Annotated in this window: 37 protein-coding genes and 1 pseudogene (1 of these 38 running past the window's edge); 35 read left to right on the top strand and 3 right to left on the bottom strand. The window is 56.4% G+C overall.

What is annotated here, in order from left to right:
- The 6 genes from QZ460_RS02405 to QZ460_RS02380 form a co-directional block, all read left to right on the top strand.
- Window positions 1–761 carry the 3' end of a SusC/RagA family TonB-linked outer membrane protein gene (locus QZ460_RS02405; RefSeq protein ID WP_290539995.1) on the top strand. It extends 2,365 nt beyond the left edge of the window, so 761 of the gene's 3,126 nt are visible here — the last part of the coding sequence; its start codon lies off the left edge, out of view; the stop codon is at window positions 759–761.
- A gap of 8 nt (window positions 762–769) precedes the next feature.
- Entirely contained in the window at window positions 770–2,329 is a 1,560-nt protein-coding gene (locus QZ460_RS02400) for a RagB/SusD family nutrient uptake outer membrane protein (RefSeq protein WP_290539994.1), read from the top strand.
- A gap of 34 nt (window positions 2,330–2,363) precedes the next feature.
- A complete protein-coding gene (locus QZ460_RS02395) occupies window positions 2,364–3,083 on the top strand; it encodes a DUF4843 domain-containing protein (RefSeq protein WP_290539993.1) in 720 nt (239 codons plus the stop codon).
- On the top strand, window positions 3,083–4,738 hold the full coding sequence (locus QZ460_RS02390) for a PKD-like family lipoprotein (protein ID WP_290539992.1): 1,656 nt from the start codon (window positions 3,083–3,085) through the stop codon (window positions 4,736–4,738). The genes QZ460_RS02395 and QZ460_RS02390 overlap by 1 nt, the downstream gene beginning before the upstream one ends.
- Before the next feature lie 40 nt (window positions 4,739–4,778).
- Entirely contained in the window at window positions 4,779–5,717 is a 939-nt protein-coding gene (locus QZ460_RS02385; RefSeq protein WP_290539991.1) for a fimbrillin family protein, read from the top strand.
- 202 nt (window positions 5,718–5,919) lie between these two features.
- Complete coding sequence (locus QZ460_RS02380; RefSeq protein ID WP_290539990.1) at window positions 5,920–8,487, top strand: zinc-dependent metalloprotease; 2,568 nt, start codon at window positions 5,920–5,922, stop codon at window positions 8,485–8,487.
- Between the two features lie 122 nt (window positions 8,488–8,609).
- Here QZ460_RS02380 and QZ460_RS02375 read toward each other — a convergent pair whose 3' ends face one another.
- Window positions 8,610–10,127, bottom strand: a complete 1,518-nt coding sequence (locus QZ460_RS02375) for a serine hydrolase (RefSeq protein ID WP_290539989.1) — start codon at window positions 10,125–10,127, stop codon at window positions 8,610–8,612.
- 80 nt (window positions 10,128–10,207) lie between these two features.
- Between QZ460_RS02375 and QZ460_RS02370 the strand changes: the two genes are divergently transcribed.
- The 19 genes from QZ460_RS02370 (at window position 10,208) to QZ460_RS02280 (ending at window position 40,413) form a co-directional block, all read left to right on the top strand.
- Window positions 10,208–13,093, top strand: coding sequence for a triple tyrosine motif-containing protein (locus tag QZ460_RS02370; protein ID WP_290539988.1), 2,886 nt, complete (start codon window positions 10,208–10,210; stop codon window positions 13,091–13,093).
- Window positions 13,094–13,315: 222 nt separating this feature from the next.
- Complete coding sequence (locus QZ460_RS02365; RefSeq protein WP_290539987.1) at window positions 13,316–16,348, top strand: TonB-dependent receptor; 3,033 nt, start codon at window positions 13,316–13,318, stop codon at window positions 16,346–16,348.
- A gap of 14 nt (window positions 16,349–16,362) precedes the next feature.
- Window positions 16,363–17,919, top strand: coding sequence for a RagB/SusD family nutrient uptake outer membrane protein (locus QZ460_RS02360; RefSeq protein WP_290539986.1), 1,557 nt, complete (start codon window positions 16,363–16,365; stop codon window positions 17,917–17,919).
- 18 nt (window positions 17,920–17,937) lie between these two features.
- Window positions 17,938–18,804 (top strand): LamG-like jellyroll fold domain-containing protein, encoded by an 867-nt coding sequence (locus QZ460_RS02355; RefSeq protein WP_290539985.1) that lies wholly within the window; start codon window positions 17,938–17,940, stop codon window positions 18,802–18,804.
- A gap of 65 nt (window positions 18,805–18,869) precedes the next feature.
- Window positions 18,870–20,558 (top strand): glucoamylase family protein, encoded by a 1,689-nt coding sequence (locus tag QZ460_RS02350; RefSeq protein ID WP_290539984.1) that lies wholly within the window; start codon window positions 18,870–18,872, stop codon window positions 20,556–20,558.
- Window positions 20,559–20,595: 37 nt separating this feature from the next.
- Window positions 20,596–22,863, top strand: coding sequence for a beta-glucosidase BglX (bglX, locus tag QZ460_RS02345; protein WP_290540125.1), 2,268 nt, complete (start codon window positions 20,596–20,598; stop codon window positions 22,861–22,863).
- A 10-nt stretch (window positions 22,864–22,873) separates the two neighbouring features.
- Complete coding sequence (locus QZ460_RS02340; RefSeq protein WP_290539983.1) at window positions 22,874–23,884, top strand: metallophosphoesterase family protein; 1,011 nt, start codon at window positions 22,874–22,876, stop codon at window positions 23,882–23,884.
- 452 nt (window positions 23,885–24,336) lie between these two features.
- Complete coding sequence (locus QZ460_RS02335; RefSeq protein ID WP_290539982.1) at window positions 24,337–24,936, top strand: RNA polymerase sigma-70 factor; 600 nt, start codon at window positions 24,337–24,339, stop codon at window positions 24,934–24,936.
- Window positions 24,937–25,028: 92 nt separating this feature from the next.
- Window positions 25,029–25,964: a FecR family protein gene (locus tag QZ460_RS02330; RefSeq protein WP_290539981.1), complete on the top strand. Its 936-nt coding sequence runs from the start codon at window positions 25,029–25,031 to the stop codon at window positions 25,962–25,964.
- 239 nt (window positions 25,965–26,203) lie between these two features.
- On the top strand, window positions 26,204–29,524 hold the full coding sequence (locus QZ460_RS02325) for a SusC/RagA family TonB-linked outer membrane protein (protein ID WP_290539980.1): 3,321 nt from the start codon (window positions 26,204–26,206) through the stop codon (window positions 29,522–29,524).
- A 14-nt stretch (window positions 29,525–29,538) separates the two neighbouring features.
- Entirely contained in the window at window positions 29,539–31,095 is a 1,557-nt protein-coding gene (locus QZ460_RS02320; RefSeq protein ID WP_290539979.1) for a SusD/RagB family nutrient-binding outer membrane lipoprotein, read from the top strand.
- A gap of 24 nt (window positions 31,096–31,119) precedes the next feature.
- A complete protein-coding gene (locus tag QZ460_RS02315) occupies window positions 31,120–33,036 on the top strand; it encodes a glycoside hydrolase family 18 (RefSeq protein WP_290539978.1) in 1,917 nt (638 codons plus the stop codon).
- 18 nt (window positions 33,037–33,054) lie between these two features.
- A complete protein-coding gene (locus tag QZ460_RS02310) occupies window positions 33,055–34,206 on the top strand; it encodes a DUF1735 and LamG domain-containing protein (RefSeq protein WP_290539977.1) in 1,152 nt (383 codons plus the stop codon).
- A gap of 223 nt (window positions 34,207–34,429) precedes the next feature.
- Window positions 34,430–35,329 (top strand): cation diffusion facilitator family transporter, encoded by a 900-nt coding sequence (locus QZ460_RS02305; protein ID WP_290539976.1) that lies wholly within the window; start codon window positions 34,430–34,432, stop codon window positions 35,327–35,329.
- A 327-nt stretch (window positions 35,330–35,656) separates the two neighbouring features.
- Window positions 35,657–36,241: a sigma-70 family RNA polymerase sigma factor gene (locus QZ460_RS02300; protein WP_290539975.1), complete on the top strand. Its 585-nt coding sequence runs from the start codon at window positions 35,657–35,659 to the stop codon at window positions 36,239–36,241.
- A 61-nt stretch (window positions 36,242–36,302) separates the two neighbouring features.
- Window positions 36,303–36,452 carry a hypothetical protein gene (locus QZ460_RS02295; protein WP_290539974.1) on the top strand — a complete coding sequence of 50 codons (150 nt, stop codon included), beginning with the start codon at window positions 36,303–36,305 and terminating at the stop codon, window positions 36,450–36,452.
- Between the two features lie 348 nt (window positions 36,453–36,800).
- On the top strand, window positions 36,801–37,394 hold the full coding sequence (locus QZ460_RS02290; RefSeq protein WP_290539973.1) for a DUF3575 domain-containing protein: 594 nt from the start codon (window positions 36,801–36,803) through the stop codon (window positions 37,392–37,394).
- A gap of 13 nt (window positions 37,395–37,407) precedes the next feature.
- A complete protein-coding gene (locus QZ460_RS02285) occupies window positions 37,408–37,905 on the top strand; it encodes a DUF3868 domain-containing protein (protein ID WP_290539972.1) in 498 nt (165 codons plus the stop codon).
- Between the two features lie 12 nt (window positions 37,906–37,917).
- Complete coding sequence (locus tag QZ460_RS02280) at window positions 37,918–40,413, top strand: hypothetical protein (RefSeq protein ID WP_290539971.1); 2,496 nt, start codon at window positions 37,918–37,920, stop codon at window positions 40,411–40,413.
- Window positions 40,414–40,485: 72 nt separating this feature from the next.
- Here QZ460_RS02280 and QZ460_RS02275 read toward each other — a convergent pair whose 3' ends face one another.
- Window positions 40,486–41,073 carry an HdeD family acid-resistance protein gene (locus QZ460_RS02275; protein ID WP_290539970.1) on the bottom strand — a complete coding sequence of 196 codons (588 nt, stop codon included), beginning with the start codon at window positions 41,071–41,073 and terminating at the stop codon, window positions 40,486–40,488.
- A gap of 572 nt (window positions 41,074–41,645) precedes the next feature.
- Here QZ460_RS02275 and QZ460_RS02270 point away from each other — a divergent pair.
- From QZ460_RS02270 to QZ460_RS02225, 10 genes are all read left to right on the top strand, one after another.
- Window positions 41,646–42,218, top strand: a complete 573-nt coding sequence (locus tag QZ460_RS02270; RefSeq protein WP_366934985.1) for a DUF3575 domain-containing protein — start codon at window positions 41,646–41,648, stop codon at window positions 42,216–42,218.
- Between the two features lie 32 nt (window positions 42,219–42,250).
- Window positions 42,251–43,708, top strand: coding sequence for a DUF3868 domain-containing protein (locus QZ460_RS02265; protein WP_290539969.1), 1,458 nt, complete (start codon window positions 42,251–42,253; stop codon window positions 43,706–43,708).
- A gap of 44 nt (window positions 43,709–43,752) precedes the next feature.
- Window positions 43,753–45,258, top strand: coding sequence for an Mfa1 family fimbria major subunit (locus tag QZ460_RS02260; RefSeq protein WP_290539968.1), 1,506 nt, complete (start codon window positions 43,753–43,755; stop codon window positions 45,256–45,258).
- Between the two features lie 17 nt (window positions 45,259–45,275).
- Window positions 45,276–46,883, top strand: coding sequence for an Mfa1 family fimbria major subunit (locus tag QZ460_RS02255; protein ID WP_366934984.1), 1,608 nt, complete (start codon window positions 45,276–45,278; stop codon window positions 46,881–46,883).
- Between the two features lie 10 nt (window positions 46,884–46,893).
- Window positions 46,894–47,859 (top strand): FimB/Mfa2 family fimbrial subunit, encoded by a 966-nt coding sequence (locus tag QZ460_RS02250; protein WP_290539966.1) that lies wholly within the window; start codon window positions 46,894–46,896, stop codon window positions 47,857–47,859.
- An 8-nt stretch (window positions 47,860–47,867) separates the two neighbouring features.
- Entirely contained in the window at window positions 47,868–49,052 is a 1,185-nt protein-coding gene (locus tag QZ460_RS02245; RefSeq protein WP_290539964.1) for a hypothetical protein, read from the top strand.
- A gap of 3 nt (window positions 49,053–49,055) precedes the next feature.
- Window positions 49,056–50,288, top strand: a complete 1,233-nt coding sequence (locus QZ460_RS02240) for a hypothetical protein (RefSeq protein WP_290539963.1) — start codon at window positions 49,056–49,058, stop codon at window positions 50,286–50,288.
- Window positions 50,289–50,321: 33 nt separating this feature from the next.
- Window positions 50,322–54,197, top strand: a complete 3,876-nt coding sequence (locus QZ460_RS02235) for a hypothetical protein (RefSeq protein WP_290539962.1) — start codon at window positions 50,322–50,324, stop codon at window positions 54,195–54,197.
- A 648-nt stretch (window positions 54,198–54,845) separates the two neighbouring features.
- Window positions 54,846–55,742, top strand: a complete 897-nt coding sequence (locus QZ460_RS02230; protein WP_290539961.1) for a DUF4377 domain-containing protein — start codon at window positions 54,846–54,848, stop codon at window positions 55,740–55,742.
- A gap of 32 nt (window positions 55,743–55,774) precedes the next feature.
- Window positions 55,775–57,319 carry a hypothetical protein gene (locus QZ460_RS02225; protein ID WP_290539960.1) on the top strand — a complete coding sequence of 515 codons (1,545 nt, stop codon included), beginning with the start codon at window positions 55,775–55,777 and terminating at the stop codon, window positions 57,317–57,319.
- Window positions 57,320–57,495: 176 nt separating this feature from the next.
- Here QZ460_RS02225 and QZ460_RS02220 read toward each other — a convergent pair.
- Window positions 57,496–57,671: pseudogene (locus tag QZ460_RS02220) on the bottom strand (nucleotidyl transferase AbiEii/AbiGii toxin family protein); the annotation flags it as partial.

The raw sequence follows: 57,671 nt of genomic DNA, 5'->3' as shown, positions 1-57,671 counted from the left end.
TGGTCCAGGTCTACGGCAACTTCTCGCGCAACAGAAACCGAATTGTCGAGATCTCGCAGAGCATGAGGGACTACAACAAGCGGGTCGAGGAGCTGTTCAACGGCTACAACCCCGAAAGCAGCAACAACGAAAAATATTCCCGGACCTATCTGAAATATTACGAAGGGGCGTCGCTGACATCCATCTACGGCATGAAGTCGCTGGGCATCAGCCCCTCCAACGGCAAGGAGATCTTTTTGCGCAGAAACGGCGACGTCACCGACAGGTGGTCGGCCGACGAATGGTCCGTCATCGGCGACACGGCGCCCAAGGGACAGGGCTCCTTCGGGTGCACCGTCTCCTACAAGCGCTTCTCCCTGTTCACCTCCTTCCTCTACACCTTTGGAGGCGACGCCTACAACCAGACGCTGGTCTCCTATGTCGAAAATGCGGATATCAAAAACAGCAATGCCGACCGGAGGGTGCTCTACGACCGTTGGACCAAACCCGGCGACGTGACGACCATGAAAGACATCAGGGACCGGAACATCACGACCGGGGCATCATCCCGCTTCGTGCAGAAGAACAACACGTTGCAATGGGGGTCGCTGACCATGAGCTATCACCTCAAAGCCCGGTTCCTGGAGCGGCTGAAGATCTCGGCACTCCATGTTTCCTGCACGATGAACAACCTCTGCTACTGGTCCTCCATCCGGCAGGAGCGAGGGCTGGACTATCCCTTCGCGCGTTCGTTTAATCTCAATATCAACATTAAATTCTGAGCCTGTCGATGAGTAAGTTATCCAGAGGATTCATGGCGGTGGCGGCGGTGGTTCTCCTCGCTTCCTGCAACGGCTGGCTGAATGTCACGCCCGAGAATGCGATCTCCGATAAGGACCTGTTTTCCACGGGGTTCGGATGCCGAAACGCCCTCAACGGCATCTATGCCAATCTGGCCGGAGACGAACTCTACGGCCGGGAATTGACCTGGGGCTTCCTGAGTGCCGTTTCCCAGCAGTACAACCAGAAAACCCGGACCGAGAGCCCGCTCTATGCCGATGCCGCAGCGTTGGTTTACAATTCGGTCGAGACCGAACCGGTGGTGACCGCCATCTGGGAAAAGGGTTACAGGGTCATAGCCAATCTGAACAAACTCATAGAGCATGTCGTCAAGGCCGACAGCCGTCTGTTCGAATATGGGGAGGAGGAGAAGAACCTCATCTACGCCGAAGCGCTTGCCCTCAGGGGCATGATGCATTTCGACCTGCTCCGGCTCTTCGCCCCGGCGCCCGTTACGAATCCGTCGGGGGGCTATCTGCCTTACCGTGACTCCTATCAGGACAACATCGCCGGCAAAATCGGCGTGGAGGAGTTCATCGAAAAGGTGCTGAAAGACCTGATCGCGGCGGAGGAGATCCTGCGCCGGTTCGACACCGAGATACACCCCAAGGCCATGTATGCGTCGAACATGTATCAACCGACGGCCGAATGGAACGCCCGTTACCGCTTCTACTCCTCCATGTATGTCGACGAAATGGGGATCTTTTTCTGGTCGCGGGGCCTGCGCCTGAATTATATGGCCCTGCTAGGACTTCAGGCCCGCGTATGTCTTTATGCCGGACCGAGGTTCTACCAGAATGCGAAGATGGCCGCAACCGAACTTTACGACCGGTTTTACAAGGAAAAAGGCTGGGTCGGATTTACGTCGGAGGGCAACATCACCTGCAACCTGGATTCCCGCTACACCAAAGTTTCGCATGACGTGCTGTTCGGACTCTACAAGAAGCAGCTGGCCGCCGACTACGAGTCGTCCGTATGGCGCACGTCGGGAGCCTCCGGCACCACCCGTCTGCCTTTGGCCAATGTCCGGACTCTCTTTGCCTCGGACAAGACGGGCGTATATACCGACTACCGGCTGGATTTCCTGCTCGGCACCACCAATGAGACCCGTTCCAAATACTACTCCCTCAAATACAACCCCTCCATCGAGGCGACGGTGAGCGGAATGGAGAATCCGATGATCCCTGTTATCCGGTTCGGCGAGGTTTGTCACATTCTGGCCGAAATCTGTTGTCACGAGGGGAAGATAAACGAGGGAATCGCCTATCTGGAGATCGTGAGGAGGGCCCGCGGTGCCGCACGATCGCTTTCGCTCACGGTCAAAACCCGGGAGGAGCTGATGGAAGAGATTCTGCTGGACATCCGCAAGGAGATGCTGGCCGAAGGCGGGACGTTCTACGCCTACAAGCGGCTGAACCTCCCGCATGTCCCCGGTTCCGACGAAGAGGGCGAGGTGAGGATGTCGGGGGCCTACGTCCTGCCGATACCGTCGAGTGAAACGCTGAATTGAAATGCCGAATGAATCCGGCGAAGATCCTAACGACATGAAACAACTGCTTCAATATCTGATTGCCCTGCTGCTGCTCCCGATCTCCTGTTCCGAGGAGAAGCTCGGCGTCTACCATGGGGACACCTACCTCCATTTCACCGGCATGGACGACCGGAGCCCGCAAACCGTCAATTTCAATTTTGCTACGGATGCCCCGCTTGCGTTTGAAGGGACGGCGAAGGCCCGGATGACGCTGCTGGGATACCTGCCCGAGACGGATATCCGGTATGTCGTGTCGGTCGTGCCGGAGAAAACCACCGCGAAGGCCGGATCCGACTATCTGCCGCTGCCGGAGGGTGTCTTCCACCGGGGGCGGCCCGACGACATCTACGAGGTGAGGGTGCTCCGCAACAAGGAGCTGCTCAAGACCCGATACACGCTGACCCTCTGTCTGGACAAGGCGGAAGGATGCCGCATCGGTCCGTCCGAATTCCGGTATGTGACGATCAACGTAAGGGACCAGGTCTCCCGGCCCCGGTGGTGGGAGCAGAGTGCGGCCGTCAATCTGGGCGAATATTCGGACCTGAAATATCGGGTATTCATCATCTTCATGGACGGGAAGATCCTCGACTCGCTCGACGGATACACCGGCATCGAATTTACCCGTCTGATCGCCGACTTCAAGGCCTGGTGGAAGCAGGAGTGGGCCAGGGGCAATTATCAATATTACGATGCGGACGGCACGACGCCGCTGTATGACACGATTCTGGACTGATGAGGCGATTTCTGAACCATAAGATTCTGCTGGCGGGGCTCTGCATCCCGCTCCTGGCGGGCGGCTGTTACCGGGACGAGGGGAATTACGACTACCGGGATTCCGCCAAGGTGACCTTTACCAACGGCATCGCCTCCGATTATACGTTCACGGTGGATACGCCCTTTGAGCTGGAGGCTCCCGTGAAGTTCTCCAAGGAGGTGGAGAACATCGACGAGAGCTTCGCCATCGAATGGTACATGAACCGGGAGATGGTCTACACCGGCCGTGTCCTGAAGTACTCGTTCTCCCGGGGCGGAGCCTACGAGCTGGTCATCAAGGTCATCAACAGGGAGACGGGCGAGACCTATATCAGCGACAAAATCTCCATCAACGCCAAGAACAACTTCGATTGGGGGTGGATGGTCCTGTCGGACATGGGCGACGGGAAATCGACTCTTTCGTTCATTACGCCCGATCTGAAAGTCTCGCACCACATCGACCGGGATCTGGTGGAGGGAGGTTTGGGCGAGGATCCCCGGAGCATTCATTATTACTATGTCCTGGGCTCGATTCCGGGAGTATATGTCGCCGGACTGCCCAAAATCATCATCAATCAGGGGAGCGGCAGCGTGACGCTCGACGGCAACTCGCTGCAGAAAGACATGTGGCTGGCCGACGAATTCGAGGGCGGGAAGGAGCCCGACGACCTCCATCTGACGGACTTCGCATTCAAGGTGAAATACTATGCCCTCTGTTCGCGGGAGGGCGATGTGTATATCCGCGGTGTGGGCTACGACAACCATGAGATCCCCTATTACGGCAAGTATCCGGCCATGCCCTGTCATTTCGAAGGCGGCAGCCGCATCACGCATTTTGCACCGTTTCACAATGTCACCTACTGGTGTGCCGACGAGGAGAACTGCATCCTCTACGACGAGCAGCACGGGCGCTTCATCGCCATTGTGGATGCCTATGGATGGGACGCCGTCTACCGTCCCGACATCGTATATCTGAAGACCTACGATCGGGAGCTGGAGATCCCCTCCGGCGTCCTCCGCGTGGACAATATGGGGGCGGGCACGCGCTGTCTGGCTTTCGGGGCCTATGAGAAAAAGGATGTCGATCCGCTTACCGGAGGGCTCTCCTTTTGGTCCGATTACCTGTCCATAATCGACGTGAACGGGACCGGTAACTACCAGATCCATGAGTTCGCGGTCCGGGAGCTCACCTCCAGGTCGCACCTGATTTCGGCAACCGACCAGTATCCGTTCAGCGGCGCGGGTGTCCTGAATGCGAGGAGCATTATCCGGATGTCCTCCAACTTCGAAAAGAATCCCTACCTCTATTTCACGGACGGCGGCCGGAATCTGTATGTCTACAGCACGCAGCTGAAAACCCATCTCCTGGCTTACAGCGCCGAAAGCCGGATAACGGGCATTTACCCGAGTCCGATCGTTTGCGAGTTCTACGGTTACGGGGGGAATAGCCCGGAGCCCAATTTCCGTCTGGCCGTTGCCCAGGAGCTGGGAGACATCGCCATCGTGGATGTGTCGAAGGCGAATATGGTCCGGCTCTTCGAGGGATTTCATCCCGAACTGGAGCTGAAGACATGCAGCGGCTTCGGCGATGTAAAGGGGGTGGTCTGGTGTACGAACTGGAAAGGCGAATACTGACACAATCAAATATCTGATCAATCATTTAAATTCAAACCGCATGAGAAACAAATTTTTCTACATGGCTACTTGTGTAGCATTGGCCCTGACGGCTGCCGGATGCAGCGACGACGAAGAGAAGGATATTCCGGTTATCGGAGATATCTCCGTCTCCGGGATCTACAACGTCTACTCACACGGCAACCAGGGGTGGATTCAGGAAGACAAGGTGGGGCTGTATGTGCTCTCCGACGGCAAAGCCCAGGATAACCTGCCTTACGTCTCCACGAAAGTCGCCGGATACAAGGAGGTCGAAATGGGCGGCAAGACCTACATCCTCTACAACGAAAAGATCGTCGAGGATACTCCCCTCAAGCCGGCATCGGACATCAAGGCCGGATTCAAGGCCGGAGAGCACTGGATCTATGCGTATGTTCCGTTCAGCGAGGCCTCGAAGGATCATACGGCCGTGGCCTTGCCCGATGTTTCCGTCCAGCAGTACTATGCGGCTGAGTTTATGCCCCACCGCAAATACGGATTCGATGTGGCTGCCGCCAAGGTCTCGGCCTATTCCGCGGCCGTCGTGTCGTTGGGCGAGTTCAAGCCGCTGTTTTCGCAGATCACCCTCCCGTCGGTGGCGTGCCCCGAGACGCTTGTCGGCAAGAAACTGACCAAGGTGGTCGTTACCTGCGATCGGCCCCTCTCGTATGAACCCGGTGCTACGATCAATCTGGCCACCATGGAGATCGCCGGCAAGGGGTTGAACACGGTGACCTATGAGATCCCCGACGGCCTCGAGGTCAAGGCGAACAAACGGGGCGGCGCTTCGCTGGAGACCTGCTACGTGATGATCGCCGTGCCTTTTGAAACGGCCCTGAACTGCACCTTCAAGTTCGATCTGACGATTGACGGCCGGGTGTACACCATCAACGGACAGCCGGACGCCAGAAAGTCGAGCCGGAACAACCTGAACATGCACGGCATCGAAGGGATCAAATAGAGTGTTTGCCGATCCGATTCCGGAGGCCGCATGTCTCCGATGACAGGGCGAGAGGACCCCGGCCGGTTTTTGGGCCGGAGTCGATTCGCCCGGGCACATGGGGCTGCAGATCCGGAAGATCCTCTTTCCGCTTTGGCAGCTCCATTTCCGGCGCTATGAAGTCGGCACGGAACGGGTCGCTCCTGAAAATTTTGCATACGATATGAAAAAAACAGTTTCAGCCTTCATCCTGCTGGCCCTGCTGCTCCCCTCGTTCGGGGCTCAGGCCGATGATCTGTTCGGAGGAAAGGCTAAGAAGAGAAAGCCGAAGGTGGAGTCGGCCGAAAAGGACAAAAAGGACTCGCTCTCGAAAAAGAAGGGGGTCATCAAACCCTACGACGAGGTGATCACCCGTCAGGCGCGTTCCATGGACGGCTTCTTCCGGGTGCATTACGTGGAAGGCAAGTATTTCTTCGAGATCGCCGACTCGCTGCTGGGTCGCGACATTCTGGTGGTCAATCGGATCGTCAAGGCTCCGGTCGATCTGCAGAAACGCAAGGTGGGCTATCCCGGCGACCACATCGGCGAGCGGGTGATCCGTTTCGAGGAGGGCAACGATAAGAACCTGTTCGTGAGAGAGGTCTCCTATCTGGAACACGCCCGGGATACGGCGGGGCTGTATCAGGCCGTCCGCAACTCGAATATCCAGCCCATCGTGGTCACGTTCCCGCTTCAGGCGGTGCGTCAGGAGGGGGCGGTCAAGCATTTTGTCATCGACATGACCGACTATATCCGCAAGGATCATGAAATGTTCTCGTTCGATGACAACCGCAAGGACGAGATCGGCGCCGGAAGCATGATCGGCGATGCCAGTTATATCGATACGCTGAAGGCCTTTCCCCGGAATATCGAGGTGCGCACGGTCCGGACCTTCAAGAGGTCGAAGTCGATGGATTCGGAGTTGAGCCGCTTCCTGGCGCAGTTCTTCGCCTCGTCCAACACGCCGCTGACCTACGAGCTCAACAGCTCGATGCTCCTGCTGCCCAAGGAACCGATGAAGTCCAGAATACACGACGAACGGGTCGGTTATTTTGCGGTGGGCTACAAGGATTTCGACCGGAATCCCCAGGAGGTCGAATACAGCTCCCGGATCACCCGCTGGCGCTTGGAGCCGAAGGAGGAGGATGTGGAGCGCTATCTGAAAGGCGAGCTGGTCGAGCCCCGGAAGCCGATCGTGATCTACATCGACCCGGCGACCCCCAAGAAATGGGTCCCCTATCTCATCCAGGGGGTGAACGACTGGCAGGTGGCCTTCGAACAGGCCGGTTTCAAAAACGCGATTATGGCCCGGGAAGCCCCTGTCGACGATCCGACGTGGAGCTTGGAAGACGCCCGCCACTCCGCCATCGTCTACAAGCCCTCCGACATCCCCAACGCCAGTGGACCCCATGTGCACGACCCGCGTAGCGGAGAGATTCTCGAGACGCACATCAATTGGTACCACAACGTGATGCGTCTGCTCCACGACTGGTATGTCATTCAGGCCGGGGCCGTCGATCCGGCAGCGCGCAAGCCCCGGTTCGACGACGAACTGATGGGGCAGCTCATCCGTTTCGTCTCGTCCCATGAGGTGGGCCATACGTTGGGCCTGCGCCATAATTTCGGATCGTCGCATACGGTGCCCGTAGAGAAGCTCAGGGACAAGGAGTGGGTCGAGGCCAACGGACATACGCCTTCCATCATGGACTACGCCCGCTTCAATTACGTGGCCCAGCCCGAAGACAGCATCTCGCGCAAGGGGATCTTCCCCCGTGTGGGCATGTACGACAAATGGGCGATCGAGTGGGGCTACCGGTGGTTCCCCCAATACAAGACCGCCGAGGAGGAGCAGCCGCATCTGAACCAGTGGATCATCGAAAAACTCAGAGCCGACAAGCGCTACTCCTTCGGGACGGAACTGGACCGGAACGATCCCCGCAATCAGAGCGAGGACCTGGGCGACGACGCCATGCTGGCCGGTACCTACGGCATTAAAAACCTGAAGAGGATCATGCCCAACATTCTGGACTGGACCTACGAACCGAACGAGGGATACACGAAGGCCGTTTATCTGTACCAGAGTCTGTTGGGGCAGTTTACCCTGTATATGGGGCATGTGGCGGCCAATGTGGCCGGCATTTACAGCAATCCGATTTCGGTGGAACAGACCGAGGTGAAGGCCATGGAATATGTTCCGAAGGAGATCCAGCAGCGAGCCGTTGCCTTCCTGAACAGGGAGCTCTTCGACATGCCTGCGTGGCTTCGGGACACCGGACTGGAGGAACGCACGGGAATCAACACCTATTCTGCCGTTACGCGCATCCAGACGAAGGTGTTGAAGAGGTTGCTTAGCAGCCGAACCTTCGATAAAATGACCAACAATGAGCGGGTGAATGGCGCCAGGGCATATACGGTTCAAGACCTGTTCGGCGATCTGCACAAAACGATCTGGTCGGACATTACCTCGGGGCAGCGGCCGACGGATTCCCGGCGCAACCTGCAGAAAACATACGTCAATGCCTTGATCTCCATGCTTGATACCCCGCACGATTCGTCCGATTCGGCGGGCGGTCCGGGGGGCTATGGCCTGCTCCCGTTCTCCACATCGTCCGAAGCGCCGGTCATTGCCCGCGGGCAGCTGACCGAACTGAGACGAGCCCTGCCCCGGATGTCCGCCTCTTCGACCGGCATCGTGAAGAGCCATTATCAGAATCTGCTGTATCTGATCGATTCCGCGTTCTCCACGCATTGAGCAATTGGGCGGTTCGCACCGATCCGCAAACAAACAACGGGGTTGCACCAGAAGCGGTGCAACCCCGTTGCCGTGAGGGGCCGTGTGTTGCCGTGTGTTGCCGGCATGGGCGGTTCGGGCGGTTATTTGTCTTGGGGTGTGTCGCTACGGAGGCCTTCTATGATGAGGGACGGTTGGGAGGAGCAGTTTTCGGCTACCTCCAGGCGAATCGTGTCCCCGGCGGTGCGGATGAGGATGTCTAACGACGAGATCCAGTTGATCCAGTGGGCTTTGAGGCGTAGTGTGCTGCCGGTGGGGCAGGCGTATGATCCGCCGACGATGGATTTCTTTTCGATTCCGGCGAAGCGGTTTCTGGCCGATATCGAATAGGGTGGGTAGGCCTTGTGGGTGGTTTCGACCCACTGTTTGTAGCCGAATTCGATGGTGAAGGCCTCCCCGGACTGGGGCGTGATGTGCATTTGCAGGACCGGATTTCGGGTCGCGAAGGAGATTTCCTTCCATCCGAACTTGTTGTCCTGCAGTTTGAAACTGTGATTCAGGAGGCTGCGGACCAATTTCCCGCTCCGCTTGCCCGGGACGCAGGGCAGGGCATATTCCCGGTGGGTGGGGCGGCCGGGATCCCCGATGGAGCGTCGTTCCGGAGAGATGGAGCCCAGAAGCTCGAAGACGAGATCCCGCTGGGTGTTGCCGTCGAGGAGCGTGGCCTCGGTGAGCACGACGACCATGTCGTGGGACGGGATGACCAGGATGTACTGGCCGAAGGCCCCGTCGGCCCGGACGGCCCCCGGATGCTGGCGGCACATCCACATCTGGTAGCCGTATCCCTCGCCCCCGGTGTCGGCCTGGGGTGTCATCATCTGTTCGACCCATTCTTGAGGCAGAAGGCGTTTCCCCTGCCACATGCCTTTGTTGAGCAGGAGAAGCCCGAATTTCACCATGCTCTCGCTCTGGATATGAAGCCCCCAGCCTCCCGTGGAGAAGCCCTCGGGGCTTTTCTCCCAGGCGACATCCGTGATATGCATGTGGCGGAAGAGCCTGTCGTTGAGGTATTCGAGCGTTGTCAGGCCCGTTACCCGCTGGAGGATGGCCGAGAGGACATAGCTGCACATCGAGTCGTATTGGAATTTCGATCCGGGAGCGGTGACCGGTTTGGCGAAGTAGCTCTCCAGCCAGTTGTCGCAGTTGTTTCTCATCTCCCAATCGGGGGTGATGCCTGCCTGCATGGTCAACAGGTCGCGGATGGTGATCCGGGCCAGATCGTCGGAGATCTGGCCGGGGAGCATCTCGGGAAAGAAGCAGGCGGCGCGGTCCTCCAGCCGGAGCCGGTTCTCCTCGATGGCCTTGCCGACGGCTGCCGCCATGAAGGTCTTCGAGCAGGAGTAGAGCGTGTGCCCGTACTCGGGCCTGAAGGGGGCGGGAAAGACCTCGGTGATGATTTTTCCGTGGCGTGCGATCATGACGCTGTGGATTTCGGTCTTCTCCAGGCTCATCAGGGCGCGGATCATGTTGTCGATCCTTTCGGAGGCGATTCCCTCCTTTTCGGGGGTCGAGCGGGGAAGGTCGCCGATCTGGGCCGACGTGGCGAGGGGGTGTGCCAGCAGAACAAGGCCGACGACGAAGGTTGCGATTCGTTGGATCATGATTTCGGGTTTTAGCAAGAGTCTTCGGACAAAGGTAATAAGGGCGGATGATTTTTATCCGATTTTTTAAATGAAAAAAGATGTATTATTTTTACGGTTTCGAAAAATCGGACATCATGAAAAATCGCTTCTGCCTGTGGTTCTGTCTGTCGCTTCTGCCCGTACATATATATGCGTGGAACCCGCGTGTCATCAATGTCGTCCCCAAGGATTACCAGGGGGCCAACAAGAACTGGTGTATCGACGAGGATGATCTGGGAACCTATTATGTGGGCAACGATCAGGGACTGCTGGAGTTCGACGGGCTGGCCTGGAAACTGCATCCCACCGCGACGCGTTCTTATGTCCGATCGGTCGAGGCCTATTCCCACGATGTGATCTTTACCGGCGGATTCGAGGATTTCGGCCGCTGGGATCGGGATGTTTCGGGCGAGTTGGTCTACACGTCGTTGATCCGGGCCGAGGACCGCGACAAACTCTCGGACAACGATTTCTGGCGCATCTATCAGGTCCCCGGAGGGGTTTTGTTCCAGTCTTTTTCCTCGTTGTATCTTTACGACTTCCACCGGACGTGCGAGATCGAGACCGACCTCACGATTCTTTTTCTGATCAAGGTCGGGGACGAATTCTGGGCCCAGGAGATGTCGGGCGATCTGTACCGCTTCGAGAACAACGCCTTTCACCGCATCGAGCAGAGTCGGGGACTGTTCGGCCATACGACCGTGCAGGTGGCCCTGCCGGCCGGCAGGGAGGGTGAATTTGTCATCGGCACGGGGAACAAGGGCCTGTGGAAATACGACGGGCGCACGTTCAGCCCCTGGAACGGGAACCTCTCCCGGAGGATGATCGAAAAGGAACTGAATTGCGGAATACGCACTTCGCGCAACACCTTTGTCTTCGGGACGATTCTCGGCGGCATCTACGAAACGGACCTCGAAGGGAATGTCCTGAGGGTGATCTCCACCAAAAACAAATTGTACAACAACAGTGTGCTGGCTCTGTATGAAGACAAGTTCGGGAATGTCTGCGTCGCCTTGGACCAGGGGCTGGCCTATCTGTCGTACAGCGACGGGGTGGACTTCCACCATTCGTCCAAATGGGACATCGGTTCGGTCTATGATGCCTGTGTGTGGAACGGGCGTCTGTTTTTGGCGACGAATCAGGGTGTCTTTTACCTGGACAGCTCGAAACTGGAGGGGGAATACACGCTCCGCGACTTCGAATTCCTGAGCGGATTGAAGGGGCAGACCTGGTCGTTCGGCAAGATCGGGGGCCGGCTCTACGTCTGCCACAATTCGGGACTTTATGAAGTGCGGCGCGACATGGGGCTCGAGCAGGTGTCGGCGATGGGCGGATATCACCTGAAGGAGGTGCGGCTGAAGGACCGGCAGCAGATTTTTTATGCTTCCTATTACCGGCTCCGTCAGCAGAATCCGGACGGGAGCTTCTCCGAGAAGGACGGATTCGATCAGGGCGTCTATCGCGTCGAGGCCGATTACATGGACAACCTGTGGCTGGAACATCCCCTCAGGGGCGTGTACCGCTGTCGGCTGGATGCGGCCGGCAGCCGGATCGTCGACACGCGGCTCTTCGGCGGGAGTGCCGACGACGATCTGCCCTACCGGTTGCAGATCTTCAAGGTCGGAGGCCGTGTTGCCTTCTACGGCAAGGACCGCTTCTACCGCTATAATGAGTTTGCCGACAGGATCGAGCCGGACTCGGTGCTCAATTCGGCGGGAAGCGGCCTGAAAGGGCTGAAGTCGGTCTTCCCCGTGGGCGAAAACGAATACGGTGTGATTTGCAACAACAGCGTGTGGAAACTGCGCTACGACGGAGTTCGTTCGGCCGAGTTCATCCCGTGCGGGGGTGTCGACAGCCGCAACATGCCGTTGGGCTACGAACACGTCGCGCGTCTGGACTCGGCCCGCTTCCTGCTGTGCCGCGACGACGGGTTTGACATCATAAGGCCCGGCCAAATCCGGCGGCAGGAGCTGCCCGCACCGCCCCGGATCGCAAGCGGAAAGGCATACGGGGGCCGGGGCGACCATCAGTGGCTCGATCCCCGCAAAACGGGAGGCGTGGAGATTCCCTACGGGCGGAATTCGCTGCAGTTCGGCTTTACGACCGGCGATGCCATGCCTTTGGAGGGCGGCATCTTCCGTTACAGGCTGCTGGGGGTGGATGACGAATGGACCGAGGTCCGCAATGCCGGGATCCATCTCTTCGAGCGTTTGGACCGCGGCAATTATGTCTTCGAAGTGGAGGCCGGGGACAATTTCGGACGCTGGTCCGAACCGGTGCGCTATCGGTTCACGATCCTTCCGCCGTGGTATCTCACTCCGTGGGCCGGTATCGGCTACATGCTCGCTTCGGTCCTGGTGTTTGTCCTGGCGTGGCTGCTGGTGATGCGCTTCTACCGCAGACGCTATCTCCGGGGGCTGCGCCTGAAGGAGATCGTTCGCCTGCGTGCGTCGAACCGCCGGTTGTCGGAGGAGGTGCAGGCCCGCAATGCGGAGTTGCTCTCCCAGAGTTCCACGCTGGTCGGGCGGAACGAGATGATCCTGCATCTGCGGGAGATGGTCAACGACTTCCAGCAAAAATACGGTAGCACGACCTCGGCCCTGCTGTGCAATAAGGTCAACTCCTATGTCGCGGCGAAGATGGATTCGGAGAGCGACCTGGCGGTGTTCCTGATCAAATTCGAGCAGACCCATGTCACTTATTTCCAGGTCCTGAAACAGCGTTTCCCGGAACTTACGACCAATGATCTCCGTCTGTGCGCTTGCCTCAAGATGAATCTTTGCACCAAGGAGATCGCCAATCTCATGGGGCTTTCCGTCCGGGCCGTCGAGAACAACCGATACCGCATCCGCAAGAAGATCGGGCTCAGCCCCGACCGCAACCTCAATGAATTTCTCCTGGATATCGTCCCCGATGACGAATCGGAGGAGCGGGCCGATGAGTAGTATTTAAGAAATATTAATATACTGATTGATAGAGAGTACCTAATTTTTGAGTGGCGAAAATGAGGCTCTTTAAATGGCTTGTTTGAGCCTGGAGTAGCCGTGATGAAGTGCGAGGCGGGTTTTGTTGTTTCTTTCGTGTTAAATTTGTCTCCGACATGACGGGTGGACGCTGTATCGACCAAATCGTCCGCCTTCGAAAAAACAACTTAACCTAAAATCCAAATGAAAAAGAATCGACCTGAAAATTGTCTTTTTGTCAAGATCCTTGCAACGGTCCTTCTGCTGCTCGCCACCTCTGCGGGTGCATTTGCACAGCAAACCGTCGAGGTGAAGGGCAGGGCGATCGATGAAAGCGGAAATCCCGTATTGGGAGCCACTGTCGTGGTGGCGGGTACCTCGGTGGGTACATTGACCGATGTCGACGGCAACTTCACGCTCAAGGCCCGGGAGGGCGAGGAGCTGGAGGTTTCGTTCGTCGGCATGAAAGCTCAGAAAGTCAAGGCTTCGTCCGAATTCCTCACGGTGACCTTGGGGACGGAAGCCATCATGATCGACCAGGCTGTCGTCATCGGCTACGGCACGGCCCAGAAACGCGACCTGACCGGATCCATTGTCAACGTCAAGGCCGAGGAGATCGCCAACAGACCGTCGTCCAACCCGTTGGCCTCATTGCAGGGCCGTATCGCCGGAGTGCAGATCACCAATACGGGACGCGCGGGACAGGATCCCGAAATCCGGATCCGGGGCACGAATTCGATCAACGGCTTTTCTCCGCTGTATGTCGTCGACGGCATGTTTACGGACAACATCGGATTCCTGAATGCCAACGATATCGCATCGTTCGAGATTCTGAAGGATCCCTCGTCGCTGGCGATCTTCGGCGTGCGCGGAGCCAACGGTGTGATCATCATCACGACCAAAAAGGCCAAGCAGGGCGAGGCCGTCGTGAATATCAACCAGTCGGTCGGTGTCAAGCATGTCGGCCACCGGCTCTCGCTGACCAATGCGGCCCAGTTCCGCGAGCTCTTCAACGAGCAGACGGTCAACATGGACGGCGATCCGTTCGACTACACCCACTATACCGCGGATACGGATTGGCAGGATGCCATTTTCCAGAATGCCGTGATCAGCCAGACTACGGCCAGTGTGATGGGCTCGGGCGAGAAGCACAACTTCTACCTGGGTGTGGGCTATACCTACGAGCAGGGCAACATCAAGAACGAAGAGATGCAGAAGGTTACCTTCAACTTCAGCGACGAGTATCGGATGAAGGACTGGGTGAAGTTCGGCGTGCAGCTGAACGGTGCCTACATGATGCCGGCCGATGCCAAGGATGTGACTTCGGCGGTGCAGGCCGTGCCCATCGCCCCGATTTTCGACGCGAAGACCGGCGGTTATTACAAGATGCCCTCCTTCCAGAGCCCCCAGCTTGCCAACCCAATGATCGAGGTCGATCGGTTTGCCAACCACAACATCGCCCAGAATTACCGGATGGGCGGCAACGTGTGGGGCGAGATCAATTTCCTGCCCTCGCTGAAGTTCCGCGCGGCATTTGCTCTGGACTATCAGTCCAACAATAACCGTCTGTTCCGCCCCGTGATGTTCGAGTACGATCCCACGATCGACAAGATCGCGCCCCGGTCCGAGATCCAGTCCCTGTCGCAGACCAAGAGCAACACGCTCAACGCCCAGCAGGACTATATCCTCACGTTCCAGAAGACCTTTGCCCAAAAGCATGCGCTGACCCTGATGGCCGGATTCTCGACCAACTACACCCAGTTCGAGTCCCTGACGGCGGGGCGCAGCCAGAATATCAATTCGGCCGATATCATCATCCCGGAGGATCCCGACAAATGGTGGATCTCCTCCATCGGCGACATCTCGTCGGCAACCAACAGCGGCCAGCAGTACAAACGCTTCACGATGTCCTACATGTTCCGTGCGCTGTATCATTATGACCACAAATATCTGCTGAACCTCTCTTACCGCCGTGACGGAGCGTCGGTCTTCAAATATTCGGGCAACACGTGGGACGACTTCTACTCGATCGGAGCCGGATGGGTCGTCTCGGAGGAGGATTTCATGAAGCGTCAGAATTTTATCAACTATCTGAAGGTCAAAGGTTCGTATGGTGTGCTGGGCAATCAGAACATCGGTTCGGCCGGCGGTTTCTATCCTTCGTTCCCGACGCTCAACTCCTCGAATGCCATCTTCGGCGACAACATCATCTCCTCCTATTCCCAGGCCTATCTGGCCACCGATCTGCGTTGGGAGAGGACCAAGTCGTGGGAGGCGGGACTCGAGATGATGGTGCTCAAAAACCGCCTTCATCTGGATGTCACCTACTACAACAAGCAGACCGAGGATCTGATCTGCTATCTGGAGAAGTTCATGGGTGCTCAGGACGGTCTGATCAACTCGGGCAAGATCCGCAACCGGGGTTTTGAGTTGGCTGCATCGTGGAGCGACAAGATCGGAAAGGATTTCACCTATTCGCTGTCCGCAAACCTCACGACCATCGACAACAAGGTTCTCGAGTTGGGCAAGAACTACCACGAGGGTTCGCGCAATGTGGCCGTGTCCATGCCGGGAATGCCGATCGGATACTTCTATGGCTATGAGGTGGTCGGCGTCTATCAGAACGAGGCCGATATCGCCCGCTCGCCCAAGAACTCGCTGGCTGCGCCCGCTCCGGGCGATCTGAAGTTCCGCGATGTCGACGGCAACGGCCTCATCAACGATGCCGACCGCACGATGATCGGCAACCCCACGCCCGACTTCACGTATGGCTATTCGCTGAACCTGGGTTATCGGAATTTCGACCTGGGGCTGGATTTCCAGGGCGTCTACGGCAATGAGATCTACAATGCGGGGTTCATGACCTCGTTTGCCCAGTATAACTATCCCGCCAAGCGTCTGGGCCGCTGGCGCGGCGAGGGTACCTCGAACTGGGAGCCGATCCTCGATTCGGGACGGGCCTTGCAGAAGGAAAACTCGTCGTATTACATCGAGGACGGAAGCTATCTGCGTCTGAGGAACATCCAGTTGGGCTACCGTTTCGGCGACCGCATCATCCGCAAACTCCGTCTGAAGGGGCTGCGCCTCTACATGAACGTCGAGAATGTGGCCACATGGGCCCACAATACGGGTTACACGCCCGAAATCGGCGGTTCGGCTCTGGCCTTCGGCATCGACGATGGATATACCTATCCGATGCCGACCACGATCACTTTCGGTGTAAATGTCACATTTTAAATCAGGATTATCCCATGAAGAACATATTGAAGAACATCAGATTGGCCGTAGCGGGTCTTGCGTTGGTTGTCGCTGCGGGAGCTTGTAGCGATTTGCTGGACCAGCGCCCCCAGGGCGAATGGACCATCGACGATGTCGAGGGCGGGGCCTACTTCTCGCAGGTGATGGCGCTGTATTCCATGGCCCGCAACTACAACATCACGGCCGGCATACCGGCTTTTGCCTTCCATTATTACCGCTCGGAGGATTCGCGCAAGGGATCGGTCAAGACCGACGGCGCGGAGCATACGCCCATGTGGGACGGCTATCAGTATACGGCCGGAAACGGCTTGCTGAATCCCTACTGGTCGACGAACTACGAGATCATCAACGCCGCCAATACGATCATCGCCCAGGCGGACAAGGCGCAAAGCGGCGGGGCGCAGCTCAATGAGGCCGAGATGCAGTGTATCATGGAGGCCCGTTTCTTCCGTGCGTGGTGCTTTTTCAATCTGGTGCGTGCCTTCGGAGAGGTGCCTCTGGTGAATTTCGCCATCGAGAATTCCGAGCAGGCCAATATTCCCAAAAGTCCTGTCGACGCCATCTACAAGCAGATCGACGAGGACCTGTCGGCTGCCGAGGGGCTTCCGCTGAGCTGGGAGAGCCGCTTCATCGGCCGTCTTACGTCGGGTGCCGCCCGTGCCCTCCACGCAAAGAGCTATGCCCAGCGGCGGATGTGGCCGCAGATGTATCAATGTGCCAAACAGGTGATCGACTCCAAACGCTACGATCTGAAAACGCCCTTTGAAAAGATCTTCCGCGAGGAGGGCGAGAACTCTTCGGAGTCGGTTTGGGAGCTTCAGTGCACGGCAACCACGGCCGAGCCTTCGACCGACAAGCTGGGCAGCCAGTTCTGCCAGGTGCAGGGCTGCCGCGGAGCCGGTTCGTCGGACCTGGGCTGGGGATGGCACATGGCGACAATGGAGCTGTTCAAAGCCTTTGAAGCGGGCGATCCCCGCCGCGACGAGACCCTGCTCTATTTCTCGACCCCGACCAAGCCGTGGCCCGATTACGCCCCTGCCGACGGTAATAGACCCTTCAACGAGAAGCTCGTGGCCCAGGACGGTCTGGATGGCGTGTTCTTCAACAAGAAGGCCTATTGCAGCCCCCGGCTCAGGGAGTTCTACGGCAACAGAAACGGTTTCTGGTACAACATCCGCATGATCCGTTATTCGGACGTGGTGCTGATGGCTGCCGAGGCGGCCTGCGAGATGGGCGGCGGGACCTATACCCGGGAGGCGCTCGACCTGCTGGAGTCGGTGCGCAAGCGTGCCCGCGGGTCGCGCACCGATGTCCTGCCCAAGGTGACGACGACCGATCAGGCCGAGCTGCGCAAGGCCATTCACCACGAGCGCCACGTGGAGCTGGCTCTGGAGTTCGACCGCTTCTACGATCTGGTCCGCTGGAACGAGGCCGTCGAGGTGCTGGGGCCGCAGGGCTATCAGGACAAGAACAAATACCTGCCTCTGCCTCAGACCCAGATCGACGCGTCGAACGGGGTGTTGGTTCAGAATCCCGATTATGTCGGATAATCAAAAACAGGACGAATCATGAAAATCGCGAATTATTTTACATGGATGGCGGTAGCGACGGCCGCTTTGACCTTTGCGTCGTGTAAACAGGATTTGGGCCAGAATCCGGGCTTTGATTATCCCCGGGAGGCAGGGGTGGAGGTCCCGATTCCCGCGCCGTTGTTCCACGCCTCGTTTGAGGATGATCTGACGCTCGACGGGACGCTCAAGGCCACGATGACCGCCTACCGGGATGTGGCTCCCGCATTCGAGGCCGGCAAACGGGACGGCAGGGCCTACCGCAATCAGGACGGTACGGCACTGATGATCCGTCCCGACGCTGCGGGAATGGAGCGCCTGAAGAACCTGGGGAGTTTCTCGGTGTTCATGTGGGTGAACTGGGAGGGGCAGAACCCTTCGGCCTGCTCGTTGTTCGCCTTGGGACATAAGGATCAGGAAATTGGCAATCTGTTGCTCTTCGTGGAGACGTTCAGAAAGGAGGACCCCAAGGAGTTTTTCGTGAAGGGTTACCTGCGTTCGACGGGGACGGAAGGAGGTCCCGATGCCTGGTTCGATGCCGGAGACGAGGCCCGTCTGCAGCATATGGCCGGCAAATGGCGCCACGTGGGAGTGACCTACGATGCCGCGACGTCGACCATCACGCTCTATAACCAGGGTGCCGAGGTATGTCACCGCCAATTACGCAATGGAGGCATGGGGGCCTTGAAGTTCGACGAGATTTCGGGGATCTGCCTCGGGGCATTCCCCGCGATGGTGGGGCTGACCCCGATTGAGAACTGGCCCGCCCGAGGCACGTTCTACGACGGACTTCTGGATGAATTCAATTTCTTCGGCGAGGCGCTGTCGGCGGCACAGGTTGCGGCACTGTACGAGAAAACCAAATAATCGAATCTACCATTTGACAAAGAGGGTATTTGCCTGAAAATACCCTCTTCCTTATAATAAAATATATGTTACGTATCATGAATTCATACGGCCGCTTCCTGATTCCGGTTTGTCTGCTTGCGGGTATTCTGGGTTGTTCCGGATCGCGGATCCCGGAGAACGACGCTCCGGCGGGCGGACGTTTTGCGCTGGAGCGGGTGTCGGTCGGAGAGCAGGAAGGGTTGGACGGTTTTATGCGCGTGACCGATCTTTCCGAGCTGATCCTCACCTTTACGGCTCCGCTCAGGGAGGCTGCGATTCGGAAAAACATCGAGCTGGCAACGGAGCAGGGCAGCGTTGTCGACGCGGAGATCCTCTACGACGGGGGCCGGCAGGTCCGGCTCAAGGTATCGGGCGGCGTGAAATCCTTCTCGGCCTATCGGTTGAAGGTCGATTCCGGCCTGGAGTCCGCGGACGGGCAGAAGATCTTCACGGGAAAGGTCATCCGCATCACCACGGGGCTGCTGCCTTTTGACGAGTTCCCCCGGATTACGGATCAGGAGCTTTTGACCAAGGTCCAGTCCGCCTCGTTCAGCTATTTCTGGGAGGGTGCCGAACCCGACAGCGGAATGGCCCGGGAGCGCACCACCTCGGGGACGGTCGTCACGTCGGGCGGTACGGGATTCGGTGTCATGGCGATGTGCGTTGCGGCCCAGCGCGGGTTCGTGTCGCGCGAGCAGGCCTGCGAACGGGTGATGAAGATCGCCGATTTCCTGAAGAACAAGGCCGTGTCATATCACGGGGCATTTCCTCACTGGATTTACGGCGACACGGGTCTCACGAAGCCCTTTTCCGAGAACGACAACGGTGCCGATCTGGTCGAGACGGCCCTGCTTTTCCAGGGACTGCTGACCGCAAGGGCCTATTTCGATCGGGATTCGGCCGCGGAGCGTGAACTCCGGGCGGTGATTACCGATCTGTGGGAGGCCGTCGAGTGGTCGTTTTTTACCAGGGAGGGGAGCGAAAATGCCTTGTACTGGCACTGGAGCCCCGATAAGGCCTGGGCCATGAACATGAAGATCTGCGGATGGAACGAAGCCCTGATCGTCTATGTGCTGGCCGCCTCGTCGCCGACCCATCCCATCGACCGGAAGGTCTACGATGAGGGTTGGGCGCGGTCCGGAGCCATGAAGAACGGACGGAAATACTACGGCACGACCCTGCCTCTAGGCGAAGAGTTGGGAGGACCCCTGTTTTTTGCCCATTATTCGTTCCTGGGTCTCGATCCGCGCCGGATCCGGGATTCCTATGCCGACTATTGGGAGCAGGTCTGCGCCCACGCCCGGATCAATTACGAATATTGTGTGCTCAATCCCAAGGAATACGACGGCTACGGCCCCGATTGCTGGGGACTTACGGCCAGCGATATCAAGGACGGATATACGGCTTCGTCGCCGACCAACGACCGGGGAACGATCGCACCGACGGCCGCCCTGTCGTCGTTGCCCTATATGCCGGAGGAAGCCATGCGGGCGCTGCGGTTCTTCTACTACAAGTTGGGCGACCGCCTTTGGACCCGCTACGGATTTGTGGATGCCTTCAATCTGACGGAGGAGTGGTTCGACCGCGGCCAGCACATTGCCATAGATCAGGGCCCGATCGTGGTCATGATCGAGAATCATCGGACGGGGCTGTTGTGGAATACGTTCATGAAGGACGGCGACGTCCTGCGCGGTCTCGAACGTCTGGGATTCACCGTTGAAGACATAAATTAACTCTCTGTTGCGAATCATTATGAATAAATGCATTATCATGCTGGGGCTTGCGTTCCTGTGCGCCTCCTGTGCGGCGGGATCGTCCGACCGGCAGTCCATGGACGACTACATCTCGGACCTGATGGACCGGATGACCCTCGAGGAGAAACTCGGACAGCTCAATTTGCCGAGTGCCGGAGATTTCACGACGGGGCTGGCGAAGAACAGCGACATTGCGGACAAGATCCGTCGGGGCCTTGTCGGCGGACTGTTCAATATCAAGGGTGTGGACAAGGTCCGCGAGATGCAGACGATAGCCGTGCATAACAGCCGCCTGGGTATTCCGCTCATCTTCGGAATGGATGTGATCCACGGCTATGAGACCGTATTCCCGATTCCGCTGGGGCTGGCCTCGACGTGGGATATGGAACTGGTCGAACGATCCGCCCGGATCGCCGCCGTGGAGGCCAGTGCGTCGGGCATCTGCTGGACCTTCTCGCCGATGGTCGACATCTCGCGCGATCCCCGCTGGGGGCGTGTCGCGGAGGGCGTGGGGGAGGATCCCTGCCTGGCGAGTGCCATTTCCAAAGCCTTTGTCTACGGCTATCAGGGCCGCGATCCGGAGCACTATGCCACGGACGAGATCATGGCCTGCGTCAAGCACTTCGCCCTGTACGGGGCATCCGAAGCCGGACGCGACTACAACACGGTGGACATGAGCCTGCAACGGATGTACAACGAATATTTTCCGCCTTACAAAGCAGCCGTGGAGGCCGGTGTGGGGTCGGTCATGGCCTCCTTCAACGAGATCAACGGCATTCCCGCCACGGCCAACAAATGGCTGATGACCGACGTCCTGCGCGGAGAGTGGGGATTCGACGGATTCGTCGTGACGGACTATACGGGGATCAAGGAGATGGTTGACCACGGCATCGGCGATTTCAAGACCGTGTCGGCACGTTCGATCGAGGCCGGGGTCGATATGGACATGGTCAGCGAAGGCTTTGTCGGCACGTTGGGCGAGGCTTTGGCTAAGGGACGCGTCTCGCAGGAATCCATCGACCGGGCCTGCCGTCTGGTGCTGGAGGCCAAATACAAACTGGGCCTTTTCGACGATCCCTATCGTTACTGTAAGGTCGACTCGGCCCACAGCCCCGTTTTCTCGGAGGAGCATCTGGCCGAGGCCCGCAGAATCGCCGCGGAGTCGTTCGTGCTGCTGAAGAACGAGGGCGGACTGCTGCCCCTGAAGCGCAGGGGAACGATCGGAGTGGTCGGTCCTCTGGCGGCATCGCGCGAGAACATGAGCGGTACGTGGTGCGTGGCCGCGGACATGTCGAAGCCCAAGACGGTTCTGGAAGGGATCCGCGAGGCGGTCGGCGAGCAGGCTCGGGTGCTTTATGCGCGGGGAAGCAACATCACCTTCGATGAAACGCTGGAGAAGAACATCACGATGTTCGGGCGCGAGGTGCCCCGTGACGGACGTTCCGATCGGGCCATGCTGCAGGAGGCGCTGTCGGTGGCCGAGCGGTCGGACGTCGTGGTCGCGGTGCTGGGCGAGACGGCCGAGCGCAGCGGCGAGAGCAGCAGTTGCTCCTACATCGGCATTCCCGATGCCCAGCAGAGCCTGCTCAAGGCGCTGGTCGCAACCGGGAAACCGGTGGTGCTGGTGCTTTTGGCGGGGCGTCCGATGACGCTGGCCTGGGAGGCGGAACACGTGGGGGCGATTCTCAACGTCTGGTTCGGAGGCACCTGTGCGGCTTCGGCCATCGGCGATGTGCTGTTCGGTGCGGTGAATCCGTCGGGAAAACTCGCCTCGAGCTTCCCGCGCAATGTGGGGCAGATTCCGATCTACTACAACCACAAGAATACGGGGCGTCCGCATCGGGGCGATACCTTCCAGAAGTTCCAAAGCAACTATCTGGATGTCGCAACCACGCCGCTTTACCCCTTCGGCTACGGTCTGTCCTACACGACGTTCGAATACGGCGAGGTCCGCCTCTCGAAGCGGAGCCTCGAATCCGAAGACGATCGTCTGACGGCATCGGTGACCGTGCGCAATACGGGAAAATGTGCCGGAAAGGAGGTCGTGCAGCTCTATATCCGCGATCTGGTGGGGACGACGACCCGTCCCGTGAAGGAACTGAAGGGATTCCGGAAGATCCGCTTGGAGGCGGGCGAAACCCGTGAGGTGAGCTTCGAAATCGATGTCCCGATGCTGAAATACTACGACTACGAACTGAATCTTGTTGCCGAAAAGGGCGATTTCGAGGTGATGATCGGCGGATCGAGCGATCTGGCCGGGGGGCAGGTATTCACCTTGAACTAAAATCGGAACCATGAGAACTGTTTGGATTGTGGTTTTATCCCTCTTGGTCTGCTCGGGAGTCCGTGGTGCGAATCCCGAACTCAGATTCCGCCCTTCGGGCGAATTCAAAATCGTGCAGTTTACCGACGTGCACTTCCAGAGCGGTAATCCGGCGTCGGAAATTGCCCTGACCCGCATCGGCGAGGTCCTAGCGTGCGAACGTCCCGATCTGGTGGTCTTTACGGGCGATATCGTCTATAATGCACCCGCAGACCGGGGTTTGAAACGGGTCTTGGAGTGTGTGGCGGCCTGTCGCATTCCGTTCGTAGCTCTGTTCGGCAACCATGATGCGGAGCAGGGGATGTCGCGCGATCGGCTCTACGACGTGATGCGCTCGGTCGCCTGCAATATCCAGCCCGATCGGGGCGGAGAGGAGTCGCCCGACTATGCCTTGACGATCCGCTCTTCCGGAGGGCAATCCGACGCCTGCATTCTTTACTGCATGGATTCCAACGATTATTCCCACCTCAGGGATGTGAAGGGCTATGGCTGGTTCCGCTTTTCGCAGATCCGCTGGTATCTGGAGACGAGCCGTTCGTTCAAGGACCGGAACGGGGGACGGACGTTGCCGGCCCTGGCGTTTTTCCATATCCCGCTGCCCGAGTATAACCAGGCTTCGGCCGACGAGCAGACCGTGATGATCGGGACCCGCATGGAGCGGGCCTGCTCTGGGGCCTTGAACACGGGGATGTTTGCGGCAATGAAGGAGGCGGGGGATGTCATGGGGGTTTTCGTCGGCCATGACCACGACAACGACTATTCGGTGCTGTGGCACCATATTCTGCTGGCCTACGGACGCTATACGGGCGGCAATACCGAGTACAACCACCTGCCCAACGGCGCGCGCGTGATTCTGCTCAAGGAGGGGGAGCGGCGTTTCGAGACGTGGATCTGCGAGGCGGGAGGCCGCCGGGTGGATTTCAGCGTCTACCCCGACAGCTATGTCAAGGACGATTGGCGTAGGCGCAAGCCGGTCCAATAGTCGGTTCTGCAATCAATTGATGAAGATGTCCGGAGGCTGTTTTCCGCCTCTGGGCATTTTTGCTTCATGCCGCCGCCGGCTGCCAGCTGCCGGGTGCCGGGTGCTCTCCTTCCGAAACCGTCGGCCCTTGGGCTTCTGCCGGTATGCGCCGCGATCCGAAAGGGTGGTGCGGAGGTGCGGAGTATGGGCCGGGTATCCTGTGCAAGGGGTGTTTTTTCTCTGTCGGAAGAAGATTAATTGCAAATTATCGCAAAATAGCATAATTTTGCATAAAACCTTGCAGTTGACAAATTTCATGTTCGTTCCGATGAATATCCATACATATATCCATTATACCGATTGACATCATTAAAACAAAGCGAATGGATTCGGGCGGCTTGCCGATGCGCAGGTCCCTGTAAATCGGCAGCCCGGGGATCGGACAGTCGGGGACCGAATTCGCGTAGCGAGAGATGGATCAGCTCAATATGAACATAACGGACCGATTCGGAGACGAGTCCGAATTCAGGAAATTCTACGAAGCCCATAAAACGCGTTTCGAGAATTTCGCCTACGGCTATGTGCAGGATTCGTGTGTGGCCGAGGATATTGTCACCGATTCCTTCGTCTATTTCTGGGAGAACCGTGACCGGATTGAGGATCCCTCCAACCCCGCGGCATATGTGCTGACCACCGTCCGCCACAAAAGCCTCAACTACCTGCGTACCCTCAGATCCCGGGCCCGGATCCAAAACCGGATCAGCCAGCTGCAGCAGCAAATTCTCGACGAGAACATCCGCTCGTTGGAGCAATGCGACATCAGCCTCCTCTTCACCGACGAAATCCGCTCGCTGGTCAAGACGTGTGTCGACCGCATGCCGGAACTGACGCGTCAGGTGTTCTATGCCCGAAAACAGGAGTACCTCTCCTATCGGGAGATCGCCCAGCGTCTGAACATCACCGAACGACGCGTGGAAACCGAATTGGAAAAATCGATGCAACAGCTCCGAAAAGTGCTTCAGGATTACCTCCCGGCAGCGGCGCTAAACCTGATCTTCATGATTTTTTCATAAAAAAATCAAAAAAATAAGGATTTTGGCGGGAATCCGTCTTTGTGAAGTGCTATATAGGAAAAAGGACCGAAAAAGAACTTTTACCGACAGGCATGGATCAAGAGATTTTATACCGTTTTTTCCGAGGTGAAGCCGACATGGCGGAGCAGCAGGCCTTGATGGACTGGTTGGATGCCTCGCCCCGGAACCGCCGGCTGTTCGACCATGAACGCGCCGTTTACAATGCCCTGTTGCTGCACGGTCCCGAGCCACTGGTTGTCAGAAGGATCGGCATCTCGTGGCGAAAAATCTCCCGTTATGTCGTGGAGGCCGCAGCCGTCGTGCTGCTGGCCGTCGGTCTCGGTCGGGTATACGTCGCCCGCCAACAGGAAAACTGGCAGCATCTGACCACCCAAATCGCAGCCGGCGAAGGCCAGCGCATCCAGCTCACCCTGCAGGACGGTACGAAAGTGTGGCTCAACTCGGGGGCTTCGTTGGAATACCCCGCCCTGTTTACCGGCGACCTGCGTCGCGTGAGTCTGGAGGGTGAGGCGTTGTTCGATGTCACCAAAGACAGGCAGCGCCCCTTCATTGTCGACACCTACGCCTGTGAAGTGGAGGTGCTCGGCACCAAATTCAATGTGAATGCCAACCGGGAAGAGCAGACCTTCACGACGATGCTCATCGACGGCAGTGTGAAAGTCTCGTCGCACGGCAGCGACCAGCAGGTGATTCTCCGTCCCAACCAGCGCGTAAGGCTGCTCTCCGACGGTCTGCTGATGCTCTCCGAATCGAACGATGCCAACGAATATCTGTGGACCGAGGATTTGATCCAGATCTCCGACCACACGTTGCCGGAGATGCTGGAGCGACTGGAACTGTGCTACGGCGTGCAAATCGACGTGCGGCTGAAGGAGATTCCCGAACTGAAGGCCATGGGTAAGATCCGTATTTCGGACGGCTTGGAACACGCCCTGAGCATCCTGCAACACAACTGCAAGTTCAACTACACCTACAACCACGATACCAGACAACTCGTCATCTATTAGACCCGTAGACCCAACCGCCGCCTCACAACCAACAGATACTAACCTTTTAAAAACTTCAACTGCCCATGAGCTAAGACCAGCCTATCTTCCAACACTCCTTTGGTCGTTACCTCCCTGTTCGGATTTACAGCATATGAAAAAACATCCGGAACTGCGCCAACAGTTCCGGATGCAGGATAACGACGGATTCAAAAAATCAGCTTTGAGAATTAAATCATTTACCCTTCAATAACAAATATATGAAGAATAAAAATATCAAGCATAATAAAAGCTTGATAATCTCGCTCTTCTCTGCGCTTTTAGGCCTTTTGATGGTCCAAACCGCATGGGCACAGGCAGCCAGTGTCACCATTCACATGCGTCAGGTCACGATGTCGCAGGTCATGAGTGAAATAGAGAAACAAACCAAATACCTGTTCATCTACGATAAGGGTATTGGTGTCGACAAGATCACCACGACCGTAGATGTGACGGAAAGCACCGTGCCGGCAGCCTTGACGCAGATGGTCAACGGTACCGATATTAATTACGAAATCAACGGCTCGAACATCATCCTCAGCCTGCAGCAACAGGACAACTCCCGTTCGCGCACCGTGAAAGGTGTCGTGAAGGATTCCAAAGGTCAGGTCGTGATTGGGGCGGCTGTCCTGGTCAAGGGTACCACCATCGGTGTCACCACCGACGCCGACGGAGCCTACAGAATCGATGTGCCGGCCCCTGCCGGTCAGGCCGTACTTCAGGTCAACTACTTGGGCTATGAGCCGCTGGAGGTGGCGGTTGCCAACCGTTCGATGATCGATATCACGCTTCGGGAACAGGCCATGAACATGGATGCCGTCGTGGTGACGGCCCTGGGTATCAAGCGCGAGGAGAAATCGCTGACCTACAATGTCCAGGAAGTGGGCGGCGAACTGGTGAACACGGTGAAGGATGCCAACTTCATCAACGCACTGTCGGGTAAGGTCGCCGGTCTGCAGATTAACGCCAGCGCCTCGGGTGTCGGCGGTTCGTCGCGTGTCGTGATGCGAGGTGTGAAGTCCATCAGCGGCAACAACAATGCGCTCTACGTAATCGACGGTATTCCCATGCCCGACCTGCGTTCGGAGCAGACCGACGGCACGTTCGAAACCCCCGATGGCGGTGATTTCGAGGGTATCTCCAACCTGAACCCCGAGGATATCGAGTCGATGACCGTGCTGTCGGGTGCCACGGCTGCCGCCCTCTACGGTTCACAGGGTGCCAACGGTGTCATCGTCATCACCACCAAGAAAGGCGAGGAAGGCCGCGTGAGGGTCAACTACTCGAACAACACCACCTTCTCGTCGACCTTCGTGATGCCGGAGTTCCAGAACACCTATGGCACCGACCTCACATCTCCCTCGATGAGCTGGGGCACCAAGCTGGAGACCCCTTCGTCGTATGATCCCGAAGATTTCTTCCAGACCGGCTTCGAAGAGACCAACGCTCTTTCGATTTCGGGCGGTACGAAGATCAACCAGACCTATTTCTCGGCTGCGACCCTGAATTCGCGCGGTATTATCCCCAACAACGTCTACAACCGTTACAACTTCTCGGTTCGCAATACGACGATGCTCATCAAGGACAAGCTGACCATGGATTTGAGCGCGACCTACATGCGTCAGTACAAGCGCAACCCCCTGATTCAGGGTCTGTATCACAACCCCCTGATCCCCATCTATCTGTTCCCCCGCGGCGACGATATCGCCAGATACGAGGTCTACGAGCGTTACGACGCTACGGCCGGCTACATGAAGCAGTTCTGGCCGCTGGAGTTCATCACCGGCGTTGAGAACCCGTGGTGGGTCACCAACCGCCAGCTGTTCGAGAACACCGCACACCGTTATTCGTTCAACGCGACCCTGAAGTGGGACATCGCCGACTGGATTACGCTGACGGGACGTGTGCGTGCCGATAACATGGCGATGAACTACACCCGCAAGATCTACGCATCGTCGAACCGCCTGTTCGCATCGGAGTACGGTAACTTTCAGAACAACAAGATTCTCCACAACAACCTCTATGCCGATGCCCTGCTCTCGATCAACAAGAACTTCTGCAACGACAAACTCTCGCTGTCGGTGAATCTGGGTGCCAGCCTGCTGGACGACAAGAACGACGGTCAGGGTTTCGAGGGTCACCTCGCCACCCTTCCCAACAAGTTCTCCGTCACCAACATCAACATGAACCACTCGCAGACAATTCCCTATGCCGACCGCTACCACGACCAGCGTCAGGCCATCTATGCGACGGCACAGATCGGCTGGAACAGCATGTTGTTCCTCGACGTGACGGCGCGCAACGAGTGGGCTTCGCAGTTGGCCAACACGCCCGACACCAACATCTTCTATCCCTCGGTCGGTTTGTCGGCTGTCATCTCCTCCATGTGCGACACCGAGAAGATCGGCATCTCCTTCCTGAAGGTCCGCGCTTCGTACGCCGAGGTTGGCAATGCGCCTCAGCGTTTCATCACCGGAGTCAACACCCCCATTCAGACGGGCGGTATCGTCTCCTCGGACACCTACGCCCCGGCCGTGAACCTGACGCCCGAACGCACCAAGTCGTTTGAGGTGGGTCTGAACGCCAAATTCCTGAAGAACAAGATTTGGATGGACTTCACCTACTACAACACCAATACCTACAACCAGCTGTTCAGCTACGACGCTCCCCCTTCGTCGGGTTACAAGCGTGCCTTCATCAACGCCGGAAAGGTGAATAACTGGGGTATTGAGGCTGTATTGGGCTACAAGAACAAGTGGAACGACTTCCGCTGGTCGACCAACGTGAACTTCTCGATGAACCGCAACGAAATCAAGGAACTGGTGCCCGAAGGGACACGCGACGTGACCGGCAATCTGGTCAACATCTCGGAGGTCAACCGGGACTACGGCGGCTACCGCATGAAGATTCGCAAGGGCGGTTCGATCGGCGACTTCTATGTAACGGGTCTGAAAACCGACGACCAGGGCCAAATCTATGTTGATCCCAACACCAACACCGTTACCACCGATCCCAACACGTGGATCTACGGAGGCAATACCGAAGCCAAGTGCCGTCTGGGATGGAACAACCAGTTCTCCTACAAGGGGGTCAACCTGGGCATCCTGTTCGATGCGCGCATCGGCGGTCACGGAGCATCGGCCACACAGGCGTTGATGGACCGTTGGGGTGCATCGAAGGCTTCGGCCGAGGCTCGCGAGGACGGCGGAGTCTGGATTTCGGAGAACCAGAAGATTCCCGATGCCAAGGTCTTCTACGCAAACAGCGGCAACGGCATGTCGATGCTCTCGCATTATGTCTATGACATGACCAACGTGCGTCTGCGCGAGATGACCATCGGCTACGACCTGCCCTCGAAGTGGTTCAACGACAAGGTCGCAATGACGGTTTCTCTGGTCGGACGCAACCTGTGGATGATTTACAACAAGGCTCCGTTCGACCCCGAGGTGACTGCTTCGACCGGCACCTACTATCAGGGACTCGATTACTTCATGCAGCCCAGCACCCGCACCTTGGGCTTTAGTGTCAGACTCCAATTCTAAAACTTCAAGCATCAATGAAACGATATAATCCGATTTTGGGCTCGTTTGCCGCCTTGGCTCTTGCGGCCTGCACGGGCGACTTCGACTCCTTCAATACCAATCCTGACGCGGCGCAGACGATTGATAAGAAAACCTATATCACCACCATGCAGATGGATGCCGTCATTCCGTGCAGCGATGTGGGAGCCAACGCTTTCCAGCGGGCCTGCAACCTGATGGGTGATGCCTTCGGCGGTTATCTGTCGCCCATCCAGGCCTTCAACGGAGGCAGTTACACCTGCACCTACGACCTCGACGGTACGGACTACAACAATGTCCCCTTCTCGGTGGCTTTCACCAACGTGATGCCCGCATGGCTCAACCTGAAGTACGCCTACGCCAACAAGCAGATCACCGACGACACCTTTGCCGTGGCCGAGGTCCTGAAGGTGCTGTCCCTGCAGCGCACGACCGATATCTACGGTCCGCTGCCCGTATCGCACTTCGGCGAACCGAACAACCCCTACGAATCTCAGAAGGACATCTATACCAACCTGTTCAAGGATTTGAACGCGGCCATCGAGGTGCTGAAAACCTACACCTCCAATGCCGGAAATGCCCGTCCGCTGGAGAAGGTGGATTTGATTTACCAGGGCGAATATGCCAAGTGGCTGAAACTGGCCAACTCCGAGAAGCTCCGTATGGCGATGCGCATCCGTTTCGTGGAGCCCCAGCTGGCGAAGCAGTATGCCGAGGAGGCCGTTCGTGACGGTGTGATCGAGAACGTGGAGGACAACGCCCTGCTCAAGAGCCACGGGTCCATCCAGGTGTACAACCCGCTGGAGGAGGTGTGGAACGCCTACAAGGATACCCGTATGGGCGCTACCATCGATGCCTATATGAACGGTTATGAGGATCCGCGTCTGGCGGCTTTCTTCAAGCCTTGCAAGGACGGGCAGTATCACGGCGTACGCAGCGGTCTGAATGCGATGCTCACCGCCGACTACCAGGCTCTTTCGGTGCCCAATGTCGCCAAGGATACCCCCGTGGTCTGGCTGCTGGCTTCGGAGGTGGCTTTCCTGCGTGCCGAGGGCGCCATGCTCGGTTGGAACATGGGTGGCAACGACGAGACGTTCTACAAGCAGGGTGTACGCCTTTCGTTTGTGGAGAACGGTCTGTCGGCCGATGCTGCCAACAGCTACATGGACAGCGGAAAGCAGCCCGCGGCATTCAAGGACGCCTCTGCGGCCACTACCAAGTATGACGCACAGCAGCCTTCGACCGTCACGGCACAATGGAACGCCGGCGACAGCCCCGAGCTGAAGCTCGAGCGCATCATCACCCAGAAGTGGATCGCCATGTTCCCCAACGGACAGGAGGCATGGTCGGAGTTCCGCCGTACGGGCTATCCCCGGGTGATCCCCATCGTCAACAACATGAGTGGCGGCAAGGTCAGCACCTCGACGCAGGTGCGCCGCATGACTTTCCCCCGTTCGGAGTATGCCAACAACCTCGCGGGTGTCACCGAGGCGATCGGTCTGCTTGGCGGCATGGATTCCGGCAATACCAAACTTTGGTGGGACAAGAAATAATCAACCTAAAACAATCGACTCAAAATGAAAAGATTCATCAAATATATTCTGGCTGTCGTCATGGTGGGCGGCTCTCTAGTATCGTGCTCCGACTGGACCGAGAGCGAGCGGGAGATCACCCAACATCCTCACCAGCAGTCTCCCATTCTGCGCGATAATGCCTATTACCAGGCGTTGCGCGAGTACAAGAAGACCAAGCACAAGATTGCTTTCGGCTGGTACGGATCCTGGACGGCCGTGGGAGCTTCGTATCAGACCCGTCTGGTCAGCGCTCCTGACTCGATGGACATTATCTCGATCTGGAGCCAGTGGCACTCGCTCACTCCCGAGCAGATGGCCGATAAGGAGTTTGTGCAGAAGATCAAGGGAACGAAAGTGACCTATACCATCTTCTCGGACAAAATGCCGGAGCCGTTTCTGACGGAGATCGGTGGCGGAGAATATACCGACGAGGCGATCGAGGCCTATGCCAAGGCCTACTGCAAGGACTCGATGGACAAGTACAACTACGACGGTATCGACATCGACTACGAGCCGGGCTACGGAGCCAACGGACCGTTCGTGGGGCACGACAACGAACTGTTCACCAAACTGATTCTCGCCATGAGCAAGTATGTGGGGCCGAAGTCGGGCACGGGACGTCTGCTGATGATTGACGGAGTTCCTTTCGCGGCTTCGCGGGAGGTGACCGAGTGCTTCGATTACGGCATCGTGCAGGCTTACGCCTCCTCCGGCTACACGGACCTCCAGAGGCGCTTCGACAACGCGGCTGCCAAGGGCTGGAAACCGGAGCAATATATTTTTGCCGAAAACTTCGAGTCTTACTGGAAAACGGGAGGCGTCAATCACAAATGCCAGGACGGCACGGTGGTCGGTTCGCTGCTCGGTATGGCCCGTTTCAATCCCGAGCAAGGTTTCGGTGCCGGTTTCGGAGCATACCACATGGAGTATGAATACGCCAATACGTCGATGCCTTACAAGTACATGCGCGAGGCTATTCAGGACATGAACCCCGCCGGCGGAAGCATCGTGGTGGCGCTTTCGCCCGCATCGGTGGTCAAACATGCGCTGGTGCTCAACAGCGATGGTTCGGTCGACGGTTCGATCGACGATCGGATCTGTCTGAAATTCTCGCGTCCGGTCTCCTTTGAAGCCTCTTTCGCCCTGAGCGTGGACAACTCGCTTGTCGGGAAGTTCAACCTCAAGAACGGCACCGACTACAACGAATACGATGCCTCCAAAGTATCGCTGAAAGAGATCACGGTTCGGGAAGGCATGCTGCATTCGGACGAGGTTCCCGTGGAAGTGGACCTCCGGGGCATCACCTCGGGTGAGTTCCTGATTCCCGTTGTCGTCGATTCCCCCGAGAATATGAATCTGGTGGTGAGAGAGCCGCTGGTACACTACCTGCTTATCAGCGTCAAGGGCATGGACATCAATGTCGGGGCTACGGCTTTGACGGGAGAGAAGATTGCCCCCACTCTGGCCTGGACCGTCGATTTCTACCGGGGACAGAACTCTTCGGGTGATCCGGGTATTCTCAACATCAACGACGAGAAGAAGGCGTGGATGTTCGACGGTTCCGTCGATGATTCCAAATACCTGTATTCGTCGAGTCGTGCGTGGGGCCGCAACGGTGGTAACTTCATCATCGGCATGGACAAGATTTACGACGTTTCGGGCTTTAGATGGCATATGCCCAGCAGTGTCAGCGATGCCGAGCCCGATTGCATCGAGTTTGTCTACAGCACCGACGGCGAAGAGTGGGTGAGCCTTACGAACGGCGTTCGCTTCAAGCCCACGGTGGATAACGCGCGATGGAAGATCTTCCAGTTCACGAAGAGTGTCAAGGCAAAGTATCTCCGCGTATTTGTGGCTCCGCACTCCACAAGTAAAAAAGTCTGCATGGATGAATTCGAGGTCTATGCCCCTTCCAAATAACTTTAATTCGTAAAAGAGATGAAACTGCATAAATTGTTGACCCCGCTGATGTTGATGACTGCCGTATTGACGGGTTGCCAGGATTCGGCAGATACATATCCTGCATTGTACATGACTGACGCGCAGGTGCGTCCCGATCGCTCGATGACCATCGATGAACTGCCTGCCAAGGCCTCCTTCACCGTATCGTCGTCGGTCGTTGTCGACCATGCCGTCAATGTCGAATTGGCCGTGTGCCCCGAATTGCTCGAAGGCTACAATGCCCAATACGGCAAGAACTATCAGCTGCCGCCCCTGGAGAGCTTCAGCCTCAGTACCAACGAAGCCAGCATCCTGGCCGGTTACAGCACTTCTTCGGAGGTGGTATTCTCGCTCAACTCGATGGATGCCTTCAAGGAGGGAGTCACCTACTGCGTGCCCATCAGCATCAAGTCGGTGTCGGGGTCGCTCAGCATACTCGAGCCCAGCCGCACCCTCTTTCTGGTGCTCAAGACCCCTGTGATCAGCAAGGCCATCTATCTGGGCGGATCGAACATCTACAACGTGGCGAAGTTCCAGGAAAATTCGGATCTCTCGGCCCTCAAGGAGTTGACGCTGGAGACGCGCGTCTATGTGAAGAACTTCCAGCCGTATGACCCCTACATCAGCTCGATCATGGGTATCGAGGGTGAGTGCGGAGTCCGTTTCGGCGATGTGAAGATCCCCAACAACTGCCTGCAGATCTGCCACGGCGACTACCAGCCCGCAGCTGCCGACAAACCCTTCGCAACCGACACTTGGTATCATGTGGCTGCCGTATGGACCGGCTCGAGCTGGGACATCTACATCGACGGACAGTATGCCACCGGTGTGGCCACGCAGGGTGAGACGATCAATCTCACCAGCGACAACTCGGGCGGGTTCTACCTTGGAGCTTCTTATGGCGGCGGACGTCCTCTCGATGGCTATGTTGCCGAGTGCCGCGTATGGACCCGTGCCCTCTCGCAGTCGGAGATCGCCAACAACATGAACTATGTCGATCCCGCATCGGATGGTCTGTTGGCCTACTGGCGCATGAACGAGTGGGAGGTTGCTGCAGGCGGCAACCGCGTCAAGGACCTCACCGGTCACGGATACGATGCCATCGGCGGTAGCTCTCAGCCGCAGATGATCGATACGAAGTGGATGTAATTCCGCCTCTGAATGTTTCCAATCCGTGGAGTCGCAAGATTCCACGGATTTTTTTGCGCTTGCAGCTCTCCCTGTTGCTGTTCCAGCTGCGAGGATTGGGGCATGCCGTCCCGCAAATCGGCGGATGATCGCTGCGGCGGCAAGCGTCTGCAATCGGAAACGGCGGTTGGGGATGTGTTTTCTGGAAATTTTTTTCTACTTTTGAACCTTACATTGTTCGACTATGTCCAGCGAAGCGGAAATCCGGAAACGTAAAATCTACCGCGTGACCTTTGTGGGGTTCGTGGTCAACCTGGTGTTGTCTGTGCTGAAACTTGCCGCCGGAATCGTCGGGCGGAGCGGGGCGATGGTGGCCGATGCCGTCCACTCGTTCTCCGATCTGGCGACCGATGTGGTGGTGATCGCCTTTGCGCGGATCTCCGCCAAGCCCCGCGACGACGGCCACGATTACGGCCACGGGAAGTACGAAACCCTTGCCACGATCATCATAAGCCTTGCACTGGGGATCGTCGGGGGAGGGATTCTCGCCGGCAGCATCCGCGACATCCGTATCGTGGTCGACGGCGGGTTGCTGCCCCGGCCGGGGCTGGTGGCCCTCGTGGCGGCCGGGGTGTCGATCCTCATCAAGGAGATGCTCTACCGCTACACGGTCCGTGAAGGCCGCGCGGTTGACAGTCCGAGTGTCGTGGCCAATGCCTGGCACCACCGCAGCGATGCCCTGTCGTCGCTGGGGACGCTCGTCGGCATCGCCTGTGCCTATTTCCTGGGCCAGGAGTGGCGTATCGCCGATCCCATCGCTGCGCTCGTTGTGGCGGTGTTCATCTTCAAGGTGGCCTTCGATCTGGTCCGCACGGGATTGAACGAACTGCTGGAGCGTTCGCTCCCGGCCGATGTGGAGGAGGAGATTCTGCGCATTGTGACGGCCGATCCCGAGGTATGCCGGCCGCACAACCTGCGGACCCGACGTATCGGGGCTGCGATCGCCATCGAAGTGCATGTCCGGATGGACGGGGCGATGACCGTGGCGCGCTCCCACGCCCTGACGGTCGAGATCGAACGCCGCCTGCGTGCCCGCTTCGGCGAGGGTACGATGATCGCCATCCACGTGGAGCCGCTGAAATAGCGGGGCACGGCCGGGCAGAATTTCAACGGTTGTTTTTGGCGGTTCGCCGGACGAGGGGATTCCCTTTTGTCCGCCTGCGGGGTATTTCTGGCATGGATTTTGTCTGTTCCGGGCTGAAAAAATTTGTGCCGGGATATTGCCGGCGGAGTAGAAAAATTTGGTATTTCCGGAAAAAGTACTTACCTTGCAACACAAAGCCTCCGGAAACTCCGATGTTTCGCAAGGCCCGAACAAAACGGATTGTAACGACTTCAGACAACTAATAAAAAGGATCGCCTATCGGGAAAGAAATCTACTCTTAGTAACTAAAATTTGAGAAACAAGAGTATGAACGTGCAAGTATTAAGTGACCAGGTATTGCTTAATCACTACCTTTCAGGTGACCGTAGCGCCATTTCGGAGCTCATCGAACGCCATAGCCGTCGCGTACGGGATTACATCGGCATGATGGTCAAGGACCGTGACGTGGCCGATGATATTTTCCAGGAGACGTTTATCAAAGCCGTTCGCGTGATCGATGACGGCCGTTATACCGATAACGGGAAGTTCCTTTCGTGGATTCTGCGCATCGCGCACAACCAGGTGATCGACCATTTCCGGGCACAGCGGCAGAACAAATCGGTGAGCGAGGCCGAGGCCGGCTACGACGTGCTCGGGACGCTGAAGTTGGCCGAGCGTACGGTTGAGGATTCGATGGTCTGCGACCAGATCGAACGCGACGTGCGGGCGCTGGTCGAACTGTTGCCCGCCGAGCAGAGAGAGGTGGTCATCATGCGTTACTTTTCGGGATTGAGCTTCAAGGAGATCGCCGAGCAGACCGATGTGAGCATCAATACGGCACTGGGACGCATGCGCTATGCGCTGATCAACCTGAGGCGGATGATTAAAGAAAAAAATCTGATCTTGAGTTGAGCCTCGCACAATATTCCCCGGGTGGGTTGCGTTATATAGACGCAAGCTAAAACTAAAGCCTATGGAGGAAATTGACAAAAACGAGGTTTCAAACAACGGCATCTCCGAGGACGAAGACCTAATGATGCGGGAGGTGATACAAGGTGACGCGGATTTGTACTATCTGCACCACTATCTCTCGGAGGTCTTCCGAAAAGGGGATAATTTTTAAGGGTTAATTTTTGATGGGGAAGGGCGCCGTGAGGCGCCCTTCATTTTTCGGATGTTCGGGGGCTTCTGAGGGTGCGTTTCCGAAATTGCGTCGTCGCGACCTCCGGAGGGGCCGATTTTCGGCCGGGGCAAGCGCCTCCGGCCGCAGCTGGAAGACGATGATTTCGGCCCTGTAAGTTTCAGGGCAGGGCTTTTCGAATTTTTTGGAGCGGTGTGAGATATATGATACATATATTTTTGTGTTTTATGTCCAATTTTGCACCGATAATTGTCTGAAATGGCGAAGGGAAGAGACTTTTGAACCAGTTTGGACAGGTGCAAACACGAATCAATTTGTGTGTCTATGAATATGAATAAGAAGATCCTTCCGGTACTTCTTTTGGCCGTGTGCTGCTGGGCCGGAGCATCGGCGCAGCAGGTGGCCGTGAAGACCAATCTGCTCTACTGGATTGCCACAACTCCGAACATCGGAGCCGAACTGGCCGTCAGCAAACACTCCACGCTGGGCTTTACAGCCAACTACAATCCCTGGACCATCGGTTCCGACAATAAGATCCAGCATTGGTTCATCCGCCCCGAGTATCGCTACTGGGTGACCGAGAAGTACACGCGCCTGTTTTTCGGGGTGCACGCCATCGGCGGCAAGTTCGAGGTCGGCGGCTTCAAACTCCCGTTTATCGGCGACCGGATATTGAAGGGCTTGCAGACCAACTATTACAAAGGTTCGTTCGTCGGCGCGGGCATCAGCATCGGTTACCAGTTTTACGTCAGCCCCCACTGGAATCTCGAACTTTCGGCCGGCGCCGGACTGGCCCGCCTGAGCTATCATACCGAGCCGGTCAACGGCCCGAAGCCCAAGTCTTACGTCGACACCAAGCGCTTCCTGCCGATTCCCACCGAGATTGGTGTGACGTTCGTCTACCTGTTCAACTCCAAGAAATAAAACGACACGTCCCATGAAAAAATACTGCTTTCTCTTCGTATTTCTCGTTGCGGCGCTTTCGCTCCGCGCCCAGATCGTGGGTGATATCGCCGTGACGCGCAAGGTGCTGGCCGAACGCGGCGGCGAGCTGCACATGGTGCTGGAAATATCGGTGTCGCGCAATGCCGTGACCCGCTCGCAGAGCTGGGCGATCCTGCCCGAGCTGAGCACTCCCGACCGCAAGTCGGTGAAACTCTTTCCCCACATCCTCATCAACGGCCGCTATCAGCAGCACATGCAGGAGCGCCGCCGCCGTCTCAGCGGAGCCTACTGGGCCGAGCGGCAACCCTACATGACGATCAATGCCGACAAGGAGACCGATCAGGTATTCCGTTATGAGATGAAGGTGCCCTATGAAAGTTGGATGGCCGATGCCTCGCTGGTACTGCGTCAGGTGCAGACCTCGCCTGGAGGCATCAAGCGGGTCTTTACGGTCGATGTGAACGGTGCGGTGGACGTTTCCCGCAACTAAAAGCCTGCCCGGATGATGAAACAACGCGAATGGATGGGGTATGCGGCGGCAATCTTTGCCGTGGGTGCATTCCTGACCGGGTGCGGCAATATCCGCAAACTGGCCAAGAGCGATCCCGAAGTCGGGGTAAGCCTCCCGGCCCGGTCGACGCAGAACCCCGTGGTGCAGGCCGCCGATACGGCCAGCACCCAAAAGGTTATTACCTTCCGCAAGCAGGACGGTACGGAACTTTTCATTACACCCGTGGACGTCGATTCGCTGTCGGGTGAGAAGATGATGTCGGTGTCCATCGACGAGGTGGTCATTTCGGCCTCGCACCTCCGCAACCTGGTGGAGCGCAACGGCAAGATCAACGTAGACTTCATTGTGTCGGTTCCGCAGGAGTTGCAGGACCGAAACTGGCAGTTGGTCGTCGATCCGCAGCTGCGCAAGGGGACGGACACGCTGGTGTTCGATCCGCTGGTCTACAGCGGCAACCGCTTCAGGACGATGCAGCAGCGCGAATATGCACGTTATGAGAATTACCTCGGGCGGATCGTCGACAGCGCGGATTACTTCGAGTGCTTCGGTGATCTGAAGGGGTATTCCCGCTATATGGACCGTGTGGCGGAGCAGCGGATGAAGTATGCCGATGCCGAAGTCCGTCTGGACCGGATGACGCCCGAGGAGGCGATGTTCGACAGCGAAGTGGGGTGGACGACTCCCGGGAAACGCCGTCGGCTGCATACCCGGCTGCGCCGCTACGTCATGACGACCGACCGCAAGGTGCGGGACCGGATCAGCTACACCCCGGACGCCGACAATAAGTTTGACCATTTGAACGACTATTTTGCACCGCGCTACCGGCATGCTTACACGGGTGACGACGTGCTGCCCGGCGGCGGGATCTATACCCGTGTACAGGGTGAATATCCGGTCGACGGGGGGCGTGAGCGCGAGGCTTACATCCGTTCGCTGGCGGAGACTCCCGGGCGTGTTTACGGCGAGGTCTATACGGCCGACGATGCCAAGGTCCGTTCGCTGGCTGACCGGCGGCTCGCCCATACGGGGCTGCGCCGCCCGAAGATCGAAGGACTGCTGCGCGAAACCGGAGACAGCGCCGCCCGGGAGCAATACCGTATCCGCAGGGAGTATGTCGCCGACCGTCTGGCGGAACTGAATGCCCTTGATACGGCGGAGGTGCGGCGCAGCATGCTCAGCGAGGGAGATCTGCGGCGCAATAACGAGCGGGCGGCAAATAGCCCTGCTGCCTACGCGCGCCTGGTGCGCCATCCCTATTATGGCAATGCACGGCTCGACACGGTGATCTACCGGCCCGACGGGCGGATCGACTATTACTATACCGAGCAGGTGCAGGCCGACGAGAATACGTCGAAACTCTATCTCAACCTGGCCGGTAAAGTCGAAGACCGGAGCGGGCGCAGCCACCGGATCACCCGGTCGGATACGCTGACCTACAATGTGGCTTCGATGACCACGTTCCTCGATGAAACGACGCGCTACATGCAGCGCATCGTGCTGCGCGACGCCGAGGCCAATGCGCGTTTCTTCTTCACCTTCCCGTCGGGCAAGGCGACCCTTGTGGATACGCTGACCGTCAATCGCCGTCAGATCGCCGCCGTGCGTTCGCTGACGCGCGACCTGATGACCGATCCGGTCTACATCATCGACAGCATCACGCTCCGCGCCACGGCTTCGCCCGAAGGAAGCTGGCAGATAAACGAGCGCCTGGCCCGGGAACGTGCCGAGGCGCTGCGTCGGGTGCTCGTGTCGGAGTTCCGCACACTGTACGACTCGCTCAAGGTCTCGGGCAGCTATACGCTCGACGAGAACGGACGGCAGGTGCTCGACACGTCCGCCGATGAGCAGCTTCCCGATCTGCCGAACCTGCTGCGCACGAAGTGGCTGGCCGAGGACTGGGACGAACTCTATCGGTTGACAGCTGCCGACACGCTGATAGCCAATAAGCAGGAGGTACTCGACATGATGAAGTGGGAGGGGAATCCCGATAACCGCGAATGGCGTATCCGGGCGAAATATCCCAAGTCTTACGAGTATATGCGCCGGGTGATCTATCCGCAGATGCGCGCCGTGGATTTCCGCTTCAACCTCCACCGTCGCGGCATGCAGCAGGACACGGTCTACACGACCGAGGTCGATACCGAGTACATGCGCGCCGTGGAGTTGCTCAAGAAGCGGCGCTATGAGGAGGCGCTCACGATCCTGCGTCCCTACGAGGACCGCAATACGGCGCTGGCCTACATGTCGCTGGGCTACGATGCCGCGGCATACCGCATTCTGCGCGCCGAGCCGAATGCCGGTTCGACACCCGACATCCAGTACATGCTGGCCATCCTCGCGTCGCGTCTGGGCGATGAGGAGCAGGCTGTGCAATATTTCCTGCACTCGGTGGAACTGCGCGAGAGCCTGAAATTCCGCGGCAATCTCGATCCCGAGATCTCCCGCCTGATCCGCAAATACGGGTTGTTCCGGGAGGATTTCGAATAGAGTACGCCGGAGTTACGAAACCCGGGATGCTTCCGCAAGTGGGGCATCCCGGGTTTTTCGTTGGCAGATGTGTCAGCGGGTGCTGCTCAGGCAGTGGTGGGCGTTGCGGAGCTGGAGGGCCAGCGAGAAGGCCGTGATGCCGGCCAGGAGCAGCGTGATGCCGACCCAGACGATAACGGCCGTCGTGCCGATGACCAGCGGCTGAAACAGAATCCACAGCGAGCAGAGCAGCAGGAGGATGCCCGTGAAGATGGTCCAGCCCGAACCGGCGATCTCCAGGGCGTTCATGTCGCCGCCCAGCCCGATGGCGCTGAAGCCACGCATCATCAGCCAGAAGCCCAGGAAGACGGGCAGCGTGGCGGCCGAAAGCCCGACGTTGAAGATCAGGATGATGCCGAGGATGATCTCGATGATCCCTCCGGCCATCATCCAGCCGCGGCCCGTGATGAAGTGTTTGTTGGCCGAGGAGAGCACGACTTCCAGGATGCCCGAAATCAGCATCAGCCATCCGAAGACGAGCGACATGCCCAGGTAGCTTTGGGCCGGGTAGACGAAAATCAGCACTCCGACAGCGACGAGTGCGATGCCGATGAGCAGCAGCAGCCACCAGTAGCGGACGGCCTGTTTCGAGTTTTCGATCAGAGCGGAAAAATTGTTCATGGTATGAGGTATTTCTCCCACTCCGAGCAATTTGCGTACCAGATCCATCGCTCCCGGGGCGGAGGGGGAGTCTCTTCGCCGATTGCGGGATGGAAAGTCTGTTGTGTGCTGCCGGCAGCCGGAAGGGTGTCGGGCTGTCGGGCTTGGCTGTCGCAGGTCGGATCGCCGGGCTCCAGACCCCGGACGTCGTAGCGGCAGCGTCGCGGTCTCTTGAACGGGAGCCCGACGATGTGAGCCCGACGATGTGAGCCCGACGCATATTCTTGCTTCCGGACCAAAGTGATGAAACAGGCCTGTATCTTGCATGAAAAGACCGTAAAGGGAAAGTTGTTTTTTTCTTTTTAGGCGTAATTCCCTTCCTGTCGGGCGATCCGGAGCTGAACAGGCTTATTTGGCTGTTACACACGAAATAAGGATCCGGCGTCGGAATTGATGCGCCTTTGGATTATTTTGTCTGAAAATATTTGGAATGAGGCGATTCTAACATTATCTTTGTACGCAATATCGACACAACCAGATCGTTAAATTCCACAAATCAGGGTAGAATCGGTTTTTATCTTTTGAAAGACTGAATGATGAAAAAATTCTCTATTTTATTGTTTATTAGTCTGTTTCTCCCCCCCCCCTCTGTTTTTTCTCAGCAGATTGCTCTGAAAACAAACTTGGTGTACGATGCCATGGCGACCGTCAATGCGGGCGTGGAGGTGTCGTTTGCCCGGAAGTGGAGTTTTGAAGTAGCCGGAAACTACAATGCATGGGACTTCTCGGACGGCCGTAAATGGCGTCACATTCTCGTGCAGCCGGAATTCCATTATTGGTTATGCGAACCGATGAGCGGCCACTTCTTCGGTTTGCACGCTCACTGGAGTAAATTCAATCTGGCCAAAGTCAGGATTCCTTTCGGATTGTGGAAGGATCTGCGCGACAAGCGCTACGAAGGCGACCTCTATGGGGCCGGCCTGACTTATGGTTATGCCCTGCCGCTGGGCCGTCACTGGAATCTGGAGGCGGCTCTGGGCTTGGGCTATGCGCGCGTCATCTACGACAAATATCCCTGCGCGCGCTGCGGCACCCGCCTCGATTCGGGAAAGTACAACTATTGGGGTGTCACCAAGTTGGCTTTCTCGGTAGCCTATGTATTTTAGTTCGTCTTTTTCCCTGTATGAAACTGAAGCGTATGATGAATCGCGTTGTCCGCTTGGCGGTGCTGCTGACGCTGCTGCCGTTCGGCGGTTCGGTCGTGGCGCAGAAACACGTCCGCCAGAAGGCCGAGGTCAAAGTTGAGGATCTGTCGGTGGTGAAGAGCGGCAACAGTCTGGAGATCGGGTTCAATCTCCAGGTGGAAGGCCCGAAATTGCACACCAACCGTTCGATGAAATTTACACCCGTGTTGGTCAACGGCGACAGCATGATGACCTTCCCGGCGGTGAGGCTGGCCTCGCGCCGCCAGTACATCACGGGCAAGAGACGCGGGCAGGAGGGCATTCTGCTCAATGCCCGCAAGTTGGAGTCGGCTGTTCCCTACGAGGCTGCGACCACGTTCCGGCCGTGGATGGAAGGGGCGCAGCTGTCTCTGGCCCAGGATTTCTGCGGCTGTGGCGACGACATCCTGGCTCAGGAGCGGAAACCCCTGAAGAAACTGATGTTCGAGATTCCCGTCTATGAACTGCATCCGCTGCTGGTATTCGTCAAGCCGCGCGCCGAGGCGGTGAAGCATCGCGAGGAGTCGGGCAGCGCCTATCTGGATTTTCCCGTGAACGAGGTGATTATCAGACCCGAATATCGCGGAAATGCCCATGAACTGGAGAAAATCATGGGGACCATCGATTTGGTGAAGAACGATACTTGCACCCGCATCACACATATTAATATTCACGGCTTCGCATCGCCCGAAGGCAGCTTTTCGCGCAACAAGGTGCTGGCACAGGGCCGGGCCGAGGCGTTGAAGAACTATGTTCTGGAACAATACGGTTTTTCGGAAGATCTTTTCACCGTGCAGTCCACTCCCGAGGACTGGGCCGGTCTGCGGCGCCATGTCGCGGCTTCGTCGCTGGTGCGCCGTGTCGAGATCCTCGGGATCATCGACAGCGAGCATCCCGAAGACGAGAAAAGCCGCCTTCTGGAGGAGCTCGACGGCCGGAAAAGCTATCTGTTCCTGCTGAAAAACGTCTATCCTTCGCTGCGCCATTCGGACTATACGGTGCAGTATGTGGTGCGCCCGTTCAGCGTGGAGGAAGGCAAGCGTATCCTGAAAACCCGTCCGCAGTTGTTGAGTCTCAACGAAATGTACCTTATCGCACAGACCTACGAGCCGGGCAGCGAGGAGTTCAAGGAGGTCTTCGACATTGCGGTGCGCCTCTATCCCGACGACCGGACGGCGAACCTCAATGCGGCGAACATCGCCCTTGCCGAGGGTGCGCTGGAGCGTGCCGCGCGTCACCTGGCGAAGGCCGGAACCTCGCCCGAGGCGGTCCATGCCGAGGGGGTCTATCACCTGCTGAAAGGCGACTGTGCGAAGGCTGAGGGGCTGCTCCTGCGTGCCGAAAGGGAGGGCGTGCGTCAGGCCGCCGGGAATCTCGAGATGCTGGAGAAGAAGCGCGAGAACATCCGCCTCATCGAGGAGAGTTTGAATTAGGCAATTTCAATTTACGTCTTTATCCCATTTATATTTTAAGTCTTATGCAATTTAGAAAAATCATGTTTTTAGGTGTAATGGCCGTTGCCATGGCATCTTGCGGCTCGGATGATGTACTCTCCGAGGGTGGTGACGGATCCGTGTCTGCACAGGACAAGGGTTATATGAGCCTGTCGATTGCTTTCGGTGGCGAGAAATCGAGCCGCGCACTTCAAGAGGGTGATGCCGTCGATGCCGGAACTTTGGGCGAGCAGAAAGTCTCCAGAATCTCGATCCTGCTGTCTTATACCGGCAAGGACCAACAGCCTCACTTCGATATTCACAATATCGATGCGAAGGATCTCGTTCCCGGCGGTCCCAATAATCCGGCCGTCAAGCCCGGAGAGGCGACCTACTACACCACCAAGCCCATTGCCGTGGAAAAGGGTAAAAAGAAAATCGTCGTATTGGTCAATGCTGATTTCGACAAGGTAAATAAGCTCAACAGCTTTGCTGAATTGGGTAAGGCGCAGGTACTGGCTGATGCAAATGAGGTTAAAATGATCTCGACTGAGAACAACTTCCTCATGACCAACGCTGTCGATATCGTCACTGAAACTGCAAAGGATGCTCCTGCTGTCGACACGGAGAGTTCGATGAAGAATGGCGATTTCTATGTCGATGGTTCGATTTATGTCGATGTACAGGGTAATCTTGCCACTCCCACTACCGTGACCGTTCCCGTGGAGCGTGCCGTGGCCAAGTTGAAGGAGGTTTCTGCGGATTACAAGAAGGCTGTTGTTACTGACAAGAATAAGCCTGAAGCAACCAAGACCGGAGACTTTGTGCATTTCGAGCACCTAGCGCTGATTAACGGTAACACCAAGTTCTTCCCCATCAAGAAAAATCGTCAGGTTGATGGTTCGAATGACTATGTGGTCGATCCCAACTTCGAGGGTCAAAACATGGGAGATCACGCGGATTTCTATTCGAAGAACTTCGCAGCAGGAGGTGACGCTATTTGGCAGGAATTGCCCAAGAAGGCTGAAGGTCTTGAAATTAAGGAAGAGGAGCGTACCGTATTCTATACTCTGGAGAATACCATGATCAAGGAAGAGCAGATGAACGGCTACACCACAGGTGTCTACTACAAGGCTGTTTATGAGAAGGCGGGTGTTCTCAAGGGGACCAGCCTCTACAAGTTCAATGGCCAGCTCTATACCTTTGAGAAATTGCAGGAATTGAATCAGGTTCAACTGGGAAGTTTGACCAACGATAGTTCCATCGAGGAGTTCCAGAAGGTAGGTGTTGCGAAATATGAAAACGGCGTCTGCTACTATCCTTACTACATTCGCCACATCAATAACAACAATCCCAACGAACTGGGTGTGATGGAATTCGGTGTTGTCCGCAACAACTGCTATACGCTGAACGTGAACTCGGTAACCGGTATCGGCCAGAATGTTCCCGTGAATCCCGACCCCACTGTTCCCGACGAGGTAGACGGTATGCTGGAGGTTGTGGTCAAGGTGCTGCCCTGGACCGTCCGTAACAACAATATCGATTTCTAATCGTAAAATAAACTGTGATGTCAAGCGGCAGGTTGCGCGTCTGTGCACCTGCAACCTGCTGCCTGACTTTTTTCCTTTTTTCGACGCACTGTATGTCGCGATTTTTCCATATTCTCTTTGTGGCTTGCTCTCTGGCGGTTTCCTGTAGCGGCGAGGGGCTGACTGTGCCCTCCGGTGTTCCGGATCCGGAGACTGACGGCGCCAGGACCCTATTGACGGTGAAATTTGAATTGCCACAGGAGGAGATGACGCGTGTACCGGTGGGGGATTTGCCCCAGCAACCGGGTAGTGCCGAGGAGAATCGCATCTCGTCGGCATGGATTGTCTTGGGGGAAATATCCAAGGGTGCATCCTCGCCGCTCACCATCCACAGCGTGCACCGACTTACAGATTTGCAGATGGTGGGCAACAATTCGCAATGGCAGGGTACAATCACCGTTAAGGCGGGATACTATCGTGTGTTTGTCATCGCAAATCCGCCCGCATCCGAAGATCTTATCCAGGCTGAACCCGGAGCAGACTGGTCGCAATTTGTCAATCAATCCATTTCCTTTTTCCAAAAAGATTATGCGGAAGTCCGCAATTTATGGCGAGACAACCATTTTCTGATGACCAATGCCTTTCACAACACGATCAGCGAGCATGATGTGAACATCGAATCCGGAAAAGAAAATCATACAACCATACGCGTGCAGAGGGTGTGCGCGCGCTTCGATTACCATCCCCGATACAGCAATAACACCTATACGCTTCAAGTCATTCACAAAGGCCGTTCCGTGGCGATGGATGTCCGGCTCACCCATGTGGGACTGATGAATGTGAGCAACAGTTTCTATTTGCTGAAACAGATTTCACCCGACGAAACGGGGCATACGATAGCTCCCCACGAGCATGAAACCGACAAGAACTATGTGGCCGATGCCGATTGGGTGGCCAAGCGAATGTTCTACTACGGAATATTCGACGATTCACGCCTCCCGGAGCTGTTTTTCTTCAGCTCGGAAGCCTCCTCTGCGCTGGAATACCATCCGCTGCCCGAGGGCATGATGGCCGACGACGAGTACAGCCGTATCTGCTACACCACCGAGAATACCATTCCCGGAGTGAACAAGCAGGTGAACAAGCTCTCGACGGGGCTGGTCTTCAAGGGCTGGTTCCGTCCGACGGAGGTCGCCGCCGATGCCATCTACTTCTTCCAGCGCGACAACGACCACAAATATCTATTTGCAGACTACGCCGGGTTGTACGAATTCCTCCTCAAGGAGGGCATCTCGTTGCCTGCGACGCCCGACGAGGCCTCCGACGCACTGCTGGCACAAAAGGGAGTCCGAAAATTCACGCGTGCGGCCGACGGCAGTTTCCCCGTGTGGTACACCTACTGGAACCGCCACAACGACAATCATCTCCCCATGGAGATGGGCGTCATGGAGTTTGCCACCGTCCGCAACAATATTTACCGGCTCCGTGTGAACAAAATATCCACGCTGGGACTGCCCAAAGATCCGGTTGACCCGCTCAATCCGTGGAAGCCCGACGGCAATACTCCCGATGAACTGGGCATGGAGATGGATGTGACCATGAAGGTCAGCGCATGGGTGGAACGGGTGTTTGAACATGAAATATAGGCTTATGACTATGATAAGAAAGATATATTGGTTGGCGATTCCGGTCTTGGCGCTGGTTTTGTCGGGTGCGTGCAGTACCATTACCGAGGAGTTGTATCCCTGCGTCAACTACCTGCGTTTCACCTACACCATGAACATGAAGCATGTCGACGCCTTCGACCGGGAGGTGAAACGCATCGATGTCTTTGTCTTCGACGAGAACGGGCGTTTCGTCACCCGCCTGAGCGATCGGAGCGAGCGCTTCGGCAAGGACTACGCCATGGAACTCGACCTGCCCGTGGGCAAATTCCATCTGGTGGCATGGGCGGGGCTCTCCGAGGAGTCGTACCTCTTCCCCACGCAGTGGGTCGAGGGCGAATGCCCGGTTGACAGGCTGACGGTCAAGATGCGTCGCGAGGCCGATGCCACTCTGCGCCGGGAACTTGCGGCGCTGTGGCACGCCGAGGCGCATGTCGAGATTGTCGCCGGAGAGAGCCGCACCACGGTCCTCGACTTGATCAAGGACACCAACAAATTGCGCATCGTGGTGCAGGGCGAGAACGGCATGGGACTGAATAAGGATGTCGTGGATTTCGTCATCCGCTCGAAAAACGGATTCCTGAACTACGACAACTCTCTGCTCGAGGATGATGTGGTGAGTTACAAGCCTTATTACCAGTCGGATGCCGATATGGGCGAGGCGAGCAGCGTGGCGGCCGTGGTGGCCGAGATGAATACGTTGCGTCTGATGGAGAACGAGCCGACGCGTCTGGTGGCGGTCGATAACATGGGGCACACGCTCATCGACATAGACCTGATTCACTATCTGCTGCTGACCAAGATGGAGGGGTACAGCATGTCGGCACAGGAGTACCTCGATCGCCAGGACGAGTATGCCCTGATTTTCTTCCTCAGCAAGGATGCGATGGGCAACTACATGGTGGTTCAGGTGAAAATCAACGATTGGATTATCCGTCCTCAGGAGGGCGATTTTTAACGACGACGATGGCAGTATCCTTCAAATATCTGTTGTGGGGGCTCCTCCTTGTGCCGTTCTTTGCGGTCGCGTGCAGCGAAGACGAAGCCGGGGAGGATGCGGCGGGCTATGTGATGTCGGTTTCGGTTTCCTCGCGCAGCAACGGCGTGCCGTCCGACCTGGAACAGCGGATCTATTCGGTCTATGTCTATGCCTACGACGACAGCTACATCTCTTCGCCCGATACCTATTTCGAACCGCGCATCAACGGTGGCAACGGCGTTCTCAACATCCACGGTATCCGGATGAAGATCCGCCGCGAGGGGTCCAAACGCTTCTATGTGTTTGTCAATCCGCCCCGATATATCGAATCGGAACTGAAGCACAAGGTCTCCGAGGAGTTCCTCAAGAGCCTTTCGCTCTATATGTACACTCCCGTGTTCCGTGTCGAGGATTTCCCGCAGGACATCGGCGGCATGCCGTCGACCAACGGCAGCGGCCGTTTCCCGATGAGCAACGTGTTCGCGGCGCATGTCCGCTCGATCGACGATTCGCGTACCGTGTACCTGTTTCCCGACGAGCAACTCGATGCGGCGGTCATCCGCAATATTCCCCTGTTCCGCTCGTTCGGCAAAATCTCGGTGGAGGCCTATCTCAAGGGTTATGCCGAGGGCAACGGGGTCTCGGTGAACCGCCTGGAGATCTACAACTACGGCGGCGAAGGCTATGCGTTGCCTTTCTGGGACGAGACGAAGCCCTATTGGCAGGTCGACGGGGCCACGTCCGTGTGGAACCCCGGGATGGTCATGGACCTCCGCAAGATGGCTGAGCGCGAAACCAAGGTGCAGACCACACCCGTGCCGTTGCTGTCGGCTCCCGTGGCACTGACACAGCCCGCCGGCGGTGAGGCCGTCGTGTCGCCCGTGACGAAGTTCTACCTCTCGCAGAATTCCTACGGCAAGCCGGCCTCCGACGGGGACACCCAGTCGGGGTTGGTCGATGAGGTGGGTAACCGCGAGAGCCGCATGGTGGTCTATTTGAGCGACAGCCGCGTGAGCGAGATGGTCCTGCCGTTCCTGCGCCGCAACGATAACCTCACGGTGCGTCTGGCCATCTCGGAGTTTGGTCTGAATGTCAATTTCAAGGTGTGGAATACCTCCAATGTCAATCCCGACTGGAGCGAGGAGATCCTGCCTCCGGTAAATGAAGGATAAGCGATGCGATTGGCTGTTTGGAAATATGGCGTGATGGGGCTGGTGGCCGCCGTGGTGGCTGCATGCGGGAATGACTCCCTGCCCGGGGCGGATGACGGATGTCCTGCGCGCGAAGTCTATGTGTCGTTCCCCGTGGCGACCTCATCGTCGGTCACCCGGGCGGCGACCCGTGCCCTGATCCATGAGGAGGGCGAGGCCTATGAAATCATGTACGGCGTCTTCCGCAATCGCAGGTGTGTCCTCCATAGGACAAACCTCCTGCCCCAGGGGCAGTATCATACGGGTAGCGCCCCCTATAAGCTTCCCGGTGTCGATGTCGACAATCTCGATGTCAACTCCGAGATTTTCGTCATCGTCAATCCCACGACGACGATGAAGAACACCTTGAGCAGCATCTGCGAAGATCCCTCGAAGACCGATGAGGAGCGTTATCTGGCATGGAAGAACCATGTCCACGATGGCGATTTGAACACCGAGTCGGCCACGGCCCCTTCGCGCAGCATCGACCGTCCGCTGATGGCCGGCTACCTCAAACTCGACCGTGAGGCGGGGGCGGTGGTGGTGGTCCCTGTGGAGCACATCTACTGCCGTATATGGTGCTATTTCGAGTGGCGCAACCTGCCTCAGGCAACGAAGGTCGTTGTCGATGAAATCGAATTCAAACACCTGAGGGCCAAGACCTATCTCTTTAATACGGCTGCCGGCGACGGCTTCAATAACCTGCCCGAGGAGGAGGCCCGGCAGACGGAGTGGCAGATCGTGAACCTCGATGCCCTGCAGCAACCTTTCTTCGGCGAATTGTACTTGGATAAGGACGAGCCGCCTTACCATCTGGGCGACCTTCCCCAGATGATGATGACGCCCCAGTCGCACCTGACCCACAGTGTGGTGTGCCGCTATGCGCGGTCCGCCGACGGCTCTGCCGACATGCTGCGGTCTCCCCTGCGCTACTACATCTACAGCTACGAGTGGGCCAGTATGTCGCTCAACGACGATGTCGAGATTGTGGTGACCTACCATTTCACCACCGAGGACAACGAGGTGGTGCGCAAACGCTCCTCGGCACGCCTCTACGACGAGACCTATTACCCTGGCAAGCGTCATCACGGCCTGCTGCGCAACTACACCTACCGGCTGCGCTGCATCGTCAACACCATGGTCGATCAGCTGGAGGTGCAGGTTACCTCCCACCCGTGGTATAAGGTCGTGGTGGACGACATACCGCCTTTTGAATAGTTGTTTTTCGGATTACGGAACGGATTAGAAGAGATGAAACGTCAGTTAGCATATTATTGCGCGGTGCTGTGCGGCCTGCTGTTGTCGGCCACCGCCTGTCAGAAGGATTTTGTCGACGGAGATCCTTTCTCGCCCGACCATATCGAGGAGGGTGTTGAGGGTGTCGTGTCGCTCGACATGGTGTCGGCGGAGTTCGACGACCGTGAGATCCTCACGCGCAGCTCCACGGTCGAGGAGACCGAACAGCACATCCACTCGGTCTATCTCTTCATCGTGGACATGTCGCGTCAGAGCGAGGGCGAGCAGTATTGCAAGGTGTTGGCGCGCAGGTATTTCTCCGACCTTACGCCGGCGATCGAGGAGGTGGAGGAGGACGGCAAGAAGTTTCGTGTCAATACCTTCCTCATGCCGGCCGTGAGCTGCCGGAAGGCACGTATCTTCGCCATTGCCAACGTGGGCTACTCTAACGTGCAGAGTGTGGACAACGACGAGGAGTTGCTCGTCACGTGCGACACGCTGACCAGCTTGCGCACGCTGTTGAACCTTCAGGCGCGGTTGACGGTCAACGCCAGCGGCGAGGTCAATGTGGAGCGCATGCAGGGCCACCACCTCATGAGCGGTTTCTTCGGCTCGATTCACGCGCATCACTATACCGATGGCACGCGGCAGCTGCTGTCGCTGAAGCCCGACCCGACGCAGAAGCGTCGCCTCGTGGTCTGCAACGGCCAGACGGGGCAGCCTTTCCGTCCGCTGGGCAGCGGCGACCTGACCGAGGAGGCCGGTGCGGTGTTCGTCCATCGTCTCGACAGCAAGGTGACGGTCAACATCATCCCCGACGGCAAACTCAAGGAGACGCCGGGCGCCTATTTCCGGCTCAAGTCGTGGCAGGTCATCAACGCCCCCACACGGGAATATCTCTATTGGTTCGATCCGATGAAGCGTCTTCCCGGGAAGGAGGTGCGCAACAGCAAGGTCTTCATGCGGGACATCACCTCGACTGAGGGCGGCGGCTGGAAGTTTACATTCTATCCTTTCGAGAACTATTTCGCAACGCAGGATGCCTCCTCCCGAAGCGGCAGATCCATCGACGAGAAGTCCATCGCCGCGCAGTATAACCGCGCCTTCGATCTCACGGGCGACGCCGCGGTGAGCCCCGGGCAGGTGGTTGAGGCCTTCGGGGTCTATCCGAACAAATACTCGGTGTTTGCCTATTCCATGCGCGAGCTGTGCCGGAAGTATACCTCGCCCGACGTCTCGACCGGGGGCGGCGAGTACGACCCGCAGAATCCTGGGAACGACGATCAGACGATAACGGTTTATAACGGCGAATTTGAGAATGCCCCCTCCGAGGCGACCTACCTGCGCCTCCAGGGCTACTATTTCAACCCGCAGGAGCCGGTGCATCGCCGTGTCGATGATCCGCGCAATGCCCAATTCCCCGAACATCCGGTGGACCGATTCCCCTATTGGGACGAAAACCAGCAGCCCACCGATTCGGAGGCGACGGCGGCCAAGCGTTCGCGGGTGGGCAACGTGACCTACTATGTCCATCTGGGCTATGTGGGCGCCGACAATTACGAGGTCACGGGCGATGATCTCTCGCAGACGATTGGCTCGTTTGACGATTTCAAACGCAAGGTCAACGACTACAATCTGTTGCGCAACAACCACTATACCTACAACATCCGCATTGCGGGGATCGACAACATCAAGCTGGAGGCCACGCGCGAGAACGGCGGCAATATCTTTGAACAGGAGAAGCAGCCTGGAGCCGAAGGCATTGTCTCGGAGTCGCAGCACTTCTTCGAGCTGGACGCCCACTATGAGACGCGCAACCTCAGCATCAACTTCGCGCGTTTCCCCGAAGATTACGATGAGGGATTCTCCTTCGCACTGTCAACGCCCTACGAGTTGTTCAAGGGTACGCTCAAACGCAAGGACAACGGCGAGGTGGCCATCATTGACGAAGACGGAAAGGAGCTCTCCAGTCTGGTGAACCATGATTTCGACTGGATTCACTTTGCATGGCATGGCACGCCCGACAACCCGTCGCGCTCGCTCATCGACCCGAGGACGATGAACGGCATCAACTATTCCGAGACCTATGGCGGCTATGAGCGTCAGAAGACCTATCTCGCGCGCCATTCGACACTGACGCGGGACATGGATGCAACCCATCGCTATCGCTTGCTCGATGCGCTGGAGTTCACCAAACTGGTATGGACGGAGTTTTGCCACTGGAAAGCGGAAGGCAAGCCTCTGGGCGAGCGGCAGTATCTCCACTTCACGTTCTTTGTCGATGAGTTCTACTACGATTTCAACCCCGTGACGGGTGCGGCGGTGGATTGGACGTCGTTCTGCAACGTGCGGAAGCGCAAGGCGCTGTTTTTCATGGAGAATGAGGAGCTCAGCGCCGATGGCCACAGTGTCTATTCCGATACTCATGTGGTCGTCCATCAGAATTCGATTCAGACGCTCTATGCCACCAGGGCCGAGAGCGGTCAGCTTGTGGCCAATGTGGCCTTCGGCATCGAGGGGCTCGACGAGTTCCTGGCCAAATATCGCTGTTGGGGGAGCTATGTGGGCAAGCCGAACGACAATGCGGGACATTATGTGCAGGGAACATCGCTGACAAACGGGCTGTTCAACTCCATGCAGTGGTACAACCAGTTCAAGGACAATTCCCAGGCTTGCATCAGCTGGAGTACGGCCGCTCTGTATTTTGACGAGAAAGGCCGTATGGAACCCGTTACCGACCAGAATTTCACGCAGAATGACGATCGGGGGCGCAACGGCCGCCGCGCACAGTGGGCGGTCTTTGCCCGGAACCGCGACCTGAACCGCAACGGACGGCTCGATGCCGATGAAATCCGCTGGTTCTTGCCGGCCATCGACCAGTATACGATGTGTTTCCTGGGAGGTCGTCCCGTGTTCGAGAACCCCTTGTTCGAGCGCGACCGGGCAATCGTGATTACGAAGAACGATTATATTTTTCCCCGTATGTTCGGGGTTCCCTTTGCGCATTTCATGAGCAGCACCAATGTGTCGAAGAACCGTATATTCTGGGCCGAGGAGGGGTGTTCGAAGGGGGACTACGGGCAAGCCAATCTTCATGTCCTCTATGGGCTGCGCATGGCGCGCATGCTCACCAACCACGGTGTCGATAACACGGGAGTGGTCTTTGCCAATGGCGGGAGAGAGAATGATTTCACGCAGGACCCTCTGTTCATTGTTACGGAATCGCGCAACGGTGCCCCCGTTGCCTACGAGGACCGTGTCAACGGCAAGAACTACTACATCGTGCTGAACAAGATGAATCCGAGTGCTTTCCGGGATCATATCGAAGTCGGTGAGATCGGTCACCACACCCATGAGGATAAGCGCAACTGGCTGTTCCGCGAGTTTAAGGTCGCCAGGTACAAGGTGGGTTACACCGCCTATACCGAGGATCGGAACAACGAGGACCCGTACGACCGCACGATCAAGATTGACGGTGTGCCGCGTACCTGGTGGCAGGTCAATGGCGTATGGTCGCCCGATGATGTGGTCGGAGGCAAGAATGGTATCTATTTCTACCGTGGTCCGGAGCGCAGTTTGGCCTACGATTATAGCGAAGAACTGGATGGTACGGACCTCCACCATTGGCGTATGCCCAACTTGCGCGAGGGAGCCATCATGAGCATGTCGTTCAACCAGAAGTGGTTTGGCGAGAAGAAGGAGATCAACAACTACAAGGGTGCCATCACCACCGGTACGGAGAGTGAGAACCTCGGCCCTACGACGACCAAAATTCCGTATTGGGAGATTCGGAGCAATACGATTACCCGTCTGAATACGGAAAGTTCCGGAAATGCCTCCAGCGAGGCAACCGGTCTGTTCTATGTGCGCGGCGTGCAGGACGTGCGGTAGCCCGATTTCCGCAGACGGAGCAACTGGATTGCCGCCAGCTTATTCAAAACGCCTCCAGGGGTATGACCGGAAAACGAACTGTCGTTTCCGGACGTACTCCTTGTAGAGGATATAAATCTTATGCAAAATTACATTTGTTTGCAATGAACGTTCTGCCGGCGCCTTGTGCCGGTTACGATGCGTTCTTGCTTCACCCATTCGGAAAAATCGCTCCCGCGAGGGCGAAAATCGTTTTACTTGCGTGGATATAGCCGCAACGGATGAGGGTAACCGGCTCACGTAAAGGAGACAGCCTGCCGAAAACTCCCCGGATTCCTCGACCCCCTTATGGGACGTGGCATAGTTGCCATCATGGATTTCCGAACCGTAGTTTTGCGGTCGTCAGCGTGATCCGGTTCGCCTGCCTTCTGTTTCCTGCCGCTGTTGTTTGACAGTCCTTGGGTGTTCCGGCCTTTGTTCTTTGATCCGGTTTTCGGCGACGGCTTTGGACGCTGCTCCCGGGAGCGGTACTCATTTCAGGGTAATGGGGCTTTTGTCTGGTGCAGGGATGGTTTGTGTAAAATATTTATATTCATGCAGTATTTTGATGAGTCATGCATTTTCTTATTAGAAAATTGATAAATTTGTTGAATCACAAAAAATAATAGCATGAAAACTCGGGTTCTATCTTATCTGTTGGCCCTTTCGACCTGTCTTTTACTCTGCTCTTGCCTCGATGATGACAGGAACGAAAGAAAAATCATCAAGCAGCAGAAATTCGAACTGACTGTGGCTTCAAAGTTGGTTCCCGGGTCTGTGTATGGCGGATGTGGCAATATCTATGTCTCGGATGTCTATGCCGGCCGGAAGGAACAAAGCAGCGAATGGTCCGCATATTGGAATATTGCCGGATTCGAATATGAACCCGGAAATGAATACCGGATACTGGTCGAAGAAACTACTTACGAAGACCATCTGATGGGCGAGCCTGTATGGACGGAATCCCAGCTTCTGAAGATATTGTCCAAGGAAGCAAGGAACTCGGAGGATGTGCCGGAACACTTGCTTCCAAAACAGTACTATGAGAACGAGACCTTCGTTCCTGAATATCGTTTTGCGGTTGAAGCCGAACAGAAGGAACTGATTGAAAAGGACCTGAAGGAAAATCTGCCTTTTATGGTCGGTGCCAGTGTAATTGCCTATGGGAGAGGGTGGTCAAGATGGATTGCCCTCGATAAGGAGGGGCGGATGTTGGGCAACGGAGATTTAAAGTCTGAGAATGTTGCGTTTTCTTCGTTCCCCGACTCCTATAAACTGCTTCCTCTCAAAGGAGTACAGGGCTACCAGCAGTGGACGTTCCTGGGTGTCAATGATAAGGAGCAGGTCTCTTTCGATGCCTTTATCAGCCGAGAACCGATCGGCGGAAGTCCGGCCAATATCGGTCTAACCCCATGGCTCTATAAAGATGTTACGGCTGTCTATAAGGCTAAATATCCTGCTGCCGGAGTGAAAACCGTGGTCTATTCTTTGGGACTGCCGATTCAATTATCCGTTATCAACGAATAGCCTTGTATTATATTTAAAATTTTTAATTCATCATGAAAACACTGTTTTTTTTGAGAGCAGTCCTTCTGTTCCTTTGCATGATGTGTTTTGTGGGCTGTAAGGAAGAGGAAGATATTATTGAGAAGCATTCTACTAACAGTACTTTCGTCCAAGGGAAAGCAACAACTTCCAATGGAGAGCCCTTGCCGGGAGTTCTGGTAACCATGTATTATTCCGAAGGACAATGGTTAGGTCCACAATTAAGTCGTAAAAAGGCAGAAGGACGTACCGATCAACAAGGAAATTATCAGCTTTTCTTTGACTTGAAAGATGACGAACTCAAAGAGAATACAAACGGGGATCCTGTTCATCGTTCGTTTATGCTCATCGTGGACTTGCAGCAATTAGATAAAGACAGTTATCTGTTGCCTTCTGATTTCGAGTTGAACGAATCTTCAACACAGTTGCGTTTCTCCTATTCCAACACCGATTTGCAGAAAGGGAAAACCTGCAAACATGATTTTTATATTCCCCGGAAAAGATGGTTGGAATGTAGGGTTACTCATTCAGTGCCATTGGATAACGGGGATAAATATGCCGTTCGCAATCAGCTAAAGTACGGAGGTGATAAATTTCCCGATAATATATCGTACGAAAGTGAATTGGCCTTGTATTATTATCCTATTAACTTGACGAATGAAACGGAACAGACATTCCGGATTCCTGTTGCCTTGAACGAAACAAACCGTATATCCCTGTCATGTCTGAAAGGTGGAAGCGGTTCTTATAATCCGGTTACTGACATCCAAAAGATTTATATTTCAGAACAGGAACCACAGTCGTTATCTTTCAGCAATGATATAATGTCTGATAAATTCAAGTTCCGTTTGAAAAGCCTGTCTGGCAATTTGGGACCATTTAATACAGCCAGTTATGAAATAACCGATTGGGAGGGCGCGAGTCTGTCTAATGTTCCGAAACGTCTTATTCAATTTTACGATTCCATCGTTTGGTCTGCTAAAGGTTACCCGGATAATTTACCCGTTTTTCGTAAGAAAGAGGGCAATAATTATTTCTTTGAGAACAGATGGGAAACCATGTTCTTTCAGAAAACACCCCTGTACACTTATCTTTCAGGCTATCGGGATGGTAGTATCGTACATGTAGATTCATTACGAGTGGATATTAGTCCACGTGATTTTTTACATTACGATTGGAATGATGCAGCCATCCAATACGATGAACCGGATTTTGAATGTCATTGTGCCTTATACAAGGATGTCGTATTTCATTATTACATACCCTCCGAAAAGAACGGTCATCTATTCTCTAAGGTAAGTGTGGTGCGGGAATCGGAAGAAAAAGACGACACGGCTTATAATGAAAGATGTCGCAACATACTCATAGAATTGATGAATCATCACATGGGTAACCAGCAGTCTGTTGACTTAAATCTGATCGTAAATCATTTTCATTGTTTACCTGAAGAAGCTGAAATAATGGCTTATTGGCAGTCGGATGTGACACAGGCTGCACTTGTAAAAGCGAAAGGAGAATCCAGTGATGAACTATATGTCCACGCTGAAAAGTTAGATTAGAGAACCCATTATAAAAGAGGCTGTAGAGGATGTAAATTAAACTGTGTCAGCAAGGTTAATGTTTTATTCTTGGCTGGCACAGTTTAATTTATACTACCTTGCAGTTGGAAACGGTTTACTTGGTTCAGTATTTCAAGACCATTATTATCGCTTCTCGCGGCTGGGGCAAAACTTCGCTATTCTATTCTTACCATCCCGGCCAACTGTATGAAATAATCATTTGACCAAATATCAAGTTCTTTCGGATTACGTACGAAAGGCAATACATCTTCTTTCACTTGTTTTATATCAGCTGTAGAGAGACGCTCAATGAGTTTCTCCTTGAATGACTCTGGAGTAATATTCTCATTAT

It is taken from the genome of Alistipes sp. (assembly GCF_020026455.1).
In the GTDB taxonomy this organism is placed as follows: domain Bacteria; phylum Bacteroidota; class Bacteroidia; order Bacteroidales; family Rikenellaceae; genus Alistipes.
This window is presented reverse-complemented; position numbering and strand designations above follow the sequence as displayed.

Excerpts from the sequence above, each read along its gene's own strand:
- QZ460_RS02230 (WP_290539961.1), top strand. The coding sequence starts at position 54,846 with ATGAAAACTCGGGTTCTATCTTATCTGTTGGCCCTTTCGACCTGTCTT.
- QZ460_RS02285 (WP_290539972.1), top strand. The coding sequence starts at position 37,408 with ATGAAAAAATACTGCTTTCTCTTCGTATTTCTCGTTGCGGCGCTTTCG.
- QZ460_RS02265 (WP_290539969.1), top strand. The coding sequence starts at position 42,251 with ATGATGAATCGCGTTGTCCGCTTGGCGGTGCTGCTGACGCTGCTGCCG.
- QZ460_RS02375 (WP_290539989.1), bottom strand. The coding sequence starts at position 10,127 with ATGATCCAACGAATCGCAACCTTCGTCGTCGGCCTTGTTCTGCTGGCA.
- QZ460_RS02325 (WP_290539980.1), top strand. The coding sequence starts at position 26,204 with ATGAAGAATAAAAATATCAAGCATAATAAAAGCTTGATAATCTCGCTC.
- bglX (WP_290540125.1), top strand. The coding sequence starts at position 20,596 with ATGCTGGGGCTTGCGTTCCTGTGCGCCTCCTGTGCGGCGGGATCGTCC.
- QZ460_RS02365 (WP_290539987.1), top strand. The coding sequence starts at position 13,316 with ATGAAAAAGAATCGACCTGAAAATTGTCTTTTTGTCAAGATCCTTGCA.
- QZ460_RS02350 (WP_290539984.1), top strand. The coding sequence starts at position 18,870 with ATGTTACGTATCATGAATTCATACGGCCGCTTCCTGATTCCGGTTTGT.
- QZ460_RS02250 (WP_290539966.1), top strand. The coding sequence starts at position 46,894 with ATGATAAGAAAGATATATTGGTTGGCGATTCCGGTCTTGGCGCTGGTT.
- QZ460_RS02280 (WP_290539971.1), top strand. The coding sequence starts at position 37,918 with ATGATGAAACAACGCGAATGGATGGGGTATGCGGCGGCAATCTTTGCC.
- QZ460_RS02225 (WP_290539960.1), top strand. The coding sequence starts at position 55,775 with ATGAAAACACTGTTTTTTTTGAGAGCAGTCCTTCTGTTCCTTTGCATG.
- QZ460_RS02330 (WP_290539981.1), top strand. The coding sequence starts at position 25,029 with ATGGATCAAGAGATTTTATACCGTTTTTTCCGAGGTGAAGCCGACATG.
- QZ460_RS02340 (WP_290539983.1), top strand. The coding sequence starts at position 22,874 with ATGAGAACTGTTTGGATTGTGGTTTTATCCCTCTTGGTCTGCTCGGGA.
- QZ460_RS02310 (WP_290539977.1), top strand. The coding sequence starts at position 33,055 with ATGAAACTGCATAAATTGTTGACCCCGCTGATGTTGATGACTGCCGTA.
- QZ460_RS02245 (WP_290539964.1), top strand. The coding sequence starts at position 47,868 with ATGGCAGTATCCTTCAAATATCTGTTGTGGGGGCTCCTCCTTGTGCCG.
- QZ460_RS02360 (WP_290539986.1), top strand. The coding sequence starts at position 16,363 with ATGAAGAACATATTGAAGAACATCAGATTGGCCGTAGCGGGTCTTGCG.
- QZ460_RS02385 (WP_290539991.1), top strand. The coding sequence starts at position 4,779 with ATGAGAAACAAATTTTTCTACATGGCTACTTGTGTAGCATTGGCCCTG.
- QZ460_RS02275 (WP_290539970.1), bottom strand. The coding sequence starts at position 41,073 with ATGAACAATTTTTCCGCTCTGATCGAAAACTCGAAACAGGCCGTCCGC.
- QZ460_RS02305 (WP_290539976.1), top strand. The coding sequence starts at position 34,430 with ATGTCCAGCGAAGCGGAAATCCGGAAACGTAAAATCTACCGCGTGACC.
- QZ460_RS02255 (WP_366934984.1), top strand. The coding sequence starts at position 45,276 with ATGTCAAGCGGCAGGTTGCGCGTCTGTGCACCTGCAACCTGCTGCCTG.
- QZ460_RS02300 (WP_290539975.1), top strand. The coding sequence starts at position 35,657 with ATGAACGTGCAAGTATTAAGTGACCAGGTATTGCTTAATCACTACCTT.
- QZ460_RS02370 (WP_290539988.1), top strand. The coding sequence starts at position 10,208 with ATGTATTATTTTTACGGTTTCGAAAAATCGGACATCATGAAAAATCGC.
- QZ460_RS02320 (WP_290539979.1), top strand. The coding sequence starts at position 29,539 with ATGAAACGATATAATCCGATTTTGGGCTCGTTTGCCGCCTTGGCTCTT.
- QZ460_RS02390 (WP_290539992.1), top strand. The coding sequence starts at position 3,083 with ATGAGGCGATTTCTGAACCATAAGATTCTGCTGGCGGGGCTCTGCATC.
- QZ460_RS02295 (WP_290539974.1), top strand. The coding sequence starts at position 36,303 with ATGGAGGAAATTGACAAAAACGAGGTTTCAAACAACGGCATCTCCGAG.
- QZ460_RS02240 (WP_290539963.1), top strand. The coding sequence starts at position 49,056 with ATGCGATTGGCTGTTTGGAAATATGGCGTGATGGGGCTGGTGGCCGCC.
- QZ460_RS02315 (WP_290539978.1), top strand. The coding sequence starts at position 31,120 with ATGAAAAGATTCATCAAATATATTCTGGCTGTCGTCATGGTGGGCGGC.
- QZ460_RS02290 (WP_290539973.1), top strand. The coding sequence starts at position 36,801 with ATGAATAAGAAGATCCTTCCGGTACTTCTTTTGGCCGTGTGCTGCTGG.
- QZ460_RS02380 (WP_290539990.1), top strand. The coding sequence starts at position 5,920 with ATGAAAAAAACAGTTTCAGCCTTCATCCTGCTGGCCCTGCTGCTCCCC.
- QZ460_RS02400 (WP_290539994.1), top strand. The coding sequence starts at position 770 with ATGAGTAAGTTATCCAGAGGATTCATGGCGGTGGCGGCGGTGGTTCTC.
- QZ460_RS02270 (WP_366934985.1), top strand. The coding sequence starts at position 41,646 with ATGATGAAAAAATTCTCTATTTTATTGTTTATTAGTCTGTTTCTCCCC.
- QZ460_RS02335 (WP_290539982.1), top strand. The coding sequence starts at position 24,337 with ATGGATCAGCTCAATATGAACATAACGGACCGATTCGGAGACGAGTCC.
- QZ460_RS02260 (WP_290539968.1), top strand. The coding sequence starts at position 43,753 with ATGCAATTTAGAAAAATCATGTTTTTAGGTGTAATGGCCGTTGCCATG.
- QZ460_RS02395 (WP_290539993.1), top strand. The coding sequence starts at position 2,364 with ATGAAACAACTGCTTCAATATCTGATTGCCCTGCTGCTGCTCCCGATC.
- QZ460_RS02355 (WP_290539985.1), top strand. The coding sequence starts at position 17,938 with ATGAAAATCGCGAATTATTTTACATGGATGGCGGTAGCGACGGCCGCT.
- QZ460_RS02235 (WP_290539962.1), top strand. The coding sequence starts at position 50,322 with ATGAAACGTCAGTTAGCATATTATTGCGCGGTGCTGTGCGGCCTGCTG.